At 62.4% G+C, this 56,756-nt stretch carries 51 protein-coding genes, 2 tRNA genes and 2 pseudogenes (1 of these 55 running past the window's edge); 21 read left to right on the forward strand and 34 right to left on the reverse strand.

Annotation, left to right across the window (positions count from 1 at the left end):
• Positions 1-279 precede the first annotated feature (279 nt).
• Genes JF290_RS09655 through JF290_RS09670 form a run of 4 tightly spaced genes read right to left on the reverse strand, consistent with a single transcriptional unit; the run spans position 280 to position 5,583 of the window.
• Positions 280-1,530 (reverse strand): LlaJI family restriction endonuclease, encoded by a 1,251-nt coding sequence (locus JF290_RS09655; protein ID WP_199024658.1) that lies wholly within the window; start codon positions 1,528-1,530, stop codon positions 280-282.
• Positions 1,531-1,532: 2 nt separating this feature from the next.
• Positions 1,533-3,074 carry an AAA family ATPase gene (locus JF290_RS09660; protein WP_199024659.1) on the reverse strand — a complete coding sequence of 514 codons (1,542 nt, stop codon included), beginning with the start codon at positions 3,072-3,074 and terminating at the stop codon, positions 1,533-1,535.
• Positions 3,071-4,549: a DNA methyltransferase family protein gene (locus tag JF290_RS09665; protein ID WP_199024660.1), complete on the reverse strand. Its 1,479-nt coding sequence runs from the start codon at positions 4,547-4,549 to the stop codon at positions 3,071-3,073. The genes JF290_RS09660 and JF290_RS09665 overlap by 4 nt, the downstream gene beginning before the upstream one ends.
• Positions 4,549-5,583 (reverse strand): DNA cytosine methyltransferase, encoded by a 1,035-nt coding sequence (locus tag JF290_RS09670; RefSeq protein ID WP_328701231.1) that lies wholly within the window; start codon positions 5,581-5,583, stop codon positions 4,549-4,551. The genes JF290_RS09665 and JF290_RS09670 overlap by 1 nt, the downstream gene beginning before the upstream one ends.
• A gap of 993 nt (positions 5,584-6,576) precedes the next feature.
• Between JF290_RS09670 and JF290_RS09675 the strand changes: the two genes are divergently transcribed.
• Complete coding sequence (locus JF290_RS09675) at positions 6,577-6,882, forward strand: cyclic-phosphate processing receiver domain-containing protein (protein ID WP_199024662.1); 306 nt, start codon at positions 6,577-6,579, stop codon at positions 6,880-6,882.
• A gap of 36 nt (positions 6,883-6,918) precedes the next feature.
• Here the strand turns inward: JF290_RS09675 and JF290_RS09680 are convergent, their stop codons facing one another.
• Positions 6,919-7,278 carry a low molecular weight protein tyrosine phosphatase family protein gene (locus JF290_RS09680; RefSeq protein WP_199024663.1) on the reverse strand — a complete coding sequence of 120 codons (360 nt, stop codon included), beginning with the start codon at positions 7,276-7,278 and terminating at the stop codon, positions 6,919-6,921.
• Entirely contained in the window at positions 7,278-8,165 is an 888-nt protein-coding gene (locus JF290_RS09685; RefSeq protein WP_199024664.1) for a hypothetical protein, read from the reverse strand. Before JF290_RS09685 ends, JF290_RS09680 begins: the two co-directional genes overlap by 1 nt.
• A gap of 168 nt (positions 8,166-8,333) precedes the next feature.
• Here JF290_RS09685 and JF290_RS19730 point away from each other — a divergent pair, with 168 nt between their 5' ends.
• From JF290_RS19730 to JF290_RS19525, 5 genes and pseudogenes are all read left to right on the forward strand, one after another.
• Positions 8,334-8,465: a hypothetical protein gene (locus tag JF290_RS19730; RefSeq protein ID WP_268912011.1), complete on the forward strand. Its 132-nt coding sequence runs from the start codon at positions 8,334-8,336 to the stop codon at positions 8,463-8,465.
• A gap of 309 nt (positions 8,466-8,774) precedes the next feature.
• Positions 8,775-10,406, forward strand: coding sequence for a type IV secretory system conjugative DNA transfer family protein (locus JF290_RS09690; protein WP_199024665.1), 1,632 nt, complete (start codon positions 8,775-8,777; stop codon positions 10,404-10,406).
• Complete coding sequence (locus JF290_RS09695) at positions 10,399-10,752, forward strand: hypothetical protein (RefSeq protein WP_199024666.1); 354 nt, start codon at positions 10,399-10,401, stop codon at positions 10,750-10,752. Before JF290_RS09690 ends, JF290_RS09695 begins: the two co-directional genes overlap by 8 nt.
• 44 nt (positions 10,753-10,796) lie before the next feature.
• Positions 10,797-11,096: a hypothetical protein gene (locus JF290_RS09700; protein ID WP_199024667.1), complete on the forward strand. Its 300-nt coding sequence runs from the start codon at positions 10,797-10,799 to the stop codon at positions 11,094-11,096.
• A 442-nt stretch (positions 11,097-11,538) separates the two neighbouring features.
• Positions 11,539-11,967: pseudogene (locus JF290_RS19525) on the forward strand (recombinase family protein); the annotation flags it as partial.
• 150 nt (positions 11,968-12,117) lie between these two features.
• Here JF290_RS19525 and JF290_RS19530 read toward each other — a convergent pair.
• A complete protein-coding gene (locus JF290_RS19530) occupies positions 12,118-12,462 on the reverse strand; it encodes a hypothetical protein (protein WP_233155256.1) in 345 nt (114 codons plus the stop codon).
• Positions 12,463-12,465: 3 nt separating this feature from the next.
• Between JF290_RS19530 and JF290_RS19535 the strand changes: the two are divergent.
• A pseudogene (locus JF290_RS19535) lies at positions 12,466-12,522 on the forward strand (hypothetical protein); the annotation flags it as partial.
• Here the strand turns inward: JF290_RS19535 and JF290_RS19540 are convergent.
• The 3 genes from JF290_RS19540 to JF290_RS09715 form a co-directional block, all read right to left on the reverse strand.
• On the reverse strand, positions 12,510-12,782 hold the full coding sequence (locus JF290_RS19540) for a hypothetical protein (protein ID WP_233155257.1): 273 nt from the start codon (positions 12,780-12,782) through the stop codon (positions 12,510-12,512). The pseudogene JF290_RS19535 and the gene JF290_RS19540 sit on opposite strands and share 13 nt — an antisense overlap.
• Positions 12,783-13,075: 293 nt before the next feature.
• Positions 13,076-13,151 (reverse strand) — tRNA-Ala (locus JF290_RS09710).
• A 73-nt stretch (positions 13,152-13,224) separates the two neighbouring features.
• Positions 13,225-13,548 carry a TIGR02300 family protein gene (locus tag JF290_RS09715; RefSeq protein WP_199024668.1) on the reverse strand — a complete coding sequence of 108 codons (324 nt, stop codon included), beginning with the start codon at positions 13,546-13,548 and terminating at the stop codon, positions 13,225-13,227.
• 102 nt (positions 13,549-13,650) lie between these two features.
• Here JF290_RS09715 and JF290_RS09720 point away from each other — a divergent pair, with 102 nt between their 5' ends.
• From JF290_RS09720 to JF290_RS09730, 3 genes are all read left to right on the forward strand, one after another.
• A complete protein-coding gene (locus JF290_RS09720; RefSeq protein WP_199024669.1) occupies positions 13,651-14,331 on the forward strand; it encodes a M48 family metallopeptidase in 681 nt (226 codons plus the stop codon).
• Between the two features lie 39 nt (positions 14,332-14,370).
• Complete coding sequence (locus JF290_RS09725) at positions 14,371-15,021, forward strand: GntR family transcriptional regulator (RefSeq protein ID WP_199024670.1); 651 nt, start codon at positions 14,371-14,373, stop codon at positions 15,019-15,021.
• Positions 15,022-15,122: 101 nt separating this feature from the next.
• Positions 15,123-15,752: an MSMEG_1061 family FMN-dependent PPOX-type flavoprotein gene (locus tag JF290_RS09730; RefSeq protein WP_199024671.1), complete on the forward strand. Its 630-nt coding sequence runs from the start codon at positions 15,123-15,125 to the stop codon at positions 15,750-15,752.
• 140 nt (positions 15,753-15,892) lie between these two features.
• Here the strand turns inward: JF290_RS09730 and rplT are convergent, their stop codons facing one another.
• From rplT to pyk, 4 genes are all read right to left on the reverse strand, one after another.
• On the reverse strand, positions 15,893-16,258 hold the full coding sequence (gene rplT, locus JF290_RS09735) for a 50S ribosomal protein L20 (RefSeq protein WP_199024672.1): 366 nt from the start codon (positions 16,256-16,258) through the stop codon (positions 15,893-15,895).
• A gap of 15 nt (positions 16,259-16,273) precedes the next feature.
• The gene (gene rpmI, locus JF290_RS09740; RefSeq protein WP_014873788.1) at positions 16,274-16,474 is read right to left on the reverse strand and encodes a 50S ribosomal protein L35; all 201 of its coding nucleotides are present in this window, start codon (positions 16,472-16,474) and stop codon (positions 16,274-16,276) included.
• Between the two features lie 122 nt (positions 16,475-16,596).
• Positions 16,597-16,821 (reverse strand): hypothetical protein, encoded by a 225-nt coding sequence (locus tag JF290_RS09745; protein ID WP_199024673.1) that lies wholly within the window; start codon positions 16,819-16,821, stop codon positions 16,597-16,599.
• Between the two features lie 34 nt (positions 16,822-16,855).
• A complete protein-coding gene (gene pyk, locus JF290_RS09750; protein ID WP_199024674.1) occupies positions 16,856-18,301 on the reverse strand; it encodes a pyruvate kinase in 1,446 nt (481 codons plus the stop codon).
• Between the two features lie 117 nt (positions 18,302-18,418).
• On the opposite strand from pyk, the gene JF290_RS09755 reads away from it, so the two are divergent.
• Together JF290_RS09755 and JF290_RS09760 are read left to right on the forward strand one after the other, a co-directional pair.
• Positions 18,419-19,156, forward strand: a complete 738-nt coding sequence (locus JF290_RS09755) for an N-formylglutamate amidohydrolase (RefSeq protein WP_199024675.1) — start codon at positions 18,419-18,421, stop codon at positions 19,154-19,156.
• Between the two features lie 58 nt (positions 19,157-19,214).
• Positions 19,215-19,544 carry a DUF1244 domain-containing protein gene (locus tag JF290_RS09760; RefSeq protein WP_233155258.1) on the forward strand — a complete coding sequence of 110 codons (330 nt, stop codon included), beginning with the start codon at positions 19,215-19,217 and terminating at the stop codon, positions 19,542-19,544.
• 75 nt (positions 19,545-19,619) lie between these two features.
• Here the strand turns inward: JF290_RS09760 and JF290_RS09765 are convergent, their stop codons facing one another.
• The 4 genes from JF290_RS09765 to dgcN all read right to left on the reverse strand — a co-directional run bounded on the left by JF290_RS09765 (position 19,620) and on the right by dgcN (position 23,735).
• Positions 19,620-20,570, reverse strand: a complete 951-nt coding sequence (locus JF290_RS09765; protein ID WP_199024676.1) for an alpha/beta fold hydrolase — start codon at positions 20,568-20,570, stop codon at positions 19,620-19,622.
• A 255-nt stretch (positions 20,571-20,825) separates the two neighbouring features.
• Positions 20,826-21,686 (reverse strand): D-amino-acid transaminase, encoded by an 861-nt coding sequence (locus JF290_RS09770; RefSeq protein ID WP_199024677.1) that lies wholly within the window; start codon positions 21,684-21,686, stop codon positions 20,826-20,828.
• Between the two features lie 9 nt (positions 21,687-21,695).
• On the reverse strand, positions 21,696-22,661 hold the full coding sequence (gene dgcA / locus JF290_RS09775) for an N-acetyl-D-Glu racemase DgcA (RefSeq protein WP_199024678.1): 966 nt from the start codon (positions 22,659-22,661) through the stop codon (positions 21,696-21,698).
• 72 nt (positions 22,662-22,733) lie between these two features.
• On the reverse strand, positions 22,734-23,735 hold the full coding sequence (gene dgcN, locus JF290_RS09780; RefSeq protein ID WP_199024679.1) for an N-acetyltransferase DgcN: 1,002 nt from the start codon (positions 23,733-23,735) through the stop codon (positions 22,734-22,736).
• 285 nt (positions 23,736-24,020) lie between these two features.
• On the opposite strand from dgcN, the gene JF290_RS09785 reads away from it, so the two are divergent.
• Positions 24,021-24,977 carry an L-malyl-CoA/beta-methylmalyl-CoA lyase gene (locus JF290_RS09785; protein WP_199024680.1) on the forward strand — a complete coding sequence of 319 codons (957 nt, stop codon included), beginning with the start codon at positions 24,021-24,023 and terminating at the stop codon, positions 24,975-24,977.
• Between the two features lie 57 nt (positions 24,978-25,034).
• Here the strand turns inward: JF290_RS09785 and JF290_RS09790 are convergent, their stop codons facing one another.
• Positions 25,035-27,419: a YbcC family protein gene (locus JF290_RS09790; RefSeq protein ID WP_199024681.1), complete on the reverse strand. Its 2,385-nt coding sequence runs from the start codon at positions 27,417-27,419 to the stop codon at positions 25,035-25,037.
• A gap of 16 nt (positions 27,420-27,435) precedes the next feature.
• Entirely contained in the window at positions 27,436-29,001 is a 1,566-nt protein-coding gene (locus JF290_RS09795; protein WP_199024682.1) for a proton-conducting transporter transmembrane domain-containing protein, read from the reverse strand.
• Between the two features lie 97 nt (positions 29,002-29,098).
• Here JF290_RS09795 and JF290_RS09800 point away from each other — a divergent pair, with 97 nt between their 5' ends.
• Entirely contained in the window at positions 29,099-29,998 is a 900-nt protein-coding gene (locus JF290_RS09800; RefSeq protein WP_199024683.1) for a LysR family transcriptional regulator, read from the forward strand.
• Positions 29,999-30,172: 174 nt separating this feature from the next.
• Here JF290_RS09800 and JF290_RS09805 read toward each other — a convergent pair whose 3' ends face one another.
• The 7 genes from JF290_RS09805 to JF290_RS09835 form a co-directional block, all read right to left on the reverse strand.
• On the reverse strand, positions 30,173-31,267 hold the full coding sequence (locus tag JF290_RS09805) for a flagellar basal body P-ring protein FlgI (RefSeq protein ID WP_199024684.1): 1,095 nt from the start codon (positions 31,265-31,267) through the stop codon (positions 30,173-30,175).
• A 2-nt stretch (positions 31,268-31,269) separates the two neighbouring features.
• Positions 31,270-32,277 (reverse strand): flagellin, encoded by a 1,008-nt coding sequence (locus JF290_RS09810; protein WP_199024685.1) that lies wholly within the window; start codon positions 32,275-32,277, stop codon positions 31,270-31,272.
• Between the two features lie 3 nt (positions 32,278-32,280).
• Positions 32,281-33,720 (reverse strand): flagellar hook-associated protein FlgK, encoded by a 1,440-nt coding sequence (gene flgK, locus JF290_RS09815; RefSeq protein ID WP_199024686.1) that lies wholly within the window; start codon positions 33,718-33,720, stop codon positions 32,281-32,283.
• A 48-nt stretch (positions 33,721-33,768) separates the two neighbouring features.
• Positions 33,769-35,070 (reverse strand): flagellar hook protein FlgE, encoded by a 1,302-nt coding sequence (locus JF290_RS09820; RefSeq protein WP_233155261.1) that lies wholly within the window; start codon positions 35,068-35,070, stop codon positions 33,769-33,771.
• Positions 35,071-35,162: 92 nt separating this feature from the next.
• Positions 35,163-35,993 carry an OmpA/MotB family protein gene (locus JF290_RS09825; RefSeq protein ID WP_199024688.1) on the reverse strand — a complete coding sequence of 277 codons (831 nt, stop codon included), beginning with the start codon at positions 35,991-35,993 and terminating at the stop codon, positions 35,163-35,165.
• 119 nt (positions 35,994-36,112) lie between these two features.
• Positions 36,113-39,235 carry an efflux RND transporter permease subunit gene (locus JF290_RS09830; RefSeq protein ID WP_199024689.1) on the reverse strand — a complete coding sequence of 1,041 codons (3,123 nt, stop codon included), beginning with the start codon at positions 39,233-39,235 and terminating at the stop codon, positions 36,113-36,115.
• 3 nt (positions 39,236-39,238) lie between these two features.
• The gene (locus JF290_RS09835; protein WP_199024690.1) at positions 39,239-40,381 is read right to left on the reverse strand and encodes an efflux RND transporter periplasmic adaptor subunit; all 1,143 of its coding nucleotides are present in this window, start codon (positions 40,379-40,381) and stop codon (positions 39,239-39,241) included.
• A gap of 275 nt (positions 40,382-40,656) precedes the next feature.
• On the opposite strand from JF290_RS09835, the gene JF290_RS09840 reads away from it, so the two are divergent.
• Complete coding sequence (locus JF290_RS09840; RefSeq protein WP_199024691.1) at positions 40,657-46,068, forward strand: CHAT domain-containing protein; 5,412 nt, start codon at positions 40,657-40,659, stop codon at positions 46,066-46,068.
• 16 nt (positions 46,069-46,084) lie between these two features.
• On the opposite strand, the gene bhcD is transcribed toward JF290_RS09840, so the two are convergent.
• The 4 genes from bhcD to bhcA form a co-directional block, all read right to left on the reverse strand.
• Positions 46,085-47,050, reverse strand: coding sequence for an iminosuccinate reductase BhcD (gene bhcD / locus JF290_RS09845; RefSeq protein WP_199024692.1), 966 nt, complete (start codon positions 47,048-47,050; stop codon positions 46,085-46,087).
• 122 nt (positions 47,051-47,172) lie between these two features.
• Entirely contained in the window at positions 47,173-48,336 is a 1,164-nt protein-coding gene (gene bhcC, locus JF290_RS09850; protein ID WP_199024693.1) for a 3-hydroxy-D-aspartate aldolase BhcC, read from the reverse strand.
• Between the two features lie 15 nt (positions 48,337-48,351).
• Positions 48,352-49,323: a beta-hydroxyaspartate dehydratase BhcB gene (gene bhcB, locus JF290_RS09855; RefSeq protein WP_199024694.1), complete on the reverse strand. Its 972-nt coding sequence runs from the start codon at positions 49,321-49,323 to the stop codon at positions 48,352-48,354.
• The gene (bhcA, locus tag JF290_RS09860; RefSeq protein ID WP_199024695.1) at positions 49,323-50,513 is read right to left on the reverse strand and encodes an L-aspartate--glyoxylate aminotransferase BhcA; all 1,191 of its coding nucleotides are present in this window, start codon (positions 50,511-50,513) and stop codon (positions 49,323-49,325) included. The genes bhcB and bhcA overlap by 1 nt, the downstream gene beginning before the upstream one ends.
• A gap of 195 nt (positions 50,514-50,708) precedes the next feature.
• On the opposite strand from bhcA, the gene bhcR reads away from it, so the two are divergent.
• On the forward strand, positions 50,709-51,578 hold the full coding sequence (bhcR, locus tag JF290_RS09865) for an HTH-type transcriptional regulator BhcR (RefSeq protein ID WP_199024696.1): 870 nt from the start codon (positions 50,709-50,711) through the stop codon (positions 51,576-51,578).
• On the opposite strand, the gene JF290_RS09870 is transcribed toward bhcR, so the two are convergent.
• The 3 genes from JF290_RS09870 to JF290_RS09880 all read right to left on the reverse strand — a co-directional run bounded on the left by JF290_RS09870 (position 51,547) and on the right by JF290_RS09880 (position 53,871).
• A tRNA-Gly gene (locus JF290_RS09870) sits at positions 51,547-51,620 on the reverse strand. The two genes, bhcR and JF290_RS09870, sit on opposite strands and share 32 nt — an antisense overlap.
• 88 nt (positions 51,621-51,708) lie before the next feature.
• Positions 51,709-52,965: an aminotransferase class V-fold PLP-dependent enzyme gene (locus JF290_RS09875; RefSeq protein WP_199024697.1), complete on the reverse strand. Its 1,257-nt coding sequence runs from the start codon at positions 52,963-52,965 to the stop codon at positions 51,709-51,711.
• A 39-nt stretch (positions 52,966-53,004) separates the two neighbouring features.
• Positions 53,005-53,871: a branched-chain amino acid aminotransferase gene (locus JF290_RS09880; protein WP_199024698.1), complete on the reverse strand. Its 867-nt coding sequence runs from the start codon at positions 53,869-53,871 to the stop codon at positions 53,005-53,007.
• Between the two features lie 154 nt (positions 53,872-54,025).
• Here JF290_RS09880 and JF290_RS09885 point away from each other — a divergent pair, with 154 nt between their 5' ends.
• The 5 genes from JF290_RS09885 to JF290_RS09905 all read left to right on the forward strand — a co-directional run.
• Positions 54,026-54,535, forward strand: a complete 510-nt coding sequence (locus JF290_RS09885) for a MarR family winged helix-turn-helix transcriptional regulator (RefSeq protein ID WP_199024898.1) — start codon at positions 54,026-54,028, stop codon at positions 54,533-54,535.
• Positions 54,532-55,236, forward strand: a complete 705-nt coding sequence (locus tag JF290_RS09890; protein WP_199024699.1) for a response regulator — start codon at positions 54,532-54,534, stop codon at positions 55,234-55,236. The genes JF290_RS09885 and JF290_RS09890 overlap by 4 nt, the downstream gene beginning before the upstream one ends.
• Before the next feature lie 65 nt (positions 55,237-55,301).
• Positions 55,302-56,228, forward strand: coding sequence for a histone deacetylase family protein (locus JF290_RS09895; RefSeq protein WP_199024700.1), 927 nt, complete (start codon positions 55,302-55,304; stop codon positions 56,226-56,228).
• A complete protein-coding gene (locus tag JF290_RS09900; protein WP_199024701.1) occupies positions 56,225-56,467 on the forward strand; it encodes an exodeoxyribonuclease VII small subunit in 243 nt (80 codons plus the stop codon). The genes JF290_RS09895 and JF290_RS09900 overlap by 4 nt, the downstream gene beginning before the upstream one ends.
• 36 nt (positions 56,468-56,503) lie before the next feature.
• Positions 56,504-56,756: the beginning of a polyprenyl synthetase family protein gene (locus JF290_RS09905; protein ID WP_425503953.1), read on the forward strand. It continues 578 nt past the right edge of the window; the window shows 253 of its 831 coding nt (coding positions 1-253); it begins with the start codon at positions 56,504-56,506; its stop codon lies off the right edge, out of view.

A 56,756-nucleotide genomic window follows, 5' to 3' on the forward strand; every position in this document is an offset into this window, starting at 1 on the left:
AGTAGGGCTCCAGACGCGCCATCTGCGCATCCGTCAGCCAGAAAGGGTCAGACATATCACCGCTCCGTTTTCGTAGCCGCGAACCACGCAAACCGACCAAAATCAATGGGTCCTGAGCCTAGGCTCTTGGTTAAAAGGGCCTCCAGGGTCTATTGCGCAATAGACCCTGACAACAAACTCTGTGGGATCATCCAATATTCGTCCCGATAGTTGCAGATTGCCTGCTGGTCTGGCTGCCCCTGACGGACATCTAGAAGGTTGATCAAAATCGTGCAAAACTCAGGGAGAGAAGAGCGCTATCTTTTGACCTTCGGTATAAGCGCGCAGAACACTAACCATATCAAGATAATGACATTCGATGGAGGGGAATCCGGAAGCTATACTGCCATCACGATGATACATTTCTACTGTAGTGAAGATTGCAGTTTCTCCCATTCTTGATGGGAATACGAAACATCCTTTCACTGCTTCGCCCGATGCGACGCTTGAGAGGGCAATGTCATAAAAGAACTGCTTGATGATGTCAGGTAGGCCGGGAGCATTTCCAAGATACGTGGCATCGTAGTATTTTGCGTCGACCACATGAAGGGTTCCGGATGAGTCCCGAAGAACGATATCCGTCTGCAATCCCCTATCTTGCACCGATAGACCGCCATCATTCCGCCGATAGGCAGGGCGCGGCAAACGACTGTTCCATCCCGCTTCCACACCCCGTAGAACCTGCCGTAGCATGTGTTCCCAAACCGTATGGAAGTCCTCGACGCCATAATACGTTTCTCCCGCGCGCGTGGCGGAATCGTTGACAAGGTACGAAATAAGCCCATTGGCCAAGAAAATAGCTCTGCTAGCATAGAGTTCAGGTAAGAGCAGCCGAAGGTGAGTTGCCCAGAGTGTTCTTGGCAACCGGGGCTGTGAGTAGCGCTTAAGTTCGTCCTGGCGGCCGATAAGCCCGTCAATCCACCAGCCGTGCTGGCGGGCGATTTCCAGCAACACGGCAGCCTGAATCTGTGCCAGCAAGGAATCGTGCGAATCCTTCGTTCGTGTCGTCCGGATGTCCTCATAGACAACGCTGCCATCGGAGCCGACATAAGACTGCTCGCGTATAACAGTTCGCGGCCAGTCAGGCTTGCCGGAAGTACGCGATCGATGACGCGAGCGTTCCGAGAAAATGCCATAGAGCAGGAAGTCCTTGGCCAGGTCCGCGACCACTGCAAGGCGTCCGGTATCGCCTTCGCCACCTGTGGCAACGCCGAGCCTATCTGTCATGTCCCGCCCGAAACGGGCGAGAGCGCGCATCGTAAGGCGAGCGGTTATTAGGTCTCGCTCAGCGATGCCGGTATAGGACTTGCGCGGAAGGAAAACGAATGAGCGTTCTTCAGAGACTCCTGCCAGTCCGCAAAACTGTAATGCAGACCGACCGGCCTTTACCCCGATGCGTGTGGACCGCAGTTCTGATGCCAGTTCGGGATGTTCATCAGCGATTTGCGAGAAGTCGGTCCGGTCCTGAAGAATGTGTGGGGCGGCGCTCATCGTTACGTCCCACTTGCGGGCTCTCCTCCGCTAAATTTTGCGAGAAGGGCGTCGGAAAAAATCCGCTGCGAGGCTGCAACACGCGCCGAGATTTCTCCAAAAGTCTTCACGGCAGAGACATCAAAGACTTTTTCACGTCCATGATGCCGAAGCAGATCATCCCAAAGGTAAATCAGAACCTTCCCAGGTACGAGACTGGAGCGGGCAAGATCCTCTGCTGTGACAAACCAAGGCCCGAGCAGCCGGTCTTCTGCAATATCAAGTTGCTCTGTGAGATGGTCATTCATTGTCTTGGCGAAAACGTGCCAAGGCACCGTTTGGATCGACCCATCGCCCATAACAATGTCCAGTGTCCCGTTGGGGGCGGCTGAGTAGTCAATGGGCACATATTCCTGACGCCAGCGGCGCCGGAAGGCGGTATCTATTGGGTACACGCCTTGATCTGCGCTGTTCATGGTTGCCAGCAACCAGAGATTTGACGGCAAGGACACACGGTCGATTTCGCGGTCAAGGCTGGTCGAGAGCCATGCCTTGAACTCTGGTGTCGGGAAATCAACATCATATTTGCCTGCTCCAACCCCATCTCTATCGAGTAAAAGAAAGAGATCACCAAACACGGCTGCAGCGGGCGCGCGGTTTAGTTCTTCAATGACCAGATAGTTTTCGCGATCAGGCTGTGCGAGGGCGTTGCGAAGCGCCAAGGCGAACGGACCGGGCGAGAAAGAATATGTGACACGGTCTTCCTGCATCACCGGCTTCAAAGCGCCGACAAAGTCGCTGTTCTGCATGTCAGGATGAAACACTGTGCGAACGCAGAGTTTCCCATCGACCATGGCATCCACGGTGTGTGTCTTGCCGGTTCCGGGTGCGCCGTAGAAAATAACGTTCTCACCACCCGTTAGCGCAGTCGGCGTGACCGCGGTCGGTGTTTCCTCACCGGGCAACGCCCCTGTGCCAGCCCCTTCGACAACATGGAGATGCGCCATGTTCTCTACGTAGTAGTGAAGAAACTCAGGCCGGAAACAACAGACGTAGCGTCCCTTGGCGTCTTGCGATCGAGCAAAGCCGAACCGAAAAGCTCCGGCGATAGCCTCGATATGGACGTAGGCCGACGTTGGATTCGCATGTCCCTGATAAGCTGCTGCGTCCCATGCGCAAATCACGACCTCATCGTCATCAAGGCAATAGAACCCAAGGAGTAAACACCGATGTGAACCAGCCTTGTCCAGTTCAAAGTCTGCCTGATGTTCTGCGTAATCACGCGTAATCTGAATGCGTTTCTCGTGCGGTCTGTCACGCGCCGAATCAGCAAGATTGGGGAAGATGTACACTTCCAACGTGTAGGATGCGCCGGGTGTTTGGCTTTCGGCTGTAAATTTAACGAATCTGACGCGCGGTGCTGGCGGTTCATGCCTGTAGATGTTTGCTGTCCATCCCCAGGCCGTTAGGGCGCGTTCAAGGATTTGTTCGCGCTTATCGATGTCAGGATGCGCTGGGTCATCCCCCTCCACCACTTCTCCCAACGCGGTCGACTGGTACTTCATTGTTCCTCGTTTCTCGTCTGCTCTTTTTTGGTTGCTTGTGGCAGAGTCTCGCCAAAGTTGGGAGAAACTGCCGAAAAATCATAAGAATGCACAACTGTTCCGGAGTTCAGTTTTGTCTTTACAAAGTGGCGGCGACGCGACCACATGGATTTAATTTTCGGGAGGGCAGCATCGAGCAAAGCGGAAAGCGAAGGCGAAACCGGAAAATCAAGGATATTGGAACGCGTTACATGAAAGCCGTCTCCTACGCTGCGCCAGTATTGAAGAAAGACATCTGAAGTGATGATGCCGAGGCAACGATAGAAATCCTCCCGGTTGCGGAAGGAGAACTCCTGCACCCCACTACCGGCTTCACCGCGCACAGAAATGTAGTTTCTTGCCACGCTGCCGACAAAGAGCGTTTGGTTTCCTTTGTTATCAAGCAGATCGCCGAGGCGGTGGGAGAAACCCTGCCCCTGCAAGTATAGCGCCATTGCCTCCGACGCAGGCCGAATAAACTGGTCACTTAGCTGATAGCGTGTCACATCGTGAAATCTTGCCGGACCGGCGAGCAAGGTCGCACGATCCGCAGCAGACCAGCGATACAAAGGTGACGAGTAGAGACAGTGCTCTGCACTTGAAAAGGCGGAAAGGATCGTACAGCGCTGGCTGTTCGCCTTATTTGTGTTGGAACTTTGCGGCTTGCCGGATTTGAAAAGTGTGTCGGGGATGTTGTCAAAGTGGCTCGCAAAAACGGTGTAGCGGCCAGCACGCATCTTCTCTCTCAATATCGAGTAATCGCGACTGAACGCGATCGAGAGAGGGAGGATGAAATGTATGGCCGCGAGCGGGGACGCAACTTCAAGACAGCGATCCAAAAAATCAGCGTAGGTGTTCTTCCAAGCCGCCCCTTTAGGGTTGGATACAAAGGGAGGATTTCCAAAAACAATCACAGGACGAGCAGATTTTACCCCGGCATAGTTTAGAAAATCGGTATGTTCAAAAGACGGTGTGAAGTAGTCTGCTCCTAAAGCGGCATTGATCAAATCGAACTGACTTTTTGCATAATCAAGAGCAGAGGAATTGAAGTCCACCATATGCAAATCGAGGTCGCGCATCACCTCTACCGGCACACCAAGATCGAGCAGCTTAGCAAGCAGAGCATAGACGAGTACGCCAGAACCGCACGAAGGTTCGATCAAGCGATTCTGCCGAACAAATGCGATAGCTTGCTCGGGGCGTGATATTCCACCCACGTCAAAATACTGGTTCCAGAAGAACTGCGCGACATCGACAGGGGTATAGTAAGAGCCGGATTGCTTACGTGCGTGTTCCGACTTGCATGGTGTGTAGTATGCAAGATCGCGCTCATCTTTTTCAGCTTGAGGCAGGACGCGATCCAGTAAGTATTTTGCGGCATCCGAAAGCGCCTGCCCGGACAAGAGAAAGTCCGCAGCCTGCTCGCTTTCTTTTGGACGTGACACCGCGATATTCATCATAAATTCTCGATAAGATGAGCAACCATTTTTTCGCCGAGGAGGCAAGGAACCGCATTTCCAATTTGCTTTTGGATGGATCGACGATTTCCGGCAAACTTATAACCATCAGGAAATGTCTGGATTGCGGCTATCTCCGGCACCCGAAGGCGACGATTATCCCAATGAAAGGGTCCAACCCAAGGACCTGGTTGTGCTGCTATCGTAATCGATGGTAAGTCGGGATGCAGCTTCTGGAGGAAGTTCCAAAACCGTCCTCCAGGCCGAAACGTTCTGCCATCGTAGTTATTGAGCTTAGAAAGGGCTATGTAGTTCTTCCCTGCCGGAACATGAACAAGTTCATGATAGTAAGTGCCCGATGAAGCATCTTCCTGTGGCTCTGAATATTTCTCTGCGGCAAACTTCTTGATGAACGTTCCGACCCCAACATAAGGATCGAATCCATTCATTAGATCAGGTTTCGATGGGTCGCTATGCGTTTGATGAGGCTCAGGGATGGCATGTATGGCTCCCTTCACGCCAAAGACAAACACGCGCTTCCGCTTCTGAGGCACACCGAAATCTGCCGAGTTCGCTCGAAAAACGGTACAGGAATATCCGAGACCCCGCGCCTCTGAGACAAAGCGTTCAAAAGTGGGTAGATTGGTCGGATGACGGATACTCTCTACATTCTCGAACAGGAACCCATTCGGTTGTAGTTCGTTCACTGCTCTCAGAAATTGACCTAGCATATTACGAGGGTCTTCATCGATAAGGCGATTATCGTTTTTTACCCAATAGCCATTCTTCGAGAATGGCTGGCACGGAGGACCACCGATCAGAATTTTGTCGGAGCCATCACGCCAATCCGTGAAGTCAACATTTCTTATGTCATCTTCGATTACCGAAGACTCGTGGCCACTGATATTATTGAGTCGAAGAGTTTCAGCAGCATCGGGGTCATTCTCGACGCAGGCTATGATCTCCGCGCCAGCGTTGATTGCGCCGATGTCCAAGCCTCCTGCGCCAGAGAACAAGCTAATGCAATTGACCACTGTCTGCTCCTTTCACGCCGCTTAGCGCGACCGTTCGTTCTTGTCTTCCAGTTAGGCGGCCAGACAGCGCTGCCTTGCCGACGGGGTGTCCTGTGTACTCGATTCGAGCACCAACCTTGGACCATGAGGGTAGTTACATATCGTGGCTCGCGCATCAGAAAATTACCAGATATAGCGATTTATCCACATATGTTCTTTATATGTTCTCATACACTTGGTCCGTTGGCAAGTAGTTATCGAGAGGGCAGTCGCCGACATCTACCTCGGTGGAGGCGTGTCTAGCGGTGCGGCTTCTGACGTCCATCCAAGGCGGCGCGAGCCTTGGCCGTGATCCATCTTCGGCAAGATGGCGGCATGCAATCCGCGCGGGGTTGATCAGGGTTCCAAGGGGCTCGAAGGCTCCATGGTCGATGGGATGGTTCTAAGGAAGGGCAGCGCGAAAGCTCCCTTCGGTTGGTCTCGATGAAGTCGTCTCCATGAAATGGTCTGGATGAAGTCCTCATGGGGGTATCGGGGGAGCAGGAACGCGCCCCTGATTGGTGATGCAACGGCCATACGGTGCGAGTGGGTTTCAAGGGGCGCGATAGCCCCTGATCCTCCAGAAGGGATCGATGGGTGCAGGGAGAGCGAAGTCTCCCGCGAGTGATTGAACGGCGATACGTTCTGCTGGCTCTGAAATGGGTTCAATACCCTGAAAGAGCCACAGGCCGGGGGTTCCACAGGGGCGCGCAGCGGGCCCCTTGGCAAGAAGGTTTTGTACTACAAAACACATCTTGCGGTTCACCGAATTTGGGCAAATCGAGCGTAGTACACAAACAGGGAAAACAGCCGCAACGGTTTGTACTACAAAGCGAAGACGCCTAGCCTACGGGGGTCTATCAATTTTGTACTACAGTCGGGCTGTGTCAGGAACAGTGGTTTGCTGCGCTGCGCAAGAAGCCATGCAGACGCTTTCCTATATGGAAACCGAGATCAGTTGCTGAAGCGGGACATATGAAGGTCTTTCTGGATGATACGCGGGCCACACCCGAGGGCTGGGAGCGCGTGTACCGTGTGAGCGAAGCCATCGAGCTTCTGCGGACAGGCGCGGTTGAGCTTATCAGCCTCGATTATCATCTAGGCGATGCAGAGCAAGGCACCGGTCTCGATGTTCTGCTGTGGATCGAACAGGCCGTGCGGGACAGTGACTTCTGCCCTCCAGTCATCCGCGTGCATAGCGATCATCGCCGTGGACGTGCTCAGATGCTGGAGAAGTTGGATGTGATCCAGCACAGCGTTCATAAGTCTCGAAATCAGTAGCGGCTCAATACGCTCGACATATGCTTAGAGCAAAGTTCATTGCACCGCCGAATCTTGAATTCGGGGCTCGACCTTTTCTTTCAATAGCGCAACTAATTCAGGATCGCCCCGTTCATATTCGTCAGGGATATGAAGCGTGATGATGCGGTTATCGGGCGGGCGTTGCTTGTACTTTTTCCTGATCCGCTCGCGATGGTGCGTTTCCATTGCGAATATCCAATCAGCACTCGCCACAAGTTCTTTGGTTAGCGGCCTTGGCGCGCTCGCGTCTGTACCAGCAGACACTGCTTGGATTCCTGGATAGTCCTTGAACACATCCTCGGCGGTCGGGCTGCGTAGCTTGTTAGCAGTGCAGACGAACAGCACAAGCAGCGGTTTTTTGCTATCGGGGCTCATCAGAGGCCCTCCATTCCTAAATCCCCGAGAATATCGGGACTGAGCATCCTATGCGGCGGCCTGATAATTGCCGTTTCAATGGATTCGAATGCATCCTCCGTCCTGATCGCGGTGAACGGGTAACTGTCATGGGGACCCGCGCCCGCAATGCCCATCATCGCCCCGCGCAGCCGCCTGACGGGCTCGCCATCGCCAGGTATGGGGTTCACAGACCAGGCGGTGTACATCTTGCAGCCTTGGGTTTCGCGGGTGAACCCCAACAGCACGATGTTTCCTCCAACATAGAGGACGCCGCCATCATCGCTCTGTTTGACCTTCAGATCGGTCGAGTCCGGGTCGGTATAGTCCTGCTCTTCCGTGAAGCTGGTGAAGCCGCCGGATGTGCTGATCTTTAGACGCGAGACAAGGACGCGCTCTTTTCGCAGCGCCGGAATGCTCCAGGCGGGCCGGAATATCCGGTAGTTGCCATCAAGGTCTGACAGGTCCTTGGCGAGCGGCCTAGCAAACTGCACGCTGTACTGCGCGGCAAAGCTCGCAAGACCTGGCGGCAAGCCTTCATCCGGTCTGAACAAATCCGTGCGCGGTTGTGCTGTGCGCTCGAAGAATTCATAGATCGCTTGCTTTTTGTGGGCGCGTGCATTGAGCAGTGAATCCGGCCCACCATCATGCCAGCGCTTGAGCGTGCCATCATCGATAACGCTGCGCGCCTTATCCGCGACTTGCCGGATCGTCTCCAGTGCCCGCTTGTCATCATTGATCATCGCAGCAAGGCGCTGCGCGGGGAATCCGTGCGCTCTCAAGACCTGATCAAGGGCCTGCCAGAGGTCTTTGTGCTGTTTTGTTGTGCCCTGCCACGGCATGGCGACCTCCAAATTCCAGCGCCCCATCAGGGACTTCGCATTTGTTCGCATATATGCGCGGCAATGCGAAGTCCATACGTGCAAATGAATTTTTAGCAGCAATAGATGCCTGCGAGACCATTCCCATCTGTTGATCACGTTCAGACGCAGACGCGCTGAACAAGGCAACGCCAGACCAATGAGAGAGGAAAAGTCATGAGCACGCCTTCGACGCAGCGCGCCTACGAGATCGGCAAGAATGGAGGGACCGTCAATACGAACGGTCTCTCCTACCAGGACAAGCAGCGGATCGACGCTGCGGTCAATGCCGGTCGGCAAGGAAAGTAAGTGGGCAAGTAAGCGCTGCCGATTGAACCGGGCGCGGGGCGAGAACCGCCCCGCGCCACCCCATAGAGAACAATAAGCCAGAGACTGAACCCATGCGGACAACTCTTCACAATGGCAGCTTCATCGAACTTTGCCCGCGCTGCGGTCCCGGCGGTCATTGCCACGTGTCCCGAGGCGATCCGCGCCGCTGCCCGCATCGGGTACGGCGGCTCCATCTATTTCCCGAAGTGAAAGAAGAATGGTCTTATGACCGGCGCTCCTAATCCCAACAGGCACCCCAGGCGCGGCTCGCCAACAGGCGCGCTCCTGATGGGCGTGTCGATGCTGGCCCTTGCCAGCTATTGGCCTGAGCTGACCGGCGCGCGGCCGGATGCTGCTGATCAGCTCTATCTTGGCTTCATGAAATTCATCGGCGGGCTCGCTGTTCTTGGCGGCCTGACCGGCTACTACAAGGCCTGGGTGCAGGCGCACAAACGCGCTGAAGCCGCCAAGCCGTCGGGGACCTTCGGTGAGGCTGCGTTTGCTACGCTGGATGAGTGCGCCGATGCGGGGCTGCTCGATCCGCGCGGGCTGTTTCTGGGGATGCTTGAGGGCCAGCCGCTCTTTTACAGCGGCAAAGCGCATTTGCTGACGGTCGCGCCCGCCCGTCAGGGCAAAGGCACAAGCGTTGTGATACCGAATTTGCTACATAGCCAGGCCTCGGTTTTTGTCACCGATCCCAAGGGCGAACTGGCGGCAGTGACGGCTGCGCACCGTGAACAGAATTTCGGGCAGGATGTCTTCGTCCTCAACCCTTGGGGCCTGCACGGCCTGCCGCAGCACCGGTGCAATCCGTTGCGTCCCCTTCTGGATGCGGCGGACGATCCGGCGCTGCTGCGCGGGATTGCCGATGCAGCCAAGGCGCTCGCGCTACAGCTGCTTCCCGAGCCTGAAGATGCGCGGAACCGCTACTTCCGTGACGGCTCGCGCATGATCCTGCGCGCCCTGATGCTGCATCTGGCGACACGCGGGCAGCCTGATCTCTGCACCCTGCCGGAGATGTGGCAGGTGCTTTCGAGCCCGCGCCGTATGGCGCGCGCCGTGGCTGAGATGGAGGATTCGGAGGCCCTGTTCGGCATGGTTGCCGCTCTCGGCGATGACCTTGCCGCACAGATGCAGGACAGCCCCGAGCAGTTTGCCGACTTCCGGCAAGGGGCCATCCAGGCGCTCGATATCTTTGATCCGCTCGGCTGGCTCGCCGATGCCGTCAGCGGCAACGATGTCGATTTCAAATCCCTGAAGGAGGGCAAGACAAGCATCTATCTCGTGATCCCGCAGGAGAAGATCGCAACGCACGGTGCTTGGCTCGGGCTTATCACGCGGCAAGCGATTGCGGCGGTCGCCCGCTCCAACGGCAAGAGCGAGGTTCTGTTTATGCTCGATGAGTTTGCCAATATGGGCAAACTCGCAGGGCTCGCAGAAAGCCTGACTGCGCTGCCCAGTCTGGGCGTCCGCGTCTGGGCCTTCGTGCAGGAGTTATCCGAGCTGATCCGCATCTATGGTCCGCATACGACAAGGACCGTGCTCAGCCAGGCTGAAGTGACCCAGTTTTTTGCGGTCCAGGATGACGGGCTTGCAAGAACCCTTTCAGCGGTGCTCGGCCAGCGCACGGTCAAAACGAAGAACTTCAACCTTGGGCGCTTCGAGGATGACGAGATCGGCGAGTCGGTGAGTGAAACCGGCAGGCCGCTCATGGCTGCCGACGAAATCCGCCAGATGGGCGCGCGCGAGCAGCTCTTGCTGATAAGCCGCCTGCCGCCAATCAGGGCACAGCGCATCCCTTTTTGGGAAGTGCAGCCGTGGGGATCGTGGGCAGCGTCAAACCCGGTCGAAGGGACAGCGCCTCTGGCCGCGCCAAAGATGAGATTGGAATACCAACCGAGAGACGAAAGCCATGAGTGACTTTAGGATCAAAGTTGTCGGTGCAAAGCCGCCGCGCAAGCCAGATGGCCCGCTGCGCAAAGCCGGAAAGCGCGTCTGCGCGGCTGCCCGCCAAGGTCTGATGAAGCCCCGCCGGGTCATGTTGGCCGGACTTGCTGGTTTCCTCCTGCTCGCAGGCACCCCGCATGTAGCATGGGAGTATGAGTGCCGTCATCCGATGCACGGGCCGGGCTCATGCCGTTCGGTCGCCTGGTGCGCCTATTACGGCATTCAGGGCCGCTGCATCGCGGTGCCGAACGACGGCATGCAATGCAGCCTATTCAAAGTGCTGCCGTTTGACTGGGGTCAGATCATTAGCGGTGCCTAATTTAGCAAGAACTAAATTAGTAAACCAAAATAAAGGAGAGAAATATGAGCAAGAACTTCGAGCGAAGAGATACTCGCTTCTCGGCAGATGGCCGCACCGTCTTCGTCAGGCTGCGCATCAACCGAAAGGATTTTGAGTTCGCGCGCTCATGGGCGGAATTCCACGCGGCAGCCGATCCGGCAGGGACGGCAGAAGACCATCTGGAAGGCTATCTGTCCATGGCGCTTCTAGAGGCGCGAGAGCACGCAAAGTGGCGCGCTCCGCCTGAGATCGAAGCGCTGTATCCCGCAGTGGATAAGGGTTTGAGAGGTTTGCCAGACATGGATGATGGCATCCCTTTCTGAGGCTCAAAGTTTGAGAAAACACCATAGAAAATGGTACAATAAAAATAGGGGCTTAAGCCTCTATCTCCGAGAAAGGTTGAGGAGATGAAAGACAATTTTGATGTCGCAGGGCGTAAAGGCCTGAGCGAAAGGTTCGGTTCGTTGGCGAAACCGACACTGACCGTCGATGTCGATAAGTATCAGGCGATGCTAGATGACAGCGAACTAACCGAAGAACAGAAGCGGCGGGTTCTCGAAGACCTCTGGTCGATCATCGTGAGCTTTGTCGAACTCGGCTTCCAGGTGCATCCGGTACAGGAAGTCTGTGGAAAAGACAGTCTGGCAGACGTTGAAGCTGCCAAACCAGCTTTAGATGCTGTAAGCTCGGACTATCCCAAACTGGAATAAGAGCGAAGGACGTGAGCCCGCAAATACGCGGTGCGGGCAAGAGATTGGAGTCAGTATGAAAACGGAATTTGAAAAGGAGATAGCTGCAACCAAGGCCATCATCTATTGCCGCGTATCCAGCACGAAGCAGAAGATCGAAGGTAGTGGCCTTGAGAGCCAAGAGCATCGCTGCCGCCAGTATGCGGCAAGCAAAGGCTACGAGGTTGAGGCCGTCTTTCCTGATGATGCTTCCGGCGGCGGTGACTTCATGAACCGCCCCGGCATGGTGGCGCTTCTGAGCTATCTCGATGCACAGCCAGGCAAGAACTACGTCATCATCTTTGATGATCTGAAGCGCTTTGCCCGCGATACTGAGTTCCACATCAAGCTCCGCCGTGAGTTCCAGCTGCGCGGGGCGCGGATCGAATGTCTGAACTTCCAGCTGGATGACTCGCCGGAAGGCAAGTTTGTTGAAACGATCTTTGCTGCGCAAGGCGAGTTGGAGCGCGAGCAAAACCGCCGCCAGGTGATCCAGAAGATGAAGGCGCGCGTTGAGAAGGGCTATTGGGTCTTCTCCGCGCCCGTTGGCTACAAATACAGCGCTGACCGCGCCCATGGGAAAATCCTGGTACGCGACGAACCGGTCGCCTCGATCCTAACGCAGGCGCTCGAAGGCTTTGCTTCGGGCCACTTGCAGTCGCAGAGCGAGGTGAAGCGCTTCCTGGAGAGCAAGCCTGCCTTCCCCAAAGACCTCCCCACCGGAGAAATCCGCTGGCAGCGGGTCAATCGCATTCTCACGCAGCTGACTTATGCCGGGTACGTCGAAGCCCCTAAATGGGACATTGCGCCCCGCAAAGGACAGCACGAACCGCTGATCAGCCTTGCGACCTATGAGGAAATCCAGAGGCGATTGAACGGCACTGCCAAGGCTCCAGCGCGCAAGGACATCAACGAGGACTTCCCGCTGCGCGGCTTCGTGCTGTGTGATGATTGCGGGCAAGCCATGACCTCCTGTTGGTCGAAGGGCCGCTCGAAACTCTATCCATATTATCTGTGTGACACGCGCGGCTGCGCGAGCAACCGCAGGTCGATCCCGCGCGAGCGGATCGAAAGCGGGTTTGCTGAGATCATGCAGAGCTTGCAGCCGACGGGGCAACTCTTTGCCGTGGCAAAAGCAATGTTCAGGGATGCTTGGGCCATGCGGCTTTCCGAAGCGCGGAACGACAAAGCGATGTTGACAAGGCAGTTGAAAGAAGCTGAGGCACAGATCGACACGCTGCTGGAGCGGATCGTCGAAGCTGAAAACGCGAGCGTGATCAAAGCCTATGAGGCAAAGATCGCAAAGCTGGAGCGTGAGAAGGCCGTATTGGCCGAGCGTGTTGACGAAATCGTGCCGCCGAAGGGGAGGCTAGAGGAGTTTATCGAACCGGTCCTAGAGTTTTTGTCAAACCCTTGGAATATATACAAAAATGGGAGTTTAGCCGTGCGGCGCACAGTGCTTCGATTGGCCTTTGTGGAGCCGTTGCGGTATAGCCGTGAAGAAGGTTATCGAACCGCTAAAATCACCTTTCCGTTCAAGGTGTTAGCGGATATTTCAACCCAAAAAGGTGAGATGGTGGAGCCTAGGGGGATCGAACCCCTGACCTCTTGCATGCCATGCAAGCGCTCTCCCAGCTGAGCTAAGGCCCCGAATGCGCCGTTCTCTAGGCGCAACACAGGGCAGGATCAAGCGAAAAATCCGGCCCCGTGTGGAAATGCGCGATCAGTCCTCGTCCTCGACCGCAACATCGGCGATCTCGTCGAGCGAGACGTCATCATCGTCGTCCTCGTCCTCGAGGAGATCATCGTCCAGATCGACATCGACGTCATCGTCGTCCTCGATGACCGCCACTTCTTCGTCATCGGTTTTCTTGGCCTTGGCGCTCGCCGCGTCCTCGGCGTCGGCGGCGATCATCCGGCCCTTGCCGGCGACGATCTCGACGACCTCCCCGGTATAGGGGCTGACGATCGGGTCCTGGTTCAGGTCGTAGAACCGCTTACCTGTGGTCGGGCACAAACGCTTTGTGCCCCATTCTTCCTTGGGCATGAGAATCCCCTTGATTATCTGCTGAGTCGCATCGACGATTCCGGTCAGGTGCCATATGAGCTAGGGACTGTCAAAGGCTTTGATGTCGGCACGGGAGCGGACATGGCGGAACATCTTCTGGACGGCACGCCGCCGGTGGTGCTGACCCTGCGCCGCTCCGGGCGCGCGCGGCGGATCAGCCTCCGGATCTCGCAGCTGGACGGGCGCGTCACCCTGACGCTGCCGCGCGGCGTGCGCGAGGCCGAGGCGCTGGACTTCGCCCGCTCCAAGGCCGACTGGATTCGCGGCCACCTCGACAACCGTCCCGACGAGATCGCCGTCGATCACGGCACGCTGCTGCCGATCGAGGGCGCGCCGCACCAGGTGGTGCCGGTGGCCGGGCGGCGCGTCCAGCGGCAGGAGGGGCGCATCGGCGTGCCGGCCGACGCCGTCGGGCGCAGGCTGCAGGCCTGGCTGCGCGAACTGGCGCGCGACCGGCTGACCGCGGCCTCGGATCACTACGCCGCCCGGCTCGGCCGCCCCTATGCCCGCATCACCCTGCGCGACACCCGCTCGCGCTGGGGCTCCTGCACCTCGCAGGGCGGCCTTATGTATTCCTGGCGCCTGGTGCTCGCCCCACCTGAGATCCTGCACTACGTCGCGGCGCACGAGGTCGCGCACCTGGCCGAGATGAACCATTCCTCGGCCTTCTGGGACACGGTCGAGCGCCTGCACGGGCCCTGGGCCGCGCAACGCAAGTGGCTGCACCAGAACGGCTCCGGCCTGCACCGGTTCCGCTTCTGACCGCTTGACCCGACGTCGACTTGTGATCACATTTCATCCATGATCACCTCTCGCCCCACCGAGGCCACCCTGCCGGCCGCCCATGACCGCGTCTATCGCGCGCTCCGGGCGCGCATCATGCATGGCGAGATCTCGCCCGGCGTCGCCCTGACCCTGCGCGGGATCGGGCGCGACTTCGACGTGTCCATGACCCCCGCGCGCGAGGCGGTCCGCCGTCTCGTCGCCGAAGGGGCGCTGTTCCTGTCCAGCTCGGGCCGGGTCTCGACCCCCGAACTTTCCGGCGACCGGATCGAGGAACTCGCCGCCCTGCGCGCGCTGCTCGAGGTCGAACTGGCCAGCCGCGCCCTGCCCCGCGCCCATATCGCGCTGATCGACCGGCTGCAGGCGATCAACGGCACCGTGGGCGAGGCCGTCTCCAACCGCGACGCGGTCGGCTACATCCGCACCAATCTCGAATTCCACCGCACGCTCTACCTGCGCGCCCAGGCCCCGGCGATGCTGGCGATGGCCGAAACCGTCTGGCTGCAACTGGGCCCGACCATGCGGGCGCTCTATGGCCGCCTGCGCCGCACCGAACCGCCGCATTTCCACAAGCTCATCATCGCCGCGCTCAAGGCCGGCGACGAACCCGGCCTGCGGCTCGCGGTGCGCTCGGACGTGACCCAGGGTCTCAGGATGCTGACCGGCTGATCCCCCGGTCGGCGCGGCGTCGGGCCGTTCTTCAAAGCGGGCGCTTTGAGAAAGACGGCCCATGCCCTAGACTGGCCAACGGCAGCGAACCGGAGGCACCCATGCTGGTCGTCGACGAACAGATTGAAACGGTCGAACGCTTGAGGGACCTTCTCCCGACCGAGGGCTTCGTGAACACCTTCCTCAAGGTGAGCGACCGGTTGAACGATGTCGCGCGAGAATTCATCAAGCACGCGCCCTTCGTCATCGTCGCGACAAAGGCGTCAGAGGGGCTGATCGACATCTCTCCCAAGGGCGACCCCGCCGGGTTTGTCGAGATCTACGACGACAAGACCCTGATCATCCCCGACAGGCTCGGCAACCACCGGGTCGATGGCTTTCAGAACCTCCTGACAGATCCCAACGTGGCGCTCCTGTTCATCGTGCCCGGACATGGAGACACCCTGCGCATCGCGGGCAAGGCGCGCATCGTCCGTGACGCCGCCATCAGCAAGCGCCACGCGACCAAGGGGAAAGAACCGCTGCTCGCGCTTGTGGTCGATGTCGAGGAAGCCTTCATGCATTGCTCGAAATCGCTCATTCGCGCGCGGCTCTGGCATCCGGACCAGTGGCCGGACCGAAAATCCGCCCCGACGCTCGCGGAATGGGTCATCGCCACGGTCGACAGGGATCAGACGCTTGAAGAGGTCCACGACGATCACAGCGCTGACGAACGCAAACGCCTCTATTGAAGAGGACGACAACCGACCGTCGGGCCAAGCGCGGCGTCGCACAAGTCGGGCGCGACGCCACCGATCGCCCGCCACGAAAAAACCCGCCAGGTGACTGGCGGGTCTCTCTATCGGAACACGCCGACAAGCGTGCCCGAGGATCAGGCGCTCAGCGCGGCCTGTGCCTTTGCGACGATCGCGCCGAAGGCGTCGGGCTCGTGCACGGCCAGGTCGGCCAGAACCTTGCGGTCGACCTCGATGCCGGCCAGGCCCAGACCGTTGATGAAGCGGCTGTAGGTCAGCGCCTCGTCATGGCTGCGCACGGCGGCGTTGATCCGCTGGATCCACAGCGCGCGGAAGTTGCGCTTGCGGTTCTTGCGGTCGCGGGTCGCATACTGGTTGGCCTTGTCGACCGCCTGGGTCGCGACCTTGAAGGTGTTCTTGCGGCGGCCATAGTAACCTTTGGCGGCCTTGATGACCTTCTTGTGACGGGCGTGGGTGACGGTTCCGCTTTTTACACGTGACATGTGATCAGCCTCCTATCAGCGGTCGTAGGGCATGAAGCCCTTGACGATTTTCGCGTCGGGGGCCGACAGCGTCGTGGTTCCGCGAGCGTCGCGGATGAACTTTCGGGTGCGCTTGATCATGCCGTGGCGCTTGCCGGCCTGGCCTGCCAGCACCTTGCCGGTGGCCGTCACCTTGAAGCGCTTCTTGGCGCTCGACTTGGTCTTCATCTTGGGCATTTCCGTCTCCTTGGGTTGGGTCGGTACGAAACGCGACTCGGCATGCCACATCGGCCGGTCGCGCGGTCAGAAGCGCCGTTTAAGCGCAACCAGTCCGGCTGGCAAGGGGGGTGGTCCCGATTTCAGGGGGCGAAACCGCCCAGAACGGCGAAAAACACGTCCGGCACCTGGCTCAGCGTATAGCCGCCGGGTTTCACGCTCAACGCATAGAACACGAGCCCTGTCGCGATCAGGATCGTCAACGCCGAGGCGCGCGGCGCGCGCCCGTCCGTCACCGCCGACAGCATCGACGGAATCGAAAAGCCGCCAACGATCAGGCCAAGCGCCAATGCCAGGTCAGGATCCATCGTGAACGCCCCTGCGACAACCGCATGATTCGCCCTATTCTGGATCGGTCGAGTAAATCAAACGTTCATCGCAGGGCGCGACGCGCAGGATGTTCGTGGTTCCCGGCACGTTGAACGGCACGCCCGCGGTAAGCACGATCTGGTCGGACTCGGTCGCAAAGCCCTGCGCCCGCGCCGCCCGCGCCGCGTTGACCACCGCATCCTTGAACCGCGCCAGCTCGCCGGTCATCACGCAGGTGCATCCCCATGTCAGCGCCAGCCGCCGCGCCGTGCCGCGCAGGCTGGTCATCGCGATGATCGGCACGCCCGGACGCTCGCGCGCGGTCAGCAGCGCGGTCGTGCCGCTCTGGGTGAAACAGCAGATCGCCTTGATGTCGGCGGTCTCCGCGATTTCGCGCGCGGCGGCGACGATGCCGTCGGCAACGCTGCTGCCCTTGATCGACCGCGACGCCGCGATGATCTGCGCATAGGTCGGGTCGGCCTCCACCTCGATCGCCACCCGGTCCATCGTCTGCACCGCCTGCACCGGGAATTGCCCGGCGGCGGATTCCGCCGACAGCATCACCGCGTCCGAACCTTCGTAGATGGCCGTCGCCACGTCGCTGACCTCGGCCCGCGTCGGCATCGGGCTCTCGATCATGCTCTCCAGCATCTGCGTCGCCACGATCACCGGCTTTGCCGCCGCGCGGCACTTTCGGATCAGGCGCTTCTGGATCGGCGGCACCGCCTGCACCGGCAACTCCACGCCCAGGTCGCCGCGCGCCACCATCACCCCGTCGCAGACCGCCAGGATGTCCTCGAACCGCTCGACCGCCTTGGGCTTCTCGACCTTGACCATGATCGCCGCGCGGCCCTTCACCAGCGCACGCGCCTCGGTCACGTCCTCGACCCGCTGCACGAAGGACAGCGCCAGCCAGTCGACCCCAAGCGCGCAGGCGAATTCCAGGTCGCTGCGATCCTTCTCCGACAGCGCCGCCAGGGGCAGTTCCACGTCCGGCACGTTGACGCCCTTGTGGTTGGAGATCCGCCCGCCCGCGATCACCGTGCACTCGGCGAAATCCGCACCGCAGCTCTCGACCTTCAGGCGGATCTTGCCGTCATTCACCAGCAGCGACACCCCCGGCTCGATCGCCGCGAAGATCTCCGGATGCGGCAGGCACACCCGCGTCGCATCGCCATCCGCCGGATCCAGGTCCAGCCGGAAGGACGCGCCGTTCTCCAGCTCCTCGGCGCCACGCACGAAATCCCCCACCCGCAGCTTCGGGCCCTGGAGGTCCGCCAGGATCGCGATCGGGCTGTCGAGCTCCGCCTCGACCTGCCGGATGATCGCGTGCTTGGCGCGAATCTCCTCCTGCGTGCCGTGGCTCATGTTCAACCGGAACACGTCAACCCCGGCCTCGTGCAGCGCACGGATCATGTCATGCGTGTCCGACGCCGGGCCGAGAGTGGCGACGATCTTGACGTTGCGCTGTCGTTTCATGGGCAATAAGTCCTCTGGATCAATCTATGTTATCGCAAACATTGTCACGGCGCTTATGGCGCAATTCCCATCGCCGGGCAACTGGCCTAAAGCTGTCCGCAAAGAGATGACAGGCAGATGACATACACTCCCTACTTCATTCACGGCGAAACCCGGCCCAATCGCTGGCTGATCACCTGCGACCACGCCACCAACACGGTGCCCCCCCAGGTCTGCGGCGGCGATCTCGGCCTCCCGCGCGAGGACATGGAGCGCCACATCGCCTATGACGTCGGCGCCTACGGCGTCGCGCAGCATCTCGGCGTGCTGCTCGATTGCCCGGTCATCGCGTCCAACTTCTCACGCCTCGTGATCGACCCCAACCGGGGCGAGGACGACCCCACGCTGCTGATGAAACTCTATGACGGATCGATCATCCCGGGCAACCGCCATGCCGACCGGGCCGAGATCGAACGCCGCCTGGCCCTGTGCTACCGCCCCTATCACGACCAGCTGGCCCGCATGGCGGCGCTGCCGCACGCGGTGATCCTGTCGGTGCACAGCTTCACTCGGCAATTGCGCGGCCGCCCTCCCCGCCCCTGGCATGTCGGCGTGCTCCACGCCGAAGACGAGCGCCTGACCACGCCGCTGATCGACCGGCTTCGCCAGGACACCGATCTCTGCATCGGCGCCAACCAGCCCTATGGCGGCCACCTTCCCGGCGACGCGATCGACCGCCACGCCATCGCCCATGACCGCCCCAACGCCCTGATCGAACTGCGCAACGACCTGATCGCCGACCGCGATGGCCAGCACGCCTGGGCCGAACGGCTCGCACCGATCCTTGAGGACGCGCTCGCCGCATCGGGGCTTTAATCCCGCGCACGACACCTATGTTACACCCAGAGACCATCACAGACAGGGAGGAGTCGCCATGACCCCGAAAGACATCGACCCGCAGACCGAGATCGAACTCCAGGCCGCCGCCTTCCGCCGGTTGCAGAAACACCTGATGCAGGACCGCACCGACGTGCAGAACATCGACATGATGAACCTCGCGGGCTTCTGCCGGAACTGCCTGTCGCGCTGGTACCAGGAGGCCGCCGCTGACAAGGGCATCGAGATCGGCAAGACCGAGGCGCGCGAGCATTTCTACGGCATGTCGATGGAGGAGTGGAAAGCCAACCACCAGACCGAGGCCAGCCCCGAGAAACAGGCCGAGTTCAAGGACGCCTTCGCCCGCAACGTCGGCACCGCCGACTGACACGGCCCCCCGGTCTTCATCTTCGGTGAAATACTCCGGGGTCCGGGGCAGAGCCCCGGGGGGGGGCACCCCCGGTCAGCCGCGCCGCCGGGCGATGTCGCGAATGAACCGCGCGCAATCCTCGGGCGCGGTGATCGGCAGCATGTGGCCGCGCCCCTCCAGCAGTTCGCAGCTCAGCCCATGCGCCTGCATCAGGTGGCCATGCAGGCTGTGCGACAGGATCGGGTCCGCCGATCCGAACAGAAGTCCCCCGGTCACGGAGAGGTCCGTCTCGTAGCGCGCCGCCTGCGCCGCCCCGACCGACTGCAGCGCCACCACGTCCTCCGACGCGGTCACGAAGGCCACGGGGCGCAACCCCAACGCACCGCCCCCGCGCAGCATGAAATCTCCGGCCACCGGCTCGGGCGCGAAAACGATGTCCAGCACCTTGTCCCGCGTCGCCGCCGCCAGCGGTACCGCGATGGTCGCACCGATCAGCCGCCGCAGCCATCCCCTGCGCACCATGAGACCGCGAAACACCTCGTGCGCCTCCTGCTGCGGCTGCGTCGCCGGCGCCAGCAGCGCCACCGCTTCGACCCGCTCCGGCCGGTCCATCGCCATGGCCAGCGCCACCGTCCCGCCCAGCGAATGCCCCACCAGGACGGCGCTCTCAACGCCCAGCGCGTCCAGCGCCTCCAAGATCATCCGCCCCTGCTCCCCGGGCGTCGCCAGCGCCTCCCCGTCCCGGCGCGAATAGCCGCAGCCCGGACGGTCCACCGCGATCACCCGAAAATCGTCCGATAACAGCGCCGTCAGCGCATAGGTGAAATGCTGCAACTGCCCGCTGAGTCCGTGGATCATCACCAGCACCGGCGCGTCCCTCGGCCCCAGGTCGACATGGTGCACCGCCCCGCCGCGCACCTCCACGACCTGCCCCGCCTGCGGCACCAGCCGCTCGGCCTCCGCCGCCATGCGGCGCGTGCGAAACACGGCCAGCGCAATCAGCAGCGCCGGAACGGCAAGGATCAGCCAGAAGATCACGGACATGGCGGCAGGCTCCCGGCCAGAAAAACTCGCGGCACCCTAGCCGCGATCCCTCCGCCTGTCAGCCCGGATCGGACCGGCGTCAAGGACCGCCGCGCAAGCGATCAACCTCTGTGCAAGACGCGCCCCGCGCCGACTCCCCGCACGGGCCAGGATCTGCACCTCGCGTCTGCACGCGGTATGCACGGCGTATGCACGCCTGGCACACCCCACCCGACGCCGAGAAAGGACATGGACCCGATCCCCCGGAGACCGGCCTCAGATCGCCGCCTTGCGGCTTTCTTCAAGATAGATTTCCCGCAACCGCGGCGCCACGCGCCCCGGGGTTCCGTCGCCCAGCTTCACACCGTCGATCTCAACCACCGGCATCACGAAGGTGCTCGCCGAAGTGATGAACGCCTCGTCCGCCTCGCGCGCCTCCGCGATGGTGAAATTGCGCTCCTCGACCTCCATCTGCGCCTCCGCCGCAAAGCGCAGCACTGCGGCTCGAGTGATCCCGTGCAGGATGTCATTGGACCGCGCGCGGGTGATGATCTTGCCGCCTTTGACGATATAGGCGTTGTTGGACGTGCCCTCGGTCACGAACCCGTCCTGCACCATCCAGGCATCATCCGCGCCCGCCTTCTTGGCCATCATCTTGCCCATGCTGGGATAAAGCAACTGCACCGTCTTGATGTCCCGCCGCCCCCAGCGCATGTCATCTATGCTGATGACTCTCATACCTTTTTTTGCCGCCGGATTGTCGGCAAGGCCCGGCTTGTTCTGGGTGAACACAACCAGCGACGACGGGGTCTCGTCCGGATCGGGAAAGACAAAGTCCCGATCCGCCGGCGCGCCCCGGGTGATCTGCAGATAGACCATGCCTTCCTCGATCCCGTTGCGCGCCACCAAGGCCCGGTGGATCTCCAGCAGGTCTTCGGAGGTGACCGGGCTCGCCATCTCGAGCTCGGCAAGCGAGCGTTCCAACCGGGCGACATGGCCGTCGAAATCGATCAGCTTGCCATCCAGAACGCTGGTCACCTCATAGACCCCGTCCGCCATCAGGAACCCGCGATCGAAGATCGAGATTTTCGCGTCGGTTTCAGGCAGGTAGTCGCCGTTCACATAGACGGTGCGCATGGATGTCTCCTATCCCCAGAGTGCCGCAACGGGCGGATGGACGCCCGCGTCGTCGAAATCCAGGGCGTTGTCCCGGTCTTCGGCCAACAGGAGCGGCCCGTCAAGATCGGTGATCATCGCCCCCTGCGCCACCAGCGTCGCGGGCGCCATCGCAAGGGACGACCCCACCATGCAGCCGACCATGATCCCAAAGCCATCCGCTCGCGCCGCATCGCGCAGCGCCAGCGCCTCGGTCAGCCCGCCGGTCTTGTCCAGCTTGATGTTCACCACGTCGTATTTCCCGGCCAGCTTCGCAAGGCTGGCACGGTCATGACAGCTCTCGTCGGCACAGACCGGCACCGGCCGATCCATCCCGATCAGCGCGTCATCGGCTCCCGCCGGCAAGGGCTGCTCGACCAGCGCCACGCCCAGCCGCACAAGATGCGGCGCAAGCTCGGCATAGACCTCGGCGCTCCACCCCTCGTTCGCATCCACGATGATGCGCGACGTGGGGGCGCCCGCGCGCACCGCTTCCAGCCGCGGCATGTCATCCGGCGTACCCAGCTTGATCTTCAGAAGCGGGCGATGAGCGTTCTTCCCGGCCTGCGCCCGCATCGCCTCTGGCGTATCGAGCGACAGGGTGTACGCGGTGATCTCGGGCCCCGGAACCGGCAGCCCCGCCAGATCCCAGACCCGCTTGCCCGCCCGCTTCGCCTCGAGATCCCAGAGCGCGCAATCCACCGCATTGCGCGCCGCTCCTGCCGGCAACACCTCGAACAGGCTCGCGCGAGTCACGCCACCCGTCAGACCGGCGATCTGCGCGGCCACGCTGTCGAGCGTCTCGTCATAGCGCGCATAGGGCACACATTCGCCGCGTCCCGAATCGTCGCCGTCCGTCACCGTGACCGTCAGCACCTGCGCCTCGGTTCTGGACCCGCGCGAGATGGTGAACACCTGCGCCAGCTTGAACACATCCCGCTTCACATCGATCCGCACGCGCCGCTCCTTCATCTTCGTCCAAATACTCCCGCCGGAGGCTCCCGCCCTGCAAACCGGCGCAAGGGCACGCTACAGCGCGGCCAGGGCATCCGCCAGCTTGTCGGCACTCTGCCGGTAGGGATCCACCGCGGGCAGCCCCATGCGCGTCTCGACCTCGGCAAGATAGGACAGCGCCTCGTCCTCTGACATGTGCTGCGTGTTCACCGACACGCCCACCACCTGGCAGGCCGGATTGGCGACCTGCGCCAGCGGCAGGGCGGTGTCGCGCAGCAGTTCCAGAGACGGCAGCGCATATCCCGGCAAACCGCGCATGTGCGGGCGGCTCGGCTCGTGGCTCAGGATCAGGGCATCGGGCTGGCCGCCATGGATCAGCGCCAACGTCACCCCGGAGTAGGAAACATGGAACAGGCTGCCCTGCCCCTCGATAATGTCCCAGTGATCGGCATCGTTGTCAGGCGTCAGGTACTCCACCGAACCGGCCATGAAATCCGCGATCACCGCGTCCAGCGGCACACCATGCCCGGTGATCAGGATTCCGGTCTGGCCGGTGGCGCGGAACGTGCTCTTCATGCCCTTGCGGCGCATCGAGTCATCCAGCGCCAGCGCCGTGTACATCTTGCCGACCGAACAATCGGTGCCGACCGCAAGCACCCGCTTGCCGCTGCGCTTCACCCCGTTGGCGATCGGGTATCCGACCGTCGGCACGCGCACGTCGTGCAATGTGCCGCCATGGGTCTGGGCCGCAGCGATCAGGTCGCCCTCGTCGCGCAGCAGGTTGTGCAGGCCCGACGCCAGGTCGAAGCCCATCTCCAGCGCCGCGATCAGCACTTCCTTCCAGGCCGGGCTGATCACGCCGCCCCGGTTCGCCACCCCGATCACCAGCGTTCTGGCGCCTGCGGCCTTGGCGTCGACCAAGGTCATGTCGGTCAGACCCACATCCGCCGCGCAGCCAGGCAGGCGGAACTGGCCAACCGCGTTCTCGGGGCGCCAATCCTTGATGCCCTGGGCCACCTTTGCGGCCAATTGGTCGGGCGCATCCCCCAGAAACAGCAGATAGGGTGTCTCGATCATCGCGAAGTCTCCTGTGATTCCGCGGCAGTCTAGGCGCGGGAGAGAACGAGTGCATCTCAAACCCGTCCGGATGGACCCCGGTTCCCGTCAGTTTCTTCGAAGAATATTCAAATATGTCGAATTTTCTTGCTTTACCGAACGGAAATACAACGGCATCGGGGCGCGCCCGATCAGGTGCCATCCGCGGTCGTGCTGCAGTTGCACAATACGGCTTGCGTGCGCATGGGTAATTTAATACCTGATGACCGGAAAAAATTGAAATTTCCTTGCTCGAAAGGTCCAGACATGAGCTTCCGTCTCCAACCCGCCGCGCCCGCACGCCCCAATCGCTGCCAACTGTTCGGTCCCGGATCGCGCACCGCCCTGTTCGAGAAGATGGCGGCCAGCGCCGCCGATGTCATCAATCTCGATCTCGAGGATTCCGTCGCCCCCAGCGACAAGGACACCGCACGCGCCAACATCATCGCGGCCATTTCCGAGGTGGACTGGGGCAACAAGACGCTGTCGGTCCGGATCAACGGGCTGGACACGCCGTGGTGGTATCGCGACGTGGTCGATCTGCTCGAGCAGGCCGGCGAACGGCTCGACCAGATCATGATCCCGAAGGTCGGCTGCGCCGGCGACATCTATGCGGTCGACGCGTTGGTCACCGCGATCGAGGCCGCCAAGGGACGCCAGAAACGCATCGACTTCGAGGTCATCATCGAAAGCGCCGCCGGCATCGCCCATGTCGAGGAAATCGCCGCGGCCTCGCCCCGCATGGTCGCGATGAGCCTTGGTGCCGCGGATTTCGCGGCGTCCATGGGCATGCAGACCACCGGGATCGGCGGCACGCAGGAGAACTACTACATGATCCGCGAGGGCGAGAAGAACTGGTCCGATCCATGGCACTGGGCCCAGGCCGCCATCGTCGCCGCCTGCCGCACCCACGGGGTGCTGCCCGTGGACGGTCCGTTCGGGGATTTCTCGGATGACGAGGGCTTCCGCGCCCAGGCCCGCCGCTCGGCGACACTGGGCATGGTGGGCAAATGGGCCATCCACCCCAAGCAGATCGCCCTTGCGAACGAGGTGTTCACGCCGTCCGACGAGGCCGTCGCCGAAGCCCGCGAGATCCTGGCTGCGATGGAACAGGCCAAGGCCAACGGCGAGGGCGCGACCGTCTACAAGGGTCGTCTGGTCGACATCGCCTCGATCAAACAGGCCGAGGTGATCGTGCGCCAATCCGAGATGATCGCCGGCTGACCGACGCGACTCGCTCTGCGTCATGACACAGGCGGCATATCTGCCGCCTGTTTTCCATCAGTTCGCCCCATCGGCCACGGTTTCGGTCTCCCAGGCGAGACCCGGACGATAGCGCGCCTCGACCCGACCGTCCGTCATCGCGAACAGATGCAGCCAGCCGTTGTCGAACAGCGCCCGGACGTCCGGATGACGCTCCAACACCTCCACGATCGCCTCGCGCGGCGCTTCGATCATCACCGACAGGCGCAGGGGCTCGTGCGCCAGCTTTTCACCGTCATGCACCGCCTGCCACGGCAACCCCGGTCTCAGACGGCCCGAGTTCCCCTCGATGACCCCTATCCCACCCACGACATTGTGGATCAGCTTGTTGCCACCTCCGAACACCTCGGGCGCCACCGATGAGCCATAGTACTGCAGACTGATCCAGCTCGCGACGACCACCGGCGCGGTCAGGATCAGTTCGAGCGTGCCGAAACCGGTATCCGCCCGCCAGTCATAACTGTGCAGGAAGGCGCGCCCGCCGAGATCCTTGCCCGCCGTCGCACCGCGCGGCGCGGCGATGAAGGCAGCGCATCCGGCGAGCCCCCATTCGGGCCGCACCTCGGCCCAGTTCGTCGCCCGCGCCGAAACCGTATACGCCGCTGCACCGGGGAGCCTGCCGGCCCGCTCGGCCCGGGCGATGCTCCCGGCCTGCTTCAGCCACGCACCTATCTGGGCGAAATCTCCGGTACGATTCCCGGGAAGATCATCGGCATATACCGTGACCTCGTCCGTCGTCGTGTCGTGCAGTCCGGCCACAAAGATCGTGTCCTCGGGCAACACGATACCCCGCTCGCGCAATCCGGTCCGTGTCTCGGGATCGTTCAGGAGGGTTGCCAGAGCCCGGGCCGAGACCTCTCCGGTGTGGCCGCCGCAAGCGCCGCAGTGATAGGCGCTTTCATGCGGGTTGTTGGTGACGTGACCGCCATGCCCAAGCAGCAGCACGATACGCCCGTGCCCTTTCGTCAGGCTCATCCCCGCAAGAACGGCGGCGGCGGTGTCGGCCTTCTGTTCGGCAGAAAGATCGCTGACGATTCGCGGCAGCGGCTCGGACCGGATCTGCGCACCTGTTTTGCCCAGAGCGTCGCGCACAAGCTTGCCGGCATAGAATGGTCCCGCCGCTTCGACGAAGGCAAAGGAAGACACGGCCGCCTGCCGGAACCGCCCCCAAGCCCGCAACGCCCGCGCCTTGATCCGGCTTTTCCGTTCGGTTGCGGCATCTGCGTGGCTGCTGGATTGAAGCGAGGGCGTCAGCAGGACAGGCAAATGGGCTTCGACAACATCCGAGGCATGTGCCTTGTGCGCCAGCGGCAAGCCGAAGAAACCCGCGAAGCCGATCGTTTCGATACCCGGATCGACGCTTTCCAGCGCACGCCGAAAGACTTCCGAGCGCACGTCGATGCAAAAGGCCGCCTGCAACATCGGCCGGGCTGCTGTATCTGACGTGCCGTCGAACCCGGTGAACAATCTGCGCTGATAAGCGCGTTCGGCCGCGTCCTGAAGTATCGCCAAGGCGACGTTTTGGGGCGTCACCGCCAGTTCGGCCTCATGGGCCGTGACCGTATCGGCCCATGAGGTCGCGATGTCCGGCACATGGGCCAACAAAGCCTCTTCCCAGATCAGACGAATCGCCAGGAGGTCCGCCATGCTCCGGTCGGTTCCGCCTGCCAGTTCCGCCTCCCACAACAGCCAGCGGGCGTGCTGTGACCAGCCGCCGAGATCCATGTAGAGCCGATGAAAGACCGTTTCCGCGGAATGACTGCCCAGACCCAGCGTTTCCGCCGCGCGCAGGATCGCCCGTTCTGCCGTGTCCGGCGCCGCCGCCACATGGGCGCAGAACCCGTCGAGACCAGCGATCTCCGGTGTCAGGTCGTGGGTCGCCCAATCCCGCCACGCAGAAAATGCCCCCGCACCGGGTTTCGGCGACCAGAGAGCCTGCCCCCGGTCGAACTGCCCGGCAGCCCACGATCCGATCGTCTTTTCGATGATCGACGGCCAATCCGTGCCGGTCACATCCGCGGCGAGATCGGCAACCGTCGGAAACGGCTCTGTCCCGACCCCCGCTCCCGCCGCGTGTGCCGCTGCCACAAGCGCCGACACGGTCTCGGGTTTACCCGTCGCATCGGATGCCGCAAGCGCATCGGCCAGGTCCTTCTCGCCGATCCTGCCCTCGGCGATCGCGGCGGCATAGTCAGCGCCCGATTGCGTCGCCCGGATGCCCGCCACCCGCTCCAAGCGCGCCGAAGTGCTCGCTAGATCCTCGCCCGCCTGACCGAGGAACGGGTTCACCGCAACCGTGGCTTCAAGCGGAAAAGCCGGCGGAATGGCGCGGGCCGCCGCCTCCGCGGCCTTCAGAACGTCCGACATCAGGTCCGGTGCGATTTGAGAGTGCTTCATGAACATGACTGTCTCCAAGGGATCAGTTGGATTTCGCGATCCGGAAACCGCCGATCGCGCGGTCCAGGAGAGCATTGAGGTAAAGGCCGTTGGCAAGGTGCACCCGCAGCCCGGCGGTCGCCGGATGGTGTGCCCACAGCGGGAACAGCGCCTGCGCGAAAGCCACCAGCCCGAAGGATGCGACCGCGAGGATCACCAGAGCCCATTCCAGCGGGCCCGGCACCGGCGCCCGGGGCAGACCGGGCCCCCAGACCGCCTGCGCCAGGGCCTGGAACGAGAAGTAGGAAACCGCTGCCGCGAGCGAGGCGAGGGCCGTCCGTTTCGTCAGGTCGGCCGGAGCCATGTCGGCGAGACCCTGCGCGACCAGATAGGCAACACCGAAGATGAGGATCGCGCCGAGCGCGAGGGCCTGCGCCGTTTTCGGACCGAACGCCATCGAGAACAGGAAGGCGATCAGACCGTAGAGGACCAATGCCAGCCCGAAAGACTTCAGAACCGCCGCAAGGTTGGGAACGGCCACGGGTCCCGGGCGCCGCAGGCTGGCAACCGCTTTGACAGCTCCACCGGACGACAGAAAGGCGTGCGCCTTGTAGAGCGAATGGGCGACGATGTGCAGAAGCGCCAGCGCCCAAAGTCCCAGGCCGCATTGCAACAACATGAACCCCATCTGCGACACGGTCGACCAGGCCAGGGCTGTTTTTACGGCGCTTTGCGTTAGCATCACCGCCGCGCCGAACAGCGCCGTGAAGCCGCCGACCATCACCAGCGCGGCCATCGACCCGGGGCTGAGCTGCACAAGGCCGGACGCCATGATCAGCAGCACGCCACCCGAGTTGATGATGCCGGCATGCAACAGGGCAGAAACCGGCGTCGGCGCTTCCATGACCTCGGTCAGCCAGCCGTGCAGCGGAAAGGCCGCCGTCTTCAGCATCGCAGCCAGAACGATCAAGGCGACCGCGGCGTTCACAAGGATCGCACTCTCAGATGCGGTTGCGAGCGCTGGTATCGCGCCAAGATCGTCGGTTCCCATGCCCGCAAGGATGAGTAGCGTCGCGACAATCAGGGCCACATCACCACCGTGCCAAACCCAGGCGAACTTCGTCGCGGCGCGACGTGCTTCCGGCCGGGACGGATAGAACAACAGAAGCCGTCGGAGACCGAGCCCGATGCAGAGGGACGACAGGATCAGAACGGTCAGGCTGCCCGACTGTACGAAAACGAGAACGGCCGCGAGGGTTGCCAGCATCACGCCATGAAACCGGCCTTCGCGTTCTTCTCCGTCCAGGTAGCTTCTGCTATAGCGCATCACGACCCAGCCGATGAAGGCGACCAGCACCGCCATGGTTGCGCTGACAATGTCGGCTTTCAGAGAGAGCGAAACGGCTCCGTCGATCGGGTCCAGTTTCTGCGGCCCCAGCAACACCGCGTGCAGCAGCCCTCCCGCTGCGAGGACCAGAGACGCCAGCGCTGCGTATTCCGACCAACGAGGCGAAAAGCCGCGCGCCGGATCATTCCGACCGCGCAGGAAGGGCGCAATGCTCAGAAGCACAAGCGGGGCGAGAAAGGATAGTGAAACGGCGGTGGTCATGTGTCGTCTCCGTCAGGATGTGCCGCTGACAAATAGAATCCGAAGGTCATAAATAAAATTTCATATTACTTGGATGTTCGTTCTATTAAATAGAAGTATGTCAACGCTCAATCTACATCACTTGCGCCTCTTCCGGGCGGTCGCCCGCGACGGCACGCTGACCGGCGCGGCGCGCGCCTTGAACATCTCGCAATCGGCGGTCTCGACACAGATCAAGGCGCTCGAAACATCCCTTGGTCACGACCTGTTCGAACGCCGCGGGCGGACGCTTGTCCTCACCGAGGCAGGACAGATTGCGCTGGATCACGCGGAAGAAATCTTCCGCGCCGCCGAAGATCTGAGCGCGACCCTCAGGTCGGGCGGGGAAAAACGCAGAGCCTTGCGGATCGGTGCGCTTGCCACATTGTCGCGAAATTTCCAGATGGCGTTTCTCGGACCGGTCATCGGGCGCGACGATGTGGAAATCATCCTGCGATCCGGGTCACAGGAAAACCTGTTGCGCGGACTCGATGCGCTGTCACTGGACGTGGTTCTCACCAATCTCGCGCCCGCCCGCGATGCGGCCAGCCCCTATCTTGTCCAACGCCTGTCCGAACAACCGGTCAGCCTTGTCGGCGGCCCATCACGAGTGCCGAAGGGCATGCGGGACGTGGACGAGCTTCTGTCTCAACAGCCTCTGATTCTGCCGACCCCTGAAACCGCGCTTCGCGCCGGGTTCGACGCGATGCTTGAACGCCGCGGAATTCGCCCACGCATTGCCGCCGAAGCCGACGACATGGCGATGCTACGGCTGCTTGCTAGGTCCGACGCCGGCCTCGCGGTGATCCCCCCGATCGTGGTTCGGGACGAACTGGCATCGGGACGGCTGGTCGAGATTGCGCAACTCGACGACATCTCGGAGGTCTTCTTCGCAGTGACGATTCAACGCCGATTTTCCAATCCGCTTCTGGCGGAGTTGCTGTCAGCTTGGTCGAACGAAGGCTTGATCGCAGACTGATATGCTTTCCAATTCGTGGAAACGCCAGCGATCCCAGTGAACCAACTGGCTCTTTCTGGTTGCTTGGCCTCGCGGCACAAGCACGTTCCAACGTGAGGGATATCCACGGAGCAGTAAGACCAGGAACCCGACGTCTCAAAGTCGATAGGCAGCTTCGCGGAAAAACCCTGCCGGCTATCGCACGACAAACTCCGCGTGCAGGGCCCCGGCTGCCTTCAGGCTCTTGAGAATATCGATCATGTCTCGCGGTGAGACGCCAAGAGCGTTCAGACCGGCCACGACCTCGGACAGCGACGTGCTTTCAGGCACCTCGGCGAGAGAAACGCCCTCTTCTTCCTCGATCGCAGCCCCTGTTCTCGGCACGACGACCGTCGCCCCGTTGGCGAAGGGATTGGGCTGCGCGACCAGCGGCGTTTCTTCGATTCGCAAGGTCAGGTTGCCCTGGGAAACCGCAACACGGGACAACCTCACATCATCCCCCATCACGATGGTGCCGGATCTCTGATCCACCACGACGCGCGCCTTGCGCTGGGGTTCGACCAGGATGTTCTCTATCCGGCCAATCGCATGGGCGGTCGAAACCGCGCGTGTAGCGGCGATGTCGAGTTCAATCGTGCCGGAATCCCGCATGATCGCCACAGCACGGCGAAATTCGGAATTGATGGCCTGTTCGATTCGACCGGCCGTCGTGAAATCGGGTTCGCGCAAGGCGAGGCGCATCGTCGTCAAGGACGCAAGATCGAAATCGATTTCGCGTTCGACACGCGCACCGGACGGAATGATGCCGGAGGTTGGCACCCCCTGAGTGACCGTTGCCGCATCACCTTCGGCGACCGCACCACCGGCGAGGATGGTGCCCTGTGCGACCGCGTATATCTCGCCATCGGCGGCGTTGAGCGGCGTCATGATCAGCGTACCGCCCAACAGGCTGTCAGAGTCCCCAATCGCAGACACCGTCACGTCGATCTGGCTTCCGACTCGTGCAAATGGCGGCAGGTTTGCGGTAACGATGACCGCGGCGACGTTCTTAGGCCGCAACTGCTCGCCATTCACGTTGACGCCCAGTCTCTCGAGGATATTGAGCATGATCTCCTCGGTGAAGGGCGAATTGCGCAGCCCGTCCCCGGTGCCGTCCAGACCGACGACGAGACCATAGCCTATCAGGTCATTGCCACGGACGCCGTCGAATTCGACGAGGTCCTTGAGCCGGATCGCCCCGGCTTGGGCAGTCACCGGCAGAAGCAGGCAGAGGAGCAGGACTCTGAACATGGTCACCTCATGAAGTTCAGCAGCGACAACTTCGACGATCGAACGGTCACCGTGTACAGGGTTTCCAATTGAAACTGTGCCTGTTCCAACCGGGTTGCGGTCTCGAATGGGTCAGCCTCGAGGAGGGCATTGCGCGCATATTCGAGCCCGGTGCGGGCGGATTCATTGCGTGCGATCGAATCCTCGATCCGTGCTTCCGCGAACCCGAGATCGGCACGCACGGCGGTCAGCCCGTCCTGGCCCGCAGTAAGACTGCCGGCGGAATGCCGGAAGAGCTCCGCCTGCAAGCCGGTATCAAAGCCAAGCGACGCATCGCCTGCCAGCGCGGCGAGTGCCATGCCGCTCATAATGTTGCGGAATTCGGCATCGTCGGCCTTGAGCGAGAAGCCGACTTCCTGGCCGGGACCGATCTGGAACGGTGCCAGCGTATCGTCCGCCCCACCATACATGACCGCCTTGAAACCGGATGGATCCGAGAACCAGTCGTCGACGGCGGTGCGTACATCGCCAGCGTCGGTCATGCCGGCCACGAGGGTCTTGAGTTCAGACATCATCGTGTCCACAGACGCCAGCGGTGCGCGATCGGTCGCGACCCCGGCAAAGAGGCTCCGCCCGCCGGCGGAGGAATTCAGCGCGCCTATGGTGAGGCCGAGAGTGTCCCTGGCCTGGGTTCCGAGATTCTGACCGACGGCACTCAGAGTCGACGGATTGACCGAGATCATCGCTGAGCTCAGGCGCGACGCGTCGTTCTGAATGGTTTCCAGACTCACCTGCGCGGCATCGGTGAACAAACGCGCCTCGCTGGCGGCAACCGTGAAGCCTTCCAGCCGCGTAAGGTTTCGGTCGATGTCCGACAGGTAGCCGAAATCATTCCCGACCCGAGACGCCGCATCGCTGACCCGTCCGGTGCTCAGCTCATTTGAAAGGGTCGCGACCGTCTGTTTCAGTTCCGCGCTGCGGCTTCTGAGCATCAAGGTCTGGGCGAGATCGCCAATGGATGTCATGTTCATCTGTCAAAGCCTCAGCAGGGTTTCCATCATGTCGTCGATCGCCGAGATCATCCGGGCGTTGGCCGAATAGGCTTGTTCGACGATCATGAGCGTCTGCAATTCTGCGTCGGTATCGACGCCCTGTTCGAGTTCGATCCGGGTCATCTCCGTCTTGCTCGCGGTCGCGAAGGTCAGGGTCTGGCCGGAAAAGCTCGCGTTCTGTGCCGCGCGCGACATCAGGGCGGATCCGAGGCCGGCTGCGGTCTTCAGGCCGGTGCCGAGTGTGGTCGATGCCGGAGTGCGCGCCTCTTCGAGAACATCGGCAAACGCTCTGATCTGGCTGGCGTCTCCCGGCAGACCCGGACCGCTCGCCCCGAGTCCCGCTCGCAGCCTCCAGGATTCGCCGCCCTCTGCCGGATCGACCACCTTGTTCAGCGACAGGCGACCGGCGAGACCGGTTTCGAGCAGCGGGTCGAAAGTGGCGCCCGCATCCGTGAAAAGGCCGGGATCACCGACGGATGCACTCGGATCGAGCGAGGGAGTCTCGAACCGTTCGATCAGATCTCTTGCCACGGTGTCGAGGTCGGCCTGTGCGGAAACGGAAAGATTGTCCCTGATCTCGAACTCCGCAGCCAACGAGCCACCCGCAATCGCGCTCGCACCGAGCGCGACCCCGTTGATATCCAGACCCGACAGGGCTCCGTTTCCGACGGTCATGTCCGGCGTGATGATCCCGGTCGGGGTAAAGCCGATTCGCGCGGCCTGGCCATCCAGCAGGATCGCGCCGCCGTCCGTGTAGAGCGCGATCTGTCCATAGTCGCGATCCACCTGGTTGACCGGCACGATCTCGTTGATCTGGTCGACGAGGCCCTGTCGCTGATCCAACAGCGACGCGATGTCGCTGCCGGAAGACTGCGTAGCCGTGATTTTCAGGTTCAGTTTCCGCACGTTGCTCAACGCGTCGTTCAGGCGTTCGATCTGAACACCGATCGCCGTGTCTGCCTCGTTGCGCATCCGCGAGACGCCATCTGCGGCGGCGGTGATATTGTCGACGAGCGCATTCGCCGCCTGCACGACTCCGTTGAGTCGCAAGGTCGACTCCGGTTGGCTGGCGGCAGAAATCAAGGCGCTTTCCAGACCGGCGATCCGCGATCCGATTGACGTCTGATCGGTCGGATCACCGACCAGTGCCTGGAACCTGTCATGAAAACGCGACAGTGTCTGCGCGTTGCCGAACTCCGCGTCGGCCGCACGCCGTTCCGAGACGATACCCGGATCCGCGTGACGTTGCACTCCAACGACGCGGACCCCCGATCCGGCGGTGCCGTAGGACGCCAGTTCCAGAGACCGGCGTGCGTATCCAGGCGTCATGACATTGGCGAGATTGTCCGAAACGACCCCGGACGCACGACTCGCGGCCGTCAATCCGGAAATCGCGCTGCTTAAAGCCGATGACAGGCTCATGACTGTATCTCCTTGAGGAACGGGCGACCCGGGGTGTCAGCGGCCGGATCAGCGCTTGATGTTCGTGGTTTCCTGCAGCATCTCGTCCACCGTTTGGATGACCTTGGCATTGGAGGAATAGGCCCTCTGGGTCCGGATCATGGCCGTGAGTTCGCTCGCCACATCCGTTGCGGATTCCTCGCGAGCATAGGAGACGATCTCGCCCGTGGGTCCATCGCCTGCGTCCCACATGAAGAAGGAACCGCTTTCGGTCGACGGCATGTAGGTCTGGTTGTCCAGTGCCTTCATGCCGTTCGGATTAGGCAGATCGATCAACGGCACCTGGAAGATCGTGCGCGTGGCGCCGTTGTCGAAGTAGGCGCGGACCAGGCCATTCGCATCCACCTCGACCCCCGTCATCGTGCCGACGGGGAAACCGTCCTTCTCGATCGAGATGGGCGCAAAGGTATCGGAAAGTTGCGACAGGCCGCCGTCCAGGCCGGGTCCGCCGATCGAGATCTCGATCGGCCCGCCAGCCACGTTCACGACCAAGCTCCCGGAGGCAGCGTCATAGGCCCCGCCGGAGACGGTCGCCACGGATGCCAAGCTGCCACCGGCACCGCGCGTATCGTCGAATGTCAGAGTGTATTCCCCCACCACCGCGTTGCCGGAAGCCGTATCACGCAGGACCATCGTCCACTCGTTGGACGTTCCGGTGGCGGGCACGGTCGGCGTCATCTGCAGGGTCAGGTTCTGGGACGTGCCGGTATTGTCGAAGTACTCGATGGAAACCGACTGCATGTTGCCCTTTGCGGCCGCGTTGGTCTCGGTCGCCGGCAGGTTCAGGCTGACGTCGATGCTGGTCGTCGGCTCCGCAGTGACGCGGTTGACCTTGAGTTGCACCGGTTCGAGCCCGTCAGCGGTATCACGTGGATAGCTCGGTATCGTGCCATCCGCCAGAGCGGGCCATCCCAACAGCACAAGGCCCGACTCGCTGAGGAGGTAACCGTCCTTGTCGGTGCGGAACGAACCTGTCGTGGACAGCATCATCGTCTGTTCGCCATCGCCGCTGGTTACATCGCCATAGGCTGCGACCGGCAGCATGCCCCGGCCCCGCACCGCAAGGTCGGTCGCGTTGGAGGTCGAAACGAGGGGGCCGCGTTCGTCGATCAGCCGCTGTGTCGTCGCCCGCACGCCACCCGCAGAATAGGATCCGCCCGAGGAGGAAATGACCATGGAGTGAAAGTCTGCCTCCACCCTCTTGTAGCCATAGGTCGACGAGTTCGCGATATTGTCTGAAATCGACGCCAATCGGGTGGAGTTCGCGGACAACCCCGCTATTCCCGCGTTGAGCGAAGAGGAAATGGTCATGGACACGCCTTTCTGCTGCATCAAGAGATCTTGACGCAACAGGTACCGCACGGCGGTTTAACATCGCGCTAACAGCTAAAATCCTCCGTAACTCATTGCTTGTCCGACCGCAGCAGGATGACTTCGATCCGGTTGTTCCTGTTGGACATGGTGTTTCTCACCGCGGGCTTGCGATCGGCGTGGCCGGTCACGCGATGGATCCGTGCGGGCTTGGTTCCCGCCGCTTCGAGCAACTGGCGCGTGCGGTCCGCGCGGGCGGCGGAGAGCTCCCAGACAGGGTTGCGAACCAGAACAACCGGATGCGCCCGGATATGACCTTCGACCGCGATCGCGTTTTCGACCAGCCCCCCCACGCGGGAGATCATGCCGACCATGTCCCGGAACAATGGCGTCGGATCGCTCGTGCCCTCCTCGAACAGAGGTGCGCCGTCCAGCGCGAACATCTCGATGATCAGGCCCTCGTCGGTGACGCGCGTCACGATATGCTTGAGCGCCTCCGTGGTCACCATGCTCTCACCGCCAAGAGCGGTCAGCATCTCCTCGATCTCGTCGAACTTCGGTTTATCGACCGAGTTTCCAATGGTCGCGCCGGGCGACTTGAACGTGGCCTCCGGGAACTTCTGAGACGCACCCGTTCCGTCCTCGAGCAGTTCGTCTTCCGAGAACATGTTGGTGCCGCCAAACGCGCCTTCGCCACCCCCCGAGACCCGACTGATCGGGACGGATGGCGCGAAATAATCCGCCAGGCCTTTTCTCTGTTTTTCGGTCGTCGCGTTCAACAGCCACATCAACATGAAGAACGCCATCATTGCTGTCACGAAATCCGCATAAGCGACCTTCCAGGCGCCACCATGATGACCGCCTGCGACAATGACCTTCTTACGTTTGATGATGACCGGCGCGACATTCGTCGACGCACTCATCTCCACCACCTTTTCTCACCCGAGAACCGGGATAGCAGACAGGATGTTAAGGCGGTTTTAACAGGTAAAGTTGTTCGGGATTTCGCATGATCCAAGATCAGGCCTGATGCGCAGAGCAACTACCCGGTCGAGGGTTCTCTCGTGCCTTTCAGACGCTCACGAACGCCCTGCAGGATCACGTAGAGCACCGGCACCAGGACCACCCCGACCAGCGTCGCCGCGAGCATGCCACCGAAGACCGCGACGCCGATGGCCTTCTGACTGGCCGCGCCTGCGCCGGAGGCCAGAAGAAGCGGGACGACACCCAGAAGGAAGGACAGCGCCGTCATCATGACCGCGCGGAATCGCTGCCCGGCGGCGTCCATCGCGGCCTCGGCGATACTCATCCCGCTGGCGCGCCGCTCCATCGCGAATTCCACGATCAGAATCGCGTTCTTGGATGCCAGCCCAATCAACATGATCATACCGATCTGCGTGTAGAGATTGACGTCGCTGCCCGCCACGGCGACCGCACATAACGCGCCGAACAGGGCGACGCTCACGGACAGGAGAATACCCAGAGGCATCGTCCAGCTTTCGTATTGGCCAACAAGGAACAGGTAACCGAACACCACGGCCATCGCGAGAATCAACACGACGAGCCCCGAGGATTCGAGCTGCTGCTGCGCCGTGCCCGTCCATTCATAGGAATAGCCCGGCGGCAGCGCGGCTGCGGCTTCCTCCTGAAGCACTCGGATCGCGTCTCCGGTCGACAGACCCGGCGCGGGAACGGCGGTCACGGTGGCCGAACGGAACATGTTGTATCGGTTCAGCAAGACCGGGCCGAGCACGTTTTCGACATCCAGCAACGTGCCCAGTGGCACCATTTCACCGGTCTGCGACCGGACATAGAGCGCCGCGATGTCCTCGACCTTGTCTCGATAGCTGCCGTCCGCCTGGATCATCACCCGGTAGACACGACCGAACAGGTTGAAATCGTTCACGTAATAGGAGCCCATATAGGCCTGCAGGGTCAGGAACACATCGCTGACGAACACGTCCAGAGACTTGGTCTTCTCGCGGTCGAGATCGACGAAAACCTTGGGCACGTTGGCGCGGAACGTCGTGTAGGCCTGCGCGATCTCCGGCCGCTGGTTCGCCGCATAGACCAGTGAACCCAACGCGGCCGACAGCTCCTGAGCGTTGCCACCGCCGGTCTGCTGCACTTTCATCTCGACCCCGGCGCTCATCCCCAGGCCGCTGATCGGCGGCGGATTGAAGGCGAGGACACTGGCGCTGACCTCCTGGTTGGCGATGGCGAGAATGCGTTGCAGGATGCCCTGCGCCGACAGCTCGGGAGTCGTGCGTGCGTCCCAGGGATCCAGGTTGACGATCAGCATCGCTCCGTTTGATCCGGTGCCGCTCAGCATGCTGAAGCCATTGACCGACACGGTGCTGGCAACGCCGGGGATCGCCATGATTCGTCCGTTGATCCTCTCGGTCACGACTTCGGTGCGAGGCAGCGCCGCGGCGTCGGGCAACTGAACGTCGACGAAGAGATATCCGTTGTCCTCCGATGGCAAAAACCCCGCGGGCAGCACCTTGAGAAGGCTTCCGGAGCCGAGGACGACCGCAACCAGGATCGCGATCCCGAGCAGCGGCAGCCGCACCAATCTGCGTACGATCCCGACATAGACACCGCGCGCACCGTCGACACCCTGCTCGAACCCGGCGAGCACGCCGGTCGCGGGTCCGGAACGCGGTTTCAGGATCAACGCGCAGAGCGCCGGAGAAAGGGTCAGCGCATTGATCGACGAGATCACGACAGCGATCGAGATGGTCACCGCAAACTGCGAATAGAGCCGCCCAGTTATGCCCGGCATGAAGGTGACCGGCACGAACACCGCCAGTAGAACGAGGGTCGTGGCGATGACGGGTCCGGTGATCTGCCCCATCGCTTTTCGCGCGGCCTCCGGCGGCGACAGGCCCTCCTGCGCGATCAGACGCTCGACGTTTTCGACCACGACGATGGCGTCGTCAACCACGATGCCGATGGCCAGAACCAGTGCGAACAGCGACACCGTGTTCAGAGACATCCCCAGCAACAGCAGGAAAGCGAAGGTGCCGATCAGCGACACTGGGATAGCCACCGCTGGAATGATCGTTGCGCGCAGGTTGCCAAGGAAAACGAAGACCACCGAGATCACGAGCGCAAAGGTCAGGATCAGGGTTGAAACGACGTCCGACAGCGATTGCTCGACGAAGTCCGTCGTGTTGAAGGGCACCTCATAGGCGACATCGTCGGGAAAGGTCGCCGAAAGCCGTTCGAGTTCGGACAGCACGCCCTCGGACACGGCCAGCGCGTTTTCACCCGGTGCCTGATAGACTGCCAGAACCGTTGCCGGCAGGCCGTCAAAGCGACCGGATGCATTGTAGTAGTTGGCGCCCAGTTCGACCTGCGCCACATCGCGCACGCGCACGATGCTGCCCGCATCGCCGGTGCGGATCACGATATTCTCGAAATCCCGCACCGAGACCAGGCGCCCCTTGGAGGTGACCGTGTACTGGAACTGTTGCCCTTCGGGCACCGGCGGCGCCCCGATCTGCCCGGCCGAGACTTCCAGGTTCTGCTCTCGGATCGCGGCGATCAGGTCGGCGGGCGTCATACCAAGGCTCGCCAACCGGTCGGGGCGCATCCAGATCCGCATCGCGTAGGCGAAATTCGTCAGCACTTCGGCCTTGCCGACACCCGGCACCCGCGCCAGCGCGTCCTTCAGGTTGATCGAGGCATAGTTGGACAGGAAAACCTCGTCATACGTCCCGTCCGGCGATGTCAGGACCGCGACCAGAAGCATGTTGGTCGATGCCTTCTGGGTCACCACGCCCGAGGACGTCACCTCGGTCGGCAGGCTCGACATCGCCTGTGCCACGCGGTTCTGCACGTTGACCGACGCGATATCGGGATCTGTGCCCACTCCAAAGGTAACCGATAGCGAATAGGACCCGCTGTCCGAACTGTCCGAAGACATGTAGATCATGTCGTCCACGCCGTTCACCTGCGCTTCGATCGGCGCAGCCACCGTGTTCTCGACGGTTTCGGCGTTCGCCCCGGTATAGTTCGCCGTCACGTTCACGACGGGGGGCGTGATGTTCGGGAACTGCTCGACCGGCAGCACGGCATAGCCGATGCCGCCCAGCAGGGTCAGGACCAGCGATATGACCATCGCCATCTTCGGGCGATCGATGAAAACAGACGAGAACACCCGCTACTGCCCTTCTGCCACGCCGGTCATCACCGGGTCCACCTGGACACCAGGCCTGACGCGTTGCAACCCCTCGACGATCACGCTTTCGCCCTCCATCAGGCCTTCGGTCACGACGATGCCGGTGCCGACCTGATTGCCGGTCTGGATGTATCGCTGTTCGACCATCTGTTGCGCGTTCACCACCAGCACGAAATCGCCGCGCTGGTCCCGCTGGACCGAGGGTTGTGGCACCAGCAGGACCTCGGCCGGTTGAAGCGCCTGGATCCGAACCTGCAGGAACGCACCGTCGACGATCAGTTGGCGTTCGTTTTCGAACCGGGCAAGCAAAGTTATGGTCCCGGTCGTCGGCGAAATGCGATTGTCCATGAATACGATCATGCCCGCTTCCTCAAGCTGCGTGCCATTGGGCAGGGTCACGAAGACATCGGGACTCCGTCCTGTCTCGGCCAGCTTGGCGGACGTGGTTTCGAGCGTTTCCAGAACGTTGGCCAGCTGCTTTTCGCTCAGCGAAAAGGCCACGTGGATCGGAGCCTCGCGCACCAGGTTTACCAGCGGCGGCGTCGATGGCCCGACCAGTTCGCCGACGCTCACTCCCAGCTGGCCGATGCGGCCCGAGAACGGCGCGTGGATATCGGTATAGCTCAGTTCGAGCTCGGCTTGCCGGATGGCCGCCTCGGCGGATTTCACCGCCGCTTCGGCGCTCAACTCGTTGGCACGGGCGATGTCGCGCTCGGATTCCGGTGCCGATCCCCGCGCCAGAAGCTCGGACTTGCGCGCCAGTTCGATCGAGGTCAGCTCGAGATCCGCCTGCGCCTTGGCAAGCTCGGCCCGGCGCGACTCGAGCGTCGCGGCATAGCTGTCATCCTCGATCCTGAACAGCAGTTGTCCCCGTTCGACCTCGGCGCCGTTCCGGACAGGGATCTCTTCGACGAAACCGCTGACGCGGGCGACGATATCGACCTCGTCGATGGCCTGACCCTTGCCGATAAGGACCACTTCGTCGATCACTTCCTCGGTATAGGCCGCCGCGATCGCCACTTTCGGCGCCTGTGCGGATTGCTGGGCGGAAAGGCTTCCGGCGGCGAGACAGAGCATCACCGACATGAGCGGTCCGATTGGCAACAGGCAGAAAGACTTGGTCATGCAGGAAAGCCCTTGAGCATTGTGACACGAAACGGAATCGAATCGATTGTTCCACCAAACCTAGCGGCTTGACCCGATTGAAGATACCGACGCAAACCGCCTGACTTGATTGTAGCCGGCTGCGTGGTCGCGCGGCCACCCGGTGTCGGCGTTCACAGCCTATCCGCGGCCGAAGTCACGGTAGCGTTTGACGAAAAGTCTCCACCGTGGGTAGAGTTGATCATTGATTTCGGACATTCGCGAACCCCGAGGCGGGGTCCTCAGGGAGCATCGACATGGCAAACGTTTTTCTGCCCGGACAACCCGTTGCGTTCTTGCAGGACGACGCTTTCTGGCCCCCGGAACTCGACGACATCATGGAAGGCAAGGTTTTGGGTGCCGGGCGCATCCAGCGAGGGCGCAGCGGCGAGGCCGGACCCGAATCCTTTCCGGTCGAGGATGTTCAACCGACAGACATCGTCGAGATCGAGCTCGAAGACGGGCTGAAACTCTGGCAATCGGTCGAAGACACACAGAGCGATTTCGCGGCCGACGCCGGACGCTCGGGCAGCGATCAGGCGCTGCTGGTTCCACGCACGCTGACGTTCTCGACCGAGGGAGACGCCAGCCGCGGACTGCGCGACCACCTCGTACGAGCGATCCGCGTCATGCGCGGCGATCCAATCGGCAAGGCGGGTGAATTGTCGGCCCTGAAACTGGCCGAGAAGATCGAAGAGAAGATCAATCCCGGCTTCTACCGCTGCACGCGCAGTATCGGTGACGGCGACGGGCGCATCGCTCTGACCGCCGCCAAGACCGAGGACGTGCCCGCCAACAAGAAGATCCTCGTCCTGCTGCACGGCACCTTCTCGAGCACCGAGGGCAGCTTCGGCGACCTGGCCTTTGCCCCCAAGGCCGAGGTCTGGGACAAGCTCGAGGCCGCCTATCCCGGCGGTATCTTCGCGCTCGAGCACAAATCGGTCACGCAGAGTCCGGTCAGGAACGCGACCGACCTGGTCAAGATGCTGCCCAAGGGTGCCGAGGTCGGCCTCATGTCGCATTCGCGCGGCGGCATGATCGCCGAGTTGATCTGCCGCGCCGCACGCACGGACGTGAAGGAGTCCGGCGCCATCGACGAGATCGACATCGAGATCTTCCAGTCCATGAAGGAGCGCCGCACCCAGGTCACCGAATTGCGCAGGCTCCGCGATGCGCTGGCCGAAAAGGAGCTCAAGGTGGACCGCGTGGTGCGGGTCGCCGGCCCCATCGCGGGCACGACGCTGGCCTCCGAACGGCTCGACCGCTACCTGTCGGTCGCCCTGAACGTGTTCGAGCTGATCCCCGTTCTCAAGCGCACCGGCGCGGCCGATTTGCTCAAGGCGTTCCTGCTGGCCTTCATCCGCACCAAGGCCGATCCGAATACCCTGCCCGGGCTTGAAGCAATGATGCCGGGCAGCCCCCTGACCCGGATGCTGAACCGCGAAGACGTGCGCTATTCCAACCGGTTGTGGGTGGTCGGCGGCGATACCGAGGGGACGGGCGTGCTGCAAAGGCTGGGCGTGCTCGCAGCCGACCTGTTCTTCCGCGCCGAGCATGATTTCGTGGTCAACACCGCTTCGATGTCGCGCGGCGGGATACGCGACATGCAATCCAAACCGTTCCTGTCCAAGGGACCGGAAGTGTCGCATTTCAGCTACTTCCACAATCCCAAGTCTCGCCGCGAGATCATCGGTGCCGCCATCGAGGATGACACCAGTTTCGTGATCCTGCCCGCGTCGCGCGGCGTCGTGTCAGGCGGTGTGCCCGAGGAGGAGAAGCTCCCCGACCTGACCTCGCGCGCCGGCGCCAGCGATCCGGTCTGCTTCATCCTGCCCGGCGTGATGGGCAGCCACCTGTCCCAGGATGGCGACTGGATCTGGACCAATCCGCTCAAGATTCCGTTCGGTGGACTCGACCGCCTGCGCATCGACCAGCCCAAGGTGAGCGCCAGCGGCGCCCTGAAATCGCGCTTCTGGGACTTGGCGCGCTACCTGTCGCGCAGCCACAAGGTGATCCCCTTCGACTATGACTGGCGATTGTCGATCCTCGAACAGGGCCACGCCACGGCGGCCCGAAAGCTCGGCAACCTGGTCGAGAAGGAACTGGACCGCACGGAGAACACCGGCCAGCCGATCCGGTTCCTCGCGCATTCCATGGGCGGGCTGATCGTCCGCGCGATGTTCCAGAACCGGCCCGATCTCTGGGCCCGGATCAAGCGGCGCGAGGGCAGTCGCTTCGTGATGCTCGGCACGCCCAATGGCGGCGCGTTCTCGATGATGCGCACCCTGCTGGGCCGGGACAGTGCGATCCGCAAGCTGGCCATGGTCGACATCCGCAACGAACTACGCGAGCTGCTCGCCATCGTCGCCGGAATGCCCGGCGCGCTTCAACTGCTGCCCAGCGACGACAATGGACGCTATCTCAGCGATCCGTTCTGGGAACAGCTCCACGGCCTGCACGGGGACGATTGGGTCAAGCCCGACGCCGCCTCGCTCGCCGCCGCGCGCGCAGGCCGCAAGGCGATCGACGATCATGTTCTGGACCCCGAATTCACCTGCTATGTCGCCGGCCACGGCACCAGCAACACGCCGTCCTCGATTCGACTCGACCCGACGGCCAACGGACCGGAACGGATCAGGTTCTTCGCGACGCCGCAGGGCGACGGCACGGTGACCTGGAAGACCGGCATCCCTCCCGGCATCCCGACCTGGTATGTCGACGCGATACACGGAGACATGCCCCGCACGGAAAGCGCCTTTCCCGGCTATCTCGACCTGCTCAGGACCGGCAAGACCGACAAGCTCGACCGGCAGCCGCCCATGCGCAGCCGCGGCCTCGCCGATGTCGAGACCGAAATCCACGACTTGCCGATCGAAGTCTATCCCGACCAGGAGGACATTCTCGACGACTTCCTCGGGTCGAGCCACGCCGCCCCGGACCTGGTGCCGGCCAAGCCGCGCAAGGTCCGCGTTTCTCTTGTGCACGGGAACCTGCGCTTCGCAAGCTTCCCGCTTGCCGTCGGGCATTACATCGATTCCCCCATGGCCGGGGCAGAAGCGGCGCTGGACGAAGCGCTCGACCGCGATCTGTCGCGGGTGCGTGACCTCGGGCTCTATCCCGGTGAACTCGGGACCTGCGAGGTCATCCTGCGTGACGACCAGTCGCCCAAGGGCGCGGTCGTCGTCGGGCTCGGCCCGCTCGGCGCGCTGACTCCCGGAGAGCTCAAGGACAGCTTCCGCCAGGCGGTGCTGCGGTACTGCCTGATCGTGCGCGAACGGCGCAAGGCGCACGGGCTGTCCCAATCCGAGCCGGAATCGATCGACCTGTCGACGCTGCTGGTGGGGCATCGGGGCACCAACATGTCGGTGCAGCAGAGCGTCGAAGCCATCCTGCAGGCGGTGGCCGAAGCCAACCGCGTGCTGGGCGACGCACCGGGCATCTGTCACCTGCAATTCGTCGAGCTTTACGACGACACGGCGCACCAGGCCGCCAGCGCTCTGGACAACATCCGCTCGCTGGGACGGATCGGCACCGCCTTCGAATTTGACGGCGAGGTGCGCCGAATCCAGGACGCACGGGTGCGCACCCATCTCGACCGCCAGACCGACCTCTGGCGACGCATCACCGTTACCCGTCCGGACCCCGAGAAGAACGAACTGAAATACGTGGTGGTCAGCGACACGGCCAAGACCGAACATACTGCCACGGTGATCCAGCCCAAGGTCTTCCAGGGCCTGCTCAACCAACGCAGCACCGGCACCGCCACCGACCGCGAGATCGGCAAGCTGCTTTTCGAACTGCTGATCCCGCTCGACCTCAAGAGCTTTGCTCGCGACAACCAGAACATCACGCTGGAACTGGACGAACACACCGCCGTCTATCCCTGGGAACTGATGGAGGACGATTTCCGCACCTACGAGTTCGTCGGTGCGGATCGCGTCCCCGATGGCGACGATCCGGCCGAGCAGAACAAGCCGATGGTGATCCGCGCGCCGGTCATCCGCAAGCTGATCACCTCGGGTCCGAATCTGCCGCGCGCCAACCGCAAGCGCGCACTCGTCGTGGGCGACCCCAAGAGCGACCTTGCCCCGCTGGACGGCGCCGAGCGCGAAGCCAGAACCGTTCGCGCTGCCCTGTCCGGCCGCGACTGGGTCGTCGAAGACCTGATCCGCCCGCAGAACGGCTTTGACGTGATCAAAGCGATCATGCTGCGCCCGGCCAAGCTGATGCACCTCGCCGGTCACGGCGTCTATCGCGATGACCGCTTCAAGCAGACCGGCATGGTCCTCGGCTCCGATCTGTTCCTGACCGTCGCCGAGATCGACCAGATGCGCTATGTGCCCGAGCTTGTCTTCCTGAACTGTTGCCATCTCGGCCATACCGGCAGCAATCTGAACGAACTCGCCGCCAGCCTGTCCGTCGCCTTCATCAAGCGCGGCGTGAAGGCGGTGATCGCCGCCGGGTGGGAAGTCGCCGACGATCCGGCGGCCCATTTCGCCGAAGTGTTCTATGCCGAGATGCTGGCGGGCGGCACCTTCGGACGCGCCGTTCACCTGGCCCGCAGGCGCACCTTCGAGAAATTCCCCGACAAGAACACCTGGGGCGCCTACCAGTGCTATGGCGACGAAAGCTATCGTTTCGACGCCGAGATCGGCGACATCTGGTCCGAAGTCGAGGGCCGCAAGTACTACTCGGTCGACCAGGCCACCCGCGCCGCGCGGAACCTCGCGGAATCCGCAGCATCGGCCCGCAAGAAACGCGCCGTGCTGATGGACAGGCTGGAAGCCATCGAACAGAACGCCCAACCCTCCTGGCAGGCCGACAGCGACTGGCACCAGGCGATGGGTTGGGCCTACGCACGACTCAACGCCTTTGACGAAGCCATGGGGCATCTTGATTTCGCGCTGTCGCACCCCCGGTCGACGGGCTCGTTCCAGGCCATCGAGATGCTCGAGGAGTTGCGCCTGCAGAAGGCCACCAGCGATTGGCGCGCCGCGCAGGGCGAGACCGCGCGCAAACAGGCTGCTGCCGCTCTGGAAAAGACCGTGAAATCGGCATTGCTGTCCTTCGATCGGCTCGACGACCTGACCGGCGGCCGCCGCACCACCGCGCGCGAATGCCTGAAGGGCACCGCGTTCAAGCGACTCGTCCAGATCAAGAGCGATGCCGATCGCCAAACCGCCCTGTCGGACATGATAACCCACTATGCCAAGGCGATGGAGATGGTCTTTGACGAAGACCCCGAACGCATCCATCTCGACGCCGCGATCAACTGGGTCATCGGGATCATTCTGTCCGAGAAGATCAGCCAGGGCGGCACGTCGCCTGCCACCGGCGTCTCCGTCGATGTCTGGCTGGACCGGATCAGGACCGAGAGCGAGTTGCAGGACCGGCAGGAACCCTGCTTCCACAACGGGATCGTTCAAGCCCAGACAGAGGTGCTGCGCGGGCTGCACGACCAGGCCCATGCCACGGACGAGTCACTCGCGTCGATCAAGTCGAAGATCGCCATGGTCTGGCGGCGCGGCGGCTCCTTCGCGCAGGCGCAATCGCTGCGCGACCAGATCGGCTTCGTGCAGCAATTGATGGGGCGTATCGATCCGCATCGCGCAGAATGGCTCGACAAGATCGAACGCTTCGTCGACGATCTCACGCGAGATTTCGAATAGGCGGCGCGCCTCGATCTCAGAAATCCACCTCGATGGCGACGCCCTGTTCCACCGCCAGGTCGACCACGGCGGACGCGACGGCGAGGTCCTGAAGTCCGACACCGGTCCCATCGAACACGGTGATTTCCTGCGCGTCGGTCCGTCCAAGATGCGTTCCGTTGATGACCTCGCCGATCTGGATCAGGTCGGTCTCGGCGATCAGTCCCTCGGCCACGGCATGCTGCGCTTCACCCAGACTGACGGATTGCGCGACCTCGTCCGTAAAGACCGTGGCGCGCGCCAGCAACGCCGCCTCGACTTCCTGCTTGCCCTTGGTATCGGTTCCCATGCAGGCGACATGGGTTCCCGGACTCACGTGATCGGCCATCAGCGAGGGCGCAAAGGCCGATGTGATCGAGATGATGACGTCCGCCGCCCGCATCCCGTCCAACTCGACCGCCTCGAAGGGAAGGCCGGCCTCAGCGGCCACTTTCTCGATATTGGGCAGCATCTCGGGATGATAGTTCCAGCCGATCACCTTCTCGAAACCGCGCTGCTCCAGCGCCGCGCGCAGCTGGAAGGTCGCCTGGTGGCCCGCCCCGATCATGCCGATCACCTTGGCATCGGGCCGCGCCAGATGCCGGATCGACACCGACGACGCCGCCGCCGTGCGCAGGGCGGTCAGCAGGTTACCCCCGACCATTGCCCTGACCATCCCGGTATCGGGATCGAACAGGAAGACCGTGGACTGGTGATTGATCAGGCCCCGCCGTTCCAGGTTGTGGGGCCAATACCCTCCGGCCTTCAGACCGAGCGTCAACCCCGCGCCGTCGAATCCGCCCTTGAAGCCATAGAGCGCCTCTTCATGTCCGAGCGCCTCGCGGACCACGGGAAAGTTTCGCGCCTCGCCCGCCGCCATGGCAGCGAACACCTTCTCGACGGCCTCGAACGCCGCTTCGCGCGTCATCAGGTCGGCGATCTCGCGCTCCGGTACGATCAGCATCATGGGTCTCCCTGGCACACCGGTCGACAGACGACCGGTCTTCATCTTTGCAAAAATACTCTCGGGGGTCCGGGGGCAGACTGCCCCCGGCCTGTCGGATCACGCCAGCGATCCGAACCTGTTCAATACGCCTTGCCGCGCGCCGACACCGGCCAAAGGGTTTCGACCTTGCCGCCCCGCACGCCGACATACCAGTCGTGCACGTTGCAGGTCGGGTCGCAATGTCCCGGCACCAGGCGCAACTTGTCATTGACCTTCAGCACGCCCTCGGGGTCCGCGACAACGCCGTGCTCATCCGAACACTTGAGGTATTCCACGTCGTCCCGCCCGTAGATCGTCGGCAACCCGCTGTCCACCGACTGCGCCTTGAGCCCGGCATCCACGATCGCCTTGTCGGCCTTGGCATGGCTCATCACGGTGGTCAGGATGAATAGCGCGTTCTCCCATTCGCCCTGATCGATACGCTTGCCATCCTTGTCGAGAATCCGTCCGTAATCCGCATCCATGAACGCGTAGGAGCCGCATTGCAGTTCGTTGTACACACCCGAATTGCTCTCGAAGTAGTACGACCCGGTACCGCCACCGCCGACGATATCGCATTCCAGTCCCACAGCCTTCAGACCCTGGATCGCATCGGCGACCTGCGCCACTGCCACATCCAGCTTGGCCTTGCGGTCCTCGTAGCTGTCCATGTGCTGCATCGCGCCCTGGTAGGCCTGGATACCGGCGAATTTCAGCCCCGGTGCCGCATCGATCAGCTTGGCGATGTTGACAACGTCCTGTGTCGTGGTGACACCGCAGCGCCCCGCGCCACAATCGATTTCGACCAGCGCCTCGATCTCGGTGCCATGCTTCACCGCCGCTGCGGACAGGTCCTTGACGTTTTCGGGGTCGTCGACACAGCATAGAACCCGTGCGCCCAGCTTGGGCATCCGCGCCAGCCGGTCGATCTTGGCCAGGTCGGTCACCTGGTTGGACACCATCACGTCCTTGATGCCGCCGCGGGCAAACACCTCGGCCTCGCTTACCTTCTGACAACAGACCCCGCAGGCCCCGCCAAGCTCTTCCTGCAACTTGGCCACATCGACGGACTTGTGCATCTTTCCGTGCACGCGGTGGCGCATCCCGTGCGCGCGGGCATAGTCGCCCATCTTCTTGATATTGCGCTCCAGGGCGTCCAGATCGAGGATCAGACAGGGCGTCTGGATGTCTTTTTCATCCATGCCGGGAAGGGCCGGCACGTCATAGCCCACTTCGAGATTGTCGAAATTCGTCGGTGCGTTCATTGGTTCTCTCCCAGTTCAGCTCTTCATCCAGGGCAGCTTGTCGAGATCGACATTGCCGCCGGTTATCACCACGCCGACGCGCTCGCCGGCGAAGACGTCCCGGTTCTTCAGGATCGTCGCCAGCGGCACGGCGCAACTCGGTTCCATCACGATCTTCATCCGCTGCCAGGTCAGCTTCATCGCGTCGATGATCTCCTGCTCGGAGGCGGTGAAGATGTCGGTCACGTGATTGCTGACGAAATGCCAGGTCAGGTCCTTCAGCGGCACTTTCAACCCATCCGCGACCGTTTCCGGCGCATCGTCCGCGATGATGTGGCCGGCCTTGAAACTGCGGTAGGCATCATCCGCCTGTTCCGGCTCCGCGGCATAGATCTTCACCTCGGGCGCCAGGTTGGACAGGGTCAGGCAGGTGCCGGAAATCATGCCGCCGCCGCCGATCGGGGCGATCACCGCGTCAAGGCCGTCGGTCTGCTCCAGCAACTCGCGCGAACAGGTGCCCTGCCCGGCGATCACCCGCGGGTCGTTGTAGGGATGCACGAAATCCCCGCCTGTCTTGGCCTGCACCTCAGCGAACACCGCCTCGCGGCTGCTGGTCGACGGCTCACATTCGGTGATCGTGCCGCCATAGCCCCGCACCGCCGCCTTCTTGGCCTCGGGCGCGGTGCGCGGCATCACCACGTTGCAGGGAATACCGCGCCGACCCGCCGCATAGGACAACGACAAGGCGTGGTTGCCCGAGGAATGCGTGCACACCCCCTTGGCCGCATCGACCTCGCTCAGCCCGAACACCGCATTGCTGGCACCGCGCACCTTGAACGCACCGGCCTTCTGGAAGTTCTCGCATTTGAAGAACAACTCCGCCCCGGTCAGGTCATTGAAATAGGACGAGGTCAGAACCGGCGTGCGGTGAATATGGGGCTTGATCCGCTCATGCGCGGCCAGCATGTCCTCGAGAGTCGGTATATACATCTCTGCCGTATCCTTCATCATGCGGCCGCCTTCGCTGCGGTGCCGGACCCGTGGCGATAATAGTCCTGCGCCGCCGCGACGCCCGAGCCCAGCTTGATATCCAGCCCGAGGTCGACCATCACCATCTCGGCCGTGGCGAGACCCGACAGCATCATCGCATCGGTCAGGCTGCCGAGGTGGCCAATACGGAAGACCTTGCCCGCCACGTCGCCGAGACCCACTCCGAACGCCATACCATATTCGCTGGCCGCGCGGGTAACGATATCCGTGGCGTTGAACCCGTCCGGCGTGCGAACGGCGGACACGGTGTCTGAGTAGAGGTCAGGCGACACGGCGCAAAGCTCCAGCCCCCATGCCGACACCGCCCGGCGCACGCCCTCAGCGATGCGATGATGGCGAGCGAACACGTTCTCCAGCCCTTCCTCGAGCAGCATGTCGAGCGACAGTTTCAGGCCGTTCATCAACCCGACGGGCGGCGTGTAGGGATAGGCATTGGCGTCATAGCCCTTGGTCATGTCGCGAATATCGAAGAAGGTTCGTGGCAGCGTACCGGTCATGGTCGCGGCAATCGCCTTCTGACTGAAGCCGACGATTGCAAGCCCGGGAGGCAGCATGAAGCCCTTCTGACTACCGGTGACGGCGACATCGACACCCCATTCGTCCATGCGGAAATCCATCGACGCGATCGAACTGACGCCATCCACGAACAGCAATGCCGGGTGGTTTGCCGCATCCAGCGCACGCCGCACCGCGGCGATATCCGATTTCACGCCGGTGGCTGTCTCGTTATGGGTTGCCAGTACCGCCTTGATCCGGTGTCCCGTGTCGGCCTTCAGGACCTCCTCGTAGCGGTCGGCGGGCAGACCCTGCCCCCAGGGCGTGTCGATGATGGTGACATCCAGACCATGCCGCTGGCACATGTCGATCCACCGATGGCTGAACATACCGTTGCGCGCGGCCAGAATGCCGTCGCCTGCGGACAGGGTGTTGGTGAGCGCGGTTTCCCAGCCCCCAGTGCCGGTCGACGGAAAGATGAACACCTTGGCCTGTTCGGATTTCAGAACCTTGCGCACACCGTCGAGGCACGGGTGCAGGATCTTCCCGAACACCGGCGAGCGGTGGTCGATGGTGCCCATGTCGCACGCCTTGCGCAGGGTCTCGGGCATGTTTGTCGGCCCGGGTATGAAAACGGGATTCTGATAGCTCATGGCAGCGTCCTCCTCTGACGGTCTCCAAGACCATAGCTAAAAGAGAGCCGGAAGGAAATTTTTTTGAAAAAGTTTTTCATTTTTTGTAGGAAAAGAAATTATATTTGCAATCAATAGTTTGCTTTTTTCATTGGATGGAATTTGATTTCATGTTAAAAATTCCCTGTGCCCGAAACCACCACGGAACCCCGCCCGATGCCCCCAACCATTCGCCGCAAGGGCCGACCGAAAGCTTTCGACAGCAAGCAGTCGCAGAACACGATCCAGTCGCTTGACCGGGCGCTCGAAGTGCTCGAGGCGCTGGCGACCGGCAGCGGGCTGACCCTGACCGAGGTCGCCGAAACGCTCGATCAATCCCCCGCGACCATGTATCGGGTCCTCTCCACGCTGGAAGCGCGCGATTTCGCCGAGATCGACGCGGCCACCCAGACCTGGCATGTCGGCGCGGCGGCCTTTCGGCTGGGCTCGGCCTTTCTCAGGCGCAGCAGCGTCGTCGAGCGCAGCCGCCCCGCGATGCGCGACCTGATGGAAGCCACCGGCGAAACGTCGAATCTCGGCATCCAGAAACAGGGCGACGTGATGTTCGTCGGTCAGGTCGAGACTCACGAAGCGATCCGCGCGTTCTTTCCGCCCGGCACCCTGTCACCGATGCACGCCTCCGGCATCGGCAAGGCACTGCTGAGCCAACTCGCCCCCGACGCATTCGACCGCTTCCTTTCCCGCCATCCCCTCACCCGCTTCACCGGCAAGACGGTCACGGATCCCGAGACTCTGCGTGCAGATCTCGCCGTTTCTCGGGCGCGCGGATTCGCCTTCGATGACGAAGAGAAAGCCATAGGGATGCGCTGCGTCGCCGCCACGATCGTCAACCTCTATGGCGAGGCGGTTGCGGGATTGTCGGTGTCTGGCCCCACCCAGCGGATGCCCGAAGACCAGATCGACCGGATCGGCCAACTGGTCAAGGACGCCGCAGACAAGGTGTCACGCGGGCTGGGCGCGCCCGGCGCATCTGCGGTCACCGATGTGGACAACCTGGAGCGGGTAGACGGAATCGAACCGACATAATCTGCTTGGAAGGCAGGAGCTTTACCATTAAGCTATACCCGCTCGGGTAGATCGCTGCATAGGTCATGCCGCAAGCGGCGTCAAGAACCAGTGCCGCTCCGATCGGGCCGAAATCACCTGTTTTACGCAGTCAACCGGTCGCCGCCGCGGTCATCGCGGCGAGAAAGCTCCTGACTTCCGCCTCGGTGTTGTAGTGGCTGATCGACACGCGCACGCAGGCCTCCAGCCCGAGCGGCCCCAGGATATTGCCGCAGTAATGGTCGTTCAGCCGGATATGCGTGCGCACCCCGTGGGCGTTCAGGAAGCGCACCAGCGCTTCGGGCTCCATCCGGTCGAGCGTCAAGGACACCACGCCCTCCCGCGCCGGGTTGTCGACGCCGGCGATGACGCTGACTCCGGGGATGTCCGCAAGACCCGCCTGGTTGCCCGTGCCATGCATCATCGCATCGATCAGGCGCTGCTCATGTGCATGGATCGCCGCAGCTGCCGCCTCGACCCGCTTGCGCGCATCGCCGCTGTCGGTGAACTGCGAGCCCAGCCAGTCGAAATACGCCACCACGTCGGAAAAGGTCGCATAGCTTCCGGCGTCGCGCGTACCCTGCTCCCAGTTGCTCGGCGCCCCGCCGATGACGGTTTCCTTCGGACAGGCGGTCAGGCGGTCCGAAGCCCAGCCAATGCCGTAGCCATGGCGCGAGAACAGCTTGTAGGGCGACACCGCGTACCCGTCGATGTCATAGGCGGCGATGTCGATCGCACCATGACTTGCATGCTGGATGCCGTCGACCACGATGAAACAGTCGGGGGCCCGCTCGCGGATCGCGCGGATGATCGGCACGATGTCCACCCCGATGCCGGTCACCGGCGAGGTCTGCACGATGGTGGCGACCCGCAAATCGGACGTGATATGCGGCAGATAGGCATCCAGTCCGACCGTCCCGCTGGCGTCGTCATGGTGCGCTAGCAGGTGCGGGCGCCCCGTCACCTCGGCCCACCGCGCCATCGCACTGCGCGAGGCGGGATGTTCGAGCGTACTGCCCAGCATCGTACCGCCCTCCGCCGCGCCCAGGGCCGCGGTGCGCACGAGACGGAACAAAACCTCGGTGCCGCTCTCGCCCACGAACACCTGCCCCTCGGGCGCATTGAACAGCAGACGCGCGTCGGCCTTGCCCTTGGCGATTGCCGCCATCAAGGCGCGCGACGCGGGATTGTCCCGCCCCTGGTTGTCGGGATAGCCAGCGAAGTCGGCCGAGGTCTGCACAACCGACTTGAGCGTCAGCGCGCCTCCGGCGTTCTCGAAAAAGATGCGCGGCCCGGTAAAGGGGCAGGCTTCGACATGGGCAAAGCGGTCTCGGACCTGGTCGATCAGGCCGGGGCGGTCGGTCAACATGGTTTGGGCAGTCCTTGCAGGGCGCGGGCGCGCGACGGGTCAGTCGCGCACCAGCTTTTCATAGGATTGGGCGATCTCGCGGGTCAGCGCGCCGACCTCGAAATTGTAGTCGCCGATCTGGCCCACAGGCGTGACCTCTGCCGCCGTGCCGGTCAGCCAGCACTGCTCGAACCCTTCCAGTTCCTCGGGCATGATGTGGCGCTCGTGCACCTTGACCTGGCGCTCCTTCAGCATCCCGATCACGGTCTGCCGGGTGATCCCGTTGAGGAAACAATCCGGGTCGGGCGTGTGCACTTCGCCGTCCTTGACGAAGAAAATGTTCGCCCCGGTCGCCTCGGCCACGTAGCCGCGATAATCGAACATCATCGCGTCGCTGCAGCCTTTGGCTTCGGCCGCATGTTTGGACATGGTGCAGATCATGTAGAGTCCCGCCGCCTTGGCATGGGACGGGATGGTCTCGGGGCTCGGCCGCTTCCACTTGGAGATGTCGAGCTTGGCGCCCTTCATCTTGGCGTCACCGTAATAGGCGCCCCATTCCCAGGCCGCGATCGCCATCCGCACCGGGTTGCGTGCCGAGGCGACGCCCATGTCCTCGCCCGCGCCGCGCCACGCGACGGCACGCACATAGGCGTCCTTGAGCCCGCTTGCAGCCAAAACCTCGGCCTTGGCGGCCTCGATTTCGTCGACGGTATAGGGGATCTCGAAATCGATCATCTGGGCAGACCGGCGCAGCCGCTCGGAATGTTCGCGCGACTTGAAGATCTTGCCGTTATAGGCGCGCTCACCCTCGAAGACCGAGCTGGCATAGTGCATCGCATGGGTCAGGATGTGCACGTTGGCATCCCGCCATTCGATCATCTTGCCATCCATCCAGATCTGGCCGTCGCGGTCGTCATACCTAGACATCTCTCATCCTCCGAGGTCCTGCGGTTTTCATTTGTTGCGCGATTATGTCCGAACCGGTCATTTAATTGCGCCGAAACTGCGATTCGATACCGCTTCACTCTTGGAATGTCAACAAGGCTGACATATGCTGTTCGAAATCAGGGATGAGGCAAGCATGTCCGAAGGGCGCATGACGCAAGGCAACATGGGCGAAAGCCTTCTGTTTCTGACAGACGAACAGCTTCGGCAGGGGATCGAGGCGATGTTTTTCGCCTATCGCGGTTTCACCGCCGATCCCGACCGCATCCTGGCCGACCTCGCCTATGGGCGCGCGCATCACCGGGCGATCCATTTCATCAACCGCGCGCCGGGCACCACCGTCAACAATCTTCTGGCGATCCTCGGCGTCACCAAGCAGTCGCTGAACCGGGTGCTGCGGACGCTGATCGCCGACGGGCTGGTGGAAAGCCGCGTCGGCACCAGCGACAAGCGCGAGCGTCATCTCTACCTGACGGATGCCGGCCGCGCCCTGGAAAGCCAGCTGAGCGACGCCCAGAGGGCACGAATGCGCGCGGCCTATCGCGATGCCGGGCCCGAGGCCGTTGCCGGATTCAAACAGGTGCTCGAGGCGATGATGGACAACGATATGCGCCGCGCCTATGTCAGATTGCGGGACGGATCATGACACAGGAAATGGACGCTCACCTTCTGATCGTCGACGACGACGAACGCATCCGGGACCTTCTGAAGAAATTCCTCGTGCGCCAGGGATTTCTCGTCACGGCCGCGCGCGATGCGGCACATGCCCGCAGGGTTCTGTCGGGGCTCGATTTCGACCTGATCGTGATGGACGTGATGATGCCGGGCGAGGATGGCGTCAGCCTGACCCGCAGCCTGCGCGAGACGCAGTCCACCCCGATCCTGCTGCTGACGGCACGCGGCGAGACCGAACACCGGATTGCCGGGCTCGAGGCCGGGGCGGACGACTACCTCGCCAAGCCGTTCGAACCCAAGGAACTTCTACTCAGGATCAACGCGATTCTGCGCCGGATGCCCGAGACCCCCGCCGCCGAGACCGCGCCGAAGATCCTGCATCTCGGCGCAATCCGCTATGACATCGAACGCGGCGAGATGTGGCAGGGCGAGGAACGGGTGCGCCTGACCGCGACCGAAAGCCAGCTGATGAAGATCTTCGCGGCCTGTCCGGGCGAACCGGTCAGCCGCAACAAGCTGGTGGAGGATTTGGGCCGCGACCGCGACCAGGCGCAGGAACGAGCGGTCGACGTGCAGATCACCCGCCTCAGGCGCAAGATCGAGGCCGACCCGAAACAGCCCCGCTACCTTCAGACGGTGCGCGGCGCCGGATACATGCTGGCGCCGGATTGACCCGGCGGCCGGGGCGTGGTCGCCTGTGGCCTGAACACGCTTGAACAGACCGAGAGGGGACAGTGATGAAGACAGCCTTGATCAGCCATGCCGAATGCTTGGGCCATGTCACCCCGGACGGCCACCCCGAACGTGTCGCGCGGCTCGAACACTTGCTCAACGCATTGGAGCCGCTGGACCTGAACAGGGTGTCTGCCCCGATGGCGGCCGAAGATGACATTCTGCGCATTCACCCGGCCTCCTATCTCGCCGGGCTCAGGGCCGCCGCACCGACTGACGGGTTGCGTGCCGTCGATGGCGACACCTGGCTGTCGCCCGGTTCGCTCGACGCGGCCTTCCGGGGCGCCGGTGCCGCCGTCCGGGCGGTCGACATGGTGCTGGGCGGCGACGCGCCCAACGCCTTCGCCGCCGTGCGCCCGCCGGGCCATCATGCCGAGACCGATACCGCGATGGGGTTCTGCCTGTTCGGCAATGCGGCGCTGGCCGCGAAACACGCGCTTGACCATCACGGCCTCAGCCGCGTCGCGGTGGTCGATTTCGACGTCCATCACGGCAACGGCACCCAGGATATCCTGTGGGAGGAACGCCGCACGCTTTTCATAAGCAGCCAGCAGATCCCGCTGTTTCCTGGCACCGGGCAGGCGCACGAGACCGGGGCCTTCGACAATGTCGTCAACATCCCGCTGCCGCCGGGATCGGACGGGTCGCACATGCGCCGCGAATGGGAAACCCACGCCTTTCCGCGCCTGCGCGCCTTCAAACCAGAACTGATCGTGATCTCGGCCGGATTCGACGCCCATGCAGATGACCCGCTCGCCAATCTCGAATGGCAGGTCGAGGATTTCGCCTGGATCACCGCCGAGCTGTGCAAGCTGGCCGACGAACTGTGCGAGGGTCGGGTGGTCTCGACTCTGGAAGGCGGCTATGATCTGAACGCCCTGTCCGCGTCGGCGCGGGCGCATGTGCAGGAATTGATGAAGGCCGCCAGATGACCGACACCCCCGTTTCCGAGATGAGTTTCGAACAGGCGATGAAGGAGCTGGATTCGGTGGTCGACCGGCTCGAACGCGGTGACGTGTCCCTGAACGAGTCGATCGCGCTCTATGAACGCGGGGCGGCGCTGAAGAAGCGCTGCGAGGACGAGTTGAAGCGCGCCGAGGAAAAGGTCGCCGCGATCACGCTGGACGGCGACGGCAACCCGACCGGAACGACCCCCGTCGACGGGCTCTAAGTGTTCACGACACAGCTGACGGAGGCTGCGCAACGGATCGAAGCGCAGTTCGCGACGGTCCTTGCGGGGCTGGAGCAGGTGCCCATCGTGCAGGGCATGGGTTATGCCACCGAGGGCGGCAAGCGGCTGCGCGGCTTCCTCGTTCTGGAAAGCGCGCGTCTGCACGGCATCGGCCCCGACCGGGCGATCTGGCCTGCTTCCGCGATCGAAGCGTTGCACGCCTATTCGCTGGTGCATGACGACTTGCCCTGCATGGACGATGACGACCTGCGGCGCGGCCGCCCCACGG

Source organism: Sedimentitalea arenosa, from assembly GCF_016428585.1.
Lineage (GTDB): Bacteria > Pseudomonadota > Alphaproteobacteria > Rhodobacterales > Rhodobacteraceae > Sedimentitalea > Sedimentitalea arenosa.

What these genes read in the sequence shown, in the direction of transcription:
- JF290_RS09655 (WP_199024658.1), bottom strand. Translation starts at nt 1,530, where the DNA reads ATGAGCGCCGCCCCACACATTCTTCAGGACCGGACCGACTTCTCGCAA.
- JF290_RS09660 (WP_199024659.1), bottom strand. Translation starts at nt 3,074, where the DNA reads ATGAAGTACCAGTCGACCGCGTTGGGAGAAGTGGTGGAGGGGGATGAC.
- JF290_RS09665 (WP_199024660.1), bottom strand. Translation starts at nt 4,549, where the DNA reads ATGAATATCGCGGTGTCACGTCCAAAAGAAAGCGAGCAGGCTGCGGAC.
- JF290_RS09675 (WP_199024662.1), top strand. Translation starts at nt 6,577, where the DNA reads ATGAAGGTCTTTCTGGATGATACGCGGGCCACACCCGAGGGCTGGGAG.
- JF290_RS09680 (WP_199024663.1), bottom strand. Translation starts at nt 7,278, where the DNA reads ATGAGCCCCGATAGCAAAAAACCGCTGCTTGTGCTGTTCGTCTGCACT.
- JF290_RS09685 (WP_199024664.1), bottom strand. Translation starts at nt 8,165, where the DNA reads ATGGGGCGCTGGAATTTGGAGGTCGCCATGCCGTGGCAGGGCACAACA.
- JF290_RS19730 (WP_268912011.1), top strand. Translation starts at nt 8,334, where the DNA reads ATGAGCACGCCTTCGACGCAGCGCGCCTACGAGATCGGCAAGAATGGA.
- JF290_RS09690 (WP_199024665.1), top strand. Translation starts at nt 8,775, where the DNA reads ATGGGCGTGTCGATGCTGGCCCTTGCCAGCTATTGGCCTGAGCTGACC.
- JF290_RS09695 (WP_199024666.1), top strand. Translation starts at nt 10,399, where the DNA reads ATGAGTGACTTTAGGATCAAAGTTGTCGGTGCAAAGCCGCCGCGCAAG.
- JF290_RS09700 (WP_199024667.1), top strand. Translation starts at nt 10,797, where the DNA reads ATGAGCAAGAACTTCGAGCGAAGAGATACTCGCTTCTCGGCAGATGGC.
- JF290_RS09715 (WP_199024668.1), bottom strand. Translation starts at nt 13,548, where the DNA reads ATGCCCAAGGAAGAATGGGGCACAAAGCGTTTGTGCCCGACCACAGGT.
- JF290_RS09720 (WP_199024669.1), top strand. Translation starts at nt 13,651, where the DNA reads ATGGCGGAACATCTTCTGGACGGCACGCCGCCGGTGGTGCTGACCCTG.
- JF290_RS09725 (WP_199024670.1), top strand. Translation starts at nt 14,371, where the DNA reads ATGATCACCTCTCGCCCCACCGAGGCCACCCTGCCGGCCGCCCATGAC.
- JF290_RS09730 (WP_199024671.1), top strand. Translation starts at nt 15,123, where the DNA reads ATGCTGGTCGTCGACGAACAGATTGAAACGGTCGAACGCTTGAGGGAC.
- rplT (WP_199024672.1), bottom strand. Translation starts at nt 16,258, where the DNA reads ATGTCACGTGTAAAAAGCGGAACCGTCACCCACGCCCGTCACAAGAAG.
- rpmI (WP_014873788.1), bottom strand. Translation starts at nt 16,474, where the DNA reads ATGCCCAAGATGAAGACCAAGTCGAGCGCCAAGAAGCGCTTCAAGGTG.
- JF290_RS09745 (WP_199024673.1), bottom strand. Translation starts at nt 16,821, where the DNA reads ATGGATCCTGACCTGGCATTGGCGCTTGGCCTGATCGTTGGCGGCTTT.
- pyk (WP_199024674.1), bottom strand. Translation starts at nt 18,301, where the DNA reads ATGAAACGACAGCGCAACGTCAAGATCGTCGCCACTCTCGGCCCGGCG.
- JF290_RS09755 (WP_199024675.1), top strand. Translation starts at nt 18,419, where the DNA reads ATGACATACACTCCCTACTTCATTCACGGCGAAACCCGGCCCAATCGC.
- JF290_RS09760 (WP_233155258.1), top strand. Translation starts at nt 19,215, where the DNA reads ATGACCCCGAAAGACATCGACCCGCAGACCGAGATCGAACTCCAGGCC.
- JF290_RS09765 (WP_199024676.1), bottom strand. Translation starts at nt 20,570, where the DNA reads ATGTCCGTGATCTTCTGGCTGATCCTTGCCGTTCCGGCGCTGCTGATT.
- JF290_RS09770 (WP_199024677.1), bottom strand. Translation starts at nt 21,686, where the DNA reads ATGCGCACCGTCTATGTGAACGGCGACTACCTGCCTGAAACCGACGCG.
- dgcN (WP_199024679.1), bottom strand. Translation starts at nt 23,735, where the DNA reads ATGATCGAGACACCCTATCTGCTGTTTCTGGGGGATGCGCCCGACCAA.
- JF290_RS09785 (WP_199024680.1), top strand. Translation starts at nt 24,021, where the DNA reads ATGAGCTTCCGTCTCCAACCCGCCGCGCCCGCACGCCCCAATCGCTGC.
- JF290_RS09790 (WP_199024681.1), bottom strand. Translation starts at nt 27,419, where the DNA reads ATGTTCATGAAGCACTCTCAAATCGCACCGGACCTGATGTCGGACGTT.
- JF290_RS09795 (WP_199024682.1), bottom strand. Translation starts at nt 29,001, where the DNA reads ATGACCACCGCCGTTTCACTATCCTTTCTCGCCCCGCTTGTGCTTCTG.
- JF290_RS09800 (WP_199024683.1), top strand. Translation starts at nt 29,099, where the DNA reads ATGTCAACGCTCAATCTACATCACTTGCGCCTCTTCCGGGCGGTCGCC.
- JF290_RS09805 (WP_199024684.1), bottom strand. Translation starts at nt 31,267, where the DNA reads ATGTTCAGAGTCCTGCTCCTCTGCCTGCTTCTGCCGGTGACTGCCCAA.
- JF290_RS09810 (WP_199024685.1), bottom strand. Translation starts at nt 32,277, where the DNA reads ATGAACATGACATCCATTGGCGATCTCGCCCAGACCTTGATGCTCAGA.
- flgK (WP_199024686.1), bottom strand. Translation starts at nt 33,720, where the DNA reads ATGAGCCTGTCATCGGCTTTAAGCAGCGCGATTTCCGGATTGACGGCC.
- JF290_RS09820 (WP_233155261.1), bottom strand. Translation starts at nt 35,070, where the DNA reads ATGACCATTTCCTCTTCGCTCAACGCGGGAATAGCGGGGTTGTCCGCG.
- JF290_RS09825 (WP_199024688.1), bottom strand. Translation starts at nt 35,993, where the DNA reads ATGAGTGCGTCGACGAATGTCGCGCCGGTCATCATCAAACGTAAGAAG.
- JF290_RS09835 (WP_199024690.1), bottom strand. Translation starts at nt 40,381, where the DNA reads ATGACCAAGTCTTTCTGCCTGTTGCCAATCGGACCGCTCATGTCGGTG.
- JF290_RS09840 (WP_199024691.1), top strand. Translation starts at nt 40,657, where the DNA reads ATGGCAAACGTTTTTCTGCCCGGACAACCCGTTGCGTTCTTGCAGGAC.
- bhcD (WP_199024692.1), bottom strand. Translation starts at nt 47,050, where the DNA reads ATGCTGATCGTACCGGAGCGCGAGATCGCCGACCTGATGACGCGCGAA.
- bhcC (WP_199024693.1), bottom strand. Translation starts at nt 48,336, where the DNA reads ATGAACGCACCGACGAATTTCGACAATCTCGAAGTGGGCTATGACGTG.
- bhcB (WP_199024694.1), bottom strand. Translation starts at nt 49,323, where the DNA reads ATGAAGGATACGGCAGAGATGTATATACCGACTCTCGAGGACATGCTG.
- bhcA (WP_199024695.1), bottom strand. Translation starts at nt 50,513, where the DNA reads ATGAGCTATCAGAATCCCGTTTTCATACCCGGGCCGACAAACATGCCC.
- bhcR (WP_199024696.1), top strand. Translation starts at nt 50,709, where the DNA reads ATGCCCCCAACCATTCGCCGCAAGGGCCGACCGAAAGCTTTCGACAGC.
- JF290_RS09875 (WP_199024697.1), bottom strand. Translation starts at nt 52,965, where the DNA reads ATGTTGACCGACCGCCCCGGCCTGATCGACCAGGTCCGAGACCGCTTT.
- JF290_RS09880 (WP_199024698.1), bottom strand. Translation starts at nt 53,871, where the DNA reads ATGTCTAGGTATGACGACCGCGACGGCCAGATCTGGATGGATGGCAAG.
- JF290_RS09885 (WP_199024898.1), top strand. Translation starts at nt 54,026, where the DNA reads ATGTCCGAAGGGCGCATGACGCAAGGCAACATGGGCGAAAGCCTTCTG.
- JF290_RS09890 (WP_199024699.1), top strand. Translation starts at nt 54,532, where the DNA reads ATGACACAGGAAATGGACGCTCACCTTCTGATCGTCGACGACGACGAA.
- JF290_RS09895 (WP_199024700.1), top strand. Translation starts at nt 55,302, where the DNA reads ATGAAGACAGCCTTGATCAGCCATGCCGAATGCTTGGGCCATGTCACC.
- JF290_RS09900 (WP_199024701.1), top strand. Translation starts at nt 56,225, where the DNA reads ATGACCGACACCCCCGTTTCCGAGATGAGTTTCGAACAGGCGATGAAG.